49 protein-coding genes, 2 tRNA genes, 1 pseudogene and 1 riboswitch (1 of these 53 running past the window's edge) are annotated in these 56,966 nt (G+C 63.7%); of the genes and pseudogenes, 26 read left to right on the plus strand and 26 right to left on the minus strand.

Annotated features, from left to right (window positions below; genetic code table 11):
* Positions 1–219: transposase domain-containing protein (locus QJT78_RS13680; protein WP_281460250.1), on the plus strand; the 219-nt coding region annotated here is incomplete at its 5' end.
* 288 nt (positions 220–507) lie between these two features.
* On the opposite strand, the gene QJT78_RS13685 is transcribed toward QJT78_RS13680, so the two are convergent.
* The 6 genes from QJT78_RS13685 to QJT78_RS13710 form a co-directional block, all read right to left on the minus strand.
* Complete coding sequence (locus QJT78_RS13685) at positions 508–1,404, minus strand: plasmid partitioning protein RepB C-terminal domain-containing protein (RefSeq protein WP_281460251.1); 897 nt, start codon at positions 1,402–1,404, stop codon at positions 508–510.
* Positions 1,405–1,407: 3 nt separating this feature from the next.
* Positions 1,408–2,286: a plasmid partitioning protein RepB C-terminal domain-containing protein gene (locus QJT78_RS13690; RefSeq protein WP_038952229.1), complete on the minus strand. Its 879-nt coding sequence runs from the start codon at positions 2,284–2,286 to the stop codon at positions 1,408–1,410.
* On the minus strand, positions 2,264–3,853 hold the full coding sequence (locus tag QJT78_RS13695) for a recombinase family protein (protein ID WP_049810657.1): 1,590 nt from the start codon (positions 3,851–3,853) through the stop codon (positions 2,264–2,266). The genes QJT78_RS13690 and QJT78_RS13695 overlap by 23 nt, the downstream gene beginning before the upstream one ends.
* A 1,143-nt stretch (positions 3,854–4,996) precedes the next feature.
* Positions 4,997–7,369, minus strand: a complete 2,373-nt coding sequence (locus QJT78_RS13700) for a DUF5906 domain-containing protein (protein ID WP_049810202.1) — start codon at positions 7,367–7,369, stop codon at positions 4,997–4,999.
* 352 nt (positions 7,370–7,721) lie between these two features.
* Positions 7,722–8,471 (minus strand): hypothetical protein, encoded by a 750-nt coding sequence (locus QJT78_RS13705; protein WP_038952220.1) that lies wholly within the window; start codon positions 8,469–8,471, stop codon positions 7,722–7,724.
* A complete protein-coding gene (locus tag QJT78_RS13710) occupies positions 8,468–9,736 on the minus strand; it encodes a site-specific integrase (RefSeq protein ID WP_038952219.1) in 1,269 nt (422 codons plus the stop codon). Before QJT78_RS13710 ends, QJT78_RS13705 begins: the two co-directional genes overlap by 4 nt.
* Before the next feature lie 275 nt (positions 9,737–10,011).
* On the opposite strand from QJT78_RS13710, the gene QJT78_RS13715 reads away from it, so the two are divergent.
* From QJT78_RS13715 to QJT78_RS13725, 3 genes are all read left to right on the plus strand, one after another.
* Entirely contained in the window at positions 10,012–10,998 is a 987-nt protein-coding gene (locus tag QJT78_RS13715; protein ID WP_281460252.1) for an NAD(P)-dependent oxidoreductase, read from the plus strand.
* A gap of 379 nt (positions 10,999–11,377) precedes the next feature.
* Positions 11,378–12,658 carry a PQQ-dependent sugar dehydrogenase gene (locus tag QJT78_RS13720; RefSeq protein ID WP_028151103.1) on the plus strand — a complete coding sequence of 427 codons (1,281 nt, stop codon included), beginning with the start codon at positions 11,378–11,380 and terminating at the stop codon, positions 12,656–12,658.
* Between the two features lie 202 nt (positions 12,659–12,860).
* Entirely contained in the window at positions 12,861–13,454 is a 594-nt protein-coding gene (locus tag QJT78_RS13725; protein ID WP_038942306.1) for a c-type cytochrome, read from the plus strand.
* 188 nt (positions 13,455–13,642) lie between these two features.
* Here QJT78_RS13725 and panE read toward each other — a convergent pair whose 3' ends face one another.
* The 4 genes from panE to QJT78_RS13745 all read right to left on the minus strand — a co-directional run bounded on the left by panE (position 13,643) and on the right by QJT78_RS13745 (position 17,439).
* Positions 13,643–14,566, minus strand: coding sequence for a 2-dehydropantoate 2-reductase (panE, locus tag QJT78_RS13730; protein ID WP_028151101.1), 924 nt, complete (start codon positions 14,564–14,566; stop codon positions 13,643–13,645).
* Positions 14,567–14,687: 121 nt separating this feature from the next.
* A complete protein-coding gene (locus QJT78_RS13735) occupies positions 14,688–15,296 on the minus strand; it encodes a 2-hydroxychromene-2-carboxylate isomerase (protein ID WP_028151100.1) in 609 nt (202 codons plus the stop codon).
* A 107-nt stretch (positions 15,297–15,403) separates the two neighbouring features.
* The gene (locus tag QJT78_RS13740; protein WP_028151099.1) at positions 15,404–16,753 is read right to left on the minus strand and encodes an MATE family efflux transporter; all 1,350 of its coding nucleotides are present in this window, start codon (positions 16,751–16,753) and stop codon (positions 15,404–15,406) included.
* An 89-nt stretch (positions 16,754–16,842) separates the two neighbouring features.
* On the minus strand, positions 16,843–17,439 hold the full coding sequence (locus tag QJT78_RS13745) for a DUF2239 family protein (RefSeq protein WP_038942305.1): 597 nt from the start codon (positions 17,437–17,439) through the stop codon (positions 16,843–16,845).
* Between the two features lie 150 nt (positions 17,440–17,589).
* On the opposite strand from QJT78_RS13745, the gene QJT78_RS13750 reads away from it, so the two are divergent.
* Positions 17,590–18,255, plus strand: a complete 666-nt coding sequence (locus QJT78_RS13750; RefSeq protein WP_028151097.1) for a glutathione S-transferase — start codon at positions 17,590–17,592, stop codon at positions 18,253–18,255.
* 27 nt (positions 18,256–18,282) lie between these two features.
* Here QJT78_RS13750 and QJT78_RS13755 read toward each other — a convergent pair whose 3' ends face one another.
* The gene (locus QJT78_RS13755) at positions 18,283–19,578 is read right to left on the minus strand and encodes an MFS transporter (RefSeq protein WP_014490748.1); all 1,296 of its coding nucleotides are present in this window, start codon (positions 19,576–19,578) and stop codon (positions 18,283–18,285) included.
* Between the two features lie 96 nt (positions 19,579–19,674).
* Positions 19,675–21,426: a gamma-glutamyltransferase gene (gene ggt, locus QJT78_RS13760; RefSeq protein WP_028151096.1), complete on the minus strand. Its 1,752-nt coding sequence runs from the start codon at positions 21,424–21,426 to the stop codon at positions 19,675–19,677.
* Positions 21,427–21,526: 100 nt separating this feature from the next.
* Between ggt and QJT78_RS13765 the strand changes: the two genes are divergently transcribed.
* Positions 21,527–22,912, plus strand: a complete 1,386-nt coding sequence (locus tag QJT78_RS13765; RefSeq protein WP_028151095.1) for an MFS transporter — start codon at positions 21,527–21,529, stop codon at positions 22,910–22,912.
* A gap of 101 nt (positions 22,913–23,013) precedes the next feature.
* Here QJT78_RS13765 and purH read toward each other — a convergent pair whose 3' ends face one another.
* From purH to QJT78_RS13780, 3 genes are all read right to left on the minus strand, one after another.
* A complete protein-coding gene (gene purH, locus QJT78_RS13770; protein ID WP_028151094.1) occupies positions 23,014–24,606 on the minus strand; it encodes a bifunctional phosphoribosylaminoimidazolecarboxamide formyltransferase/IMP cyclohydrolase in 1,593 nt (530 codons plus the stop codon).
* Between the two features lie 25 nt (positions 24,607–24,631).
* A riboswitch (ZMP/ZTP riboswitch) is annotated at positions 24,632–24,713 on the minus strand.
* 59 nt (positions 24,714–24,772) lie between these two features.
* Positions 24,773–26,491 carry a heparinase II/III family protein gene (locus tag QJT78_RS13775; RefSeq protein WP_028151093.1) on the minus strand — a complete coding sequence of 573 codons (1,719 nt, stop codon included), beginning with the start codon at positions 26,489–26,491 and terminating at the stop codon, positions 24,773–24,775.
* Between the two features lie 155 nt (positions 26,492–26,646).
* Positions 26,647–27,993, minus strand: a complete 1,347-nt coding sequence (locus QJT78_RS13780) for a transcription antitermination factor NusB (protein WP_028151092.1) — start codon at positions 27,991–27,993, stop codon at positions 26,647–26,649.
* Positions 27,994–28,180: 187 nt separating this feature from the next.
* Here QJT78_RS13780 and QJT78_RS13785 point away from each other — a divergent pair, with 187 nt between their 5' ends.
* Both QJT78_RS13785 and QJT78_RS13790 read left to right on the plus strand, forming a co-directional pair.
* The gene (locus QJT78_RS13785; protein WP_028151091.1) at positions 28,181–28,378 is read left to right on the plus strand and encodes a DUF1674 domain-containing protein; all 198 of its coding nucleotides are present in this window, start codon (positions 28,181–28,183) and stop codon (positions 28,376–28,378) included.
* Positions 28,379–28,434: 56 nt separating this feature from the next.
* Positions 28,435–29,022 carry a thermonuclease family protein gene (locus QJT78_RS13790; RefSeq protein ID WP_028151090.1) on the plus strand — a complete coding sequence of 196 codons (588 nt, stop codon included), beginning with the start codon at positions 28,435–28,437 and terminating at the stop codon, positions 29,020–29,022.
* Between the two features lie 54 nt (positions 29,023–29,076).
* On the opposite strand, the gene QJT78_RS13795 is transcribed toward QJT78_RS13790, so the two are convergent.
* On the minus strand, positions 29,077–29,592 hold the full coding sequence (locus tag QJT78_RS13795; protein ID WP_014490740.1) for a L,D-transpeptidase: 516 nt from the start codon (positions 29,590–29,592) through the stop codon (positions 29,077–29,079).
* A 411-nt stretch (positions 29,593–30,003) separates the two neighbouring features.
* Positions 30,004–31,950: an acetate--CoA ligase gene (gene acs / locus QJT78_RS13800; RefSeq protein ID WP_028151089.1), complete on the minus strand. Its 1,947-nt coding sequence runs from the start codon at positions 31,948–31,950 to the stop codon at positions 30,004–30,006.
* A 410-nt stretch (positions 31,951–32,360) separates the two neighbouring features.
* Between acs and QJT78_RS13805 the strand changes: the two genes are divergently transcribed.
* Positions 32,361–33,530 (plus strand): DNA topoisomerase IB, encoded by a 1,170-nt coding sequence (locus tag QJT78_RS13805; RefSeq protein WP_028151088.1) that lies wholly within the window; start codon positions 32,361–32,363, stop codon positions 33,528–33,530.
* Positions 33,531–33,639: 109 nt separating this feature from the next.
* Here QJT78_RS13805 and QJT78_RS13810 read toward each other — a convergent pair whose 3' ends face one another.
* Entirely contained in the window at positions 33,640–34,095 is a 456-nt protein-coding gene (locus QJT78_RS13810) for an SRPBCC domain-containing protein (RefSeq protein ID WP_028151087.1), read from the minus strand.
* A gap of 102 nt (positions 34,096–34,197) precedes the next feature.
* Here QJT78_RS13810 and QJT78_RS13815 point away from each other — a divergent pair, with 102 nt between their 5' ends.
* On the plus strand, positions 34,198–35,292 hold the full coding sequence (locus QJT78_RS13815; RefSeq protein WP_049807454.1) for an adenylate/guanylate cyclase domain-containing protein: 1,095 nt from the start codon (positions 34,198–34,200) through the stop codon (positions 35,290–35,292).
* Between the two features lie 88 nt (positions 35,293–35,380).
* Here QJT78_RS13815 and QJT78_RS13820 read toward each other — a convergent pair whose 3' ends face one another.
* The 3 genes from QJT78_RS13820 to tsaD all read right to left on the minus strand — a co-directional run bounded on the left by QJT78_RS13820 (position 35,381) and on the right by tsaD (position 37,967).
* On the minus strand, positions 35,381–35,794 hold the full coding sequence (locus QJT78_RS13820) for an EVE domain-containing protein (protein ID WP_028151085.1): 414 nt from the start codon (positions 35,792–35,794) through the stop codon (positions 35,381–35,383).
* 116 nt (positions 35,795–35,910) lie between these two features.
* Entirely contained in the window at positions 35,911–36,891 is a 981-nt protein-coding gene (locus tag QJT78_RS13825) for an NAD(P)H-dependent glycerol-3-phosphate dehydrogenase (RefSeq protein ID WP_028151084.1), read from the minus strand.
* Positions 36,892–36,893: 2 nt separating this feature from the next.
* On the minus strand, positions 36,894–37,967 hold the full coding sequence (gene tsaD, locus QJT78_RS13830; RefSeq protein ID WP_028151083.1) for a tRNA (adenosine(37)-N6)-threonylcarbamoyltransferase complex transferase subunit TsaD: 1,074 nt from the start codon (positions 37,965–37,967) through the stop codon (positions 36,894–36,896).
* Between the two features lie 151 nt (positions 37,968–38,118).
* Here tsaD and QJT78_RS13835 point away from each other — a divergent pair, with 151 nt between their 5' ends.
* The 4 genes from QJT78_RS13835 to QJT78_RS13850 all read left to right on the plus strand — a co-directional run bounded on the left by QJT78_RS13835 (position 38,119) and on the right by QJT78_RS13850 (position 42,173).
* Entirely contained in the window at positions 38,119–38,880 is a 762-nt protein-coding gene (locus QJT78_RS13835; RefSeq protein ID WP_028151082.1) for a uroporphyrinogen-III synthase, read from the plus strand.
* A 65-nt stretch (positions 38,881–38,945) separates the two neighbouring features.
* Positions 38,946–40,181, plus strand: coding sequence for a hypothetical protein (locus tag QJT78_RS13840; RefSeq protein WP_028151081.1), 1,236 nt, complete (start codon positions 38,946–38,948; stop codon positions 40,179–40,181).
* A gap of 37 nt (positions 40,182–40,218) precedes the next feature.
* On the plus strand, positions 40,219–41,997 hold the full coding sequence (locus QJT78_RS13845; protein ID WP_281460253.1) for a heme biosynthesis HemY N-terminal domain-containing protein: 1,779 nt from the start codon (positions 40,219–40,221) through the stop codon (positions 41,995–41,997).
* Between the two features lie 100 nt (positions 41,998–42,097).
* Positions 42,098–42,173 (plus strand) — tRNA-Thr (locus tag QJT78_RS13850).
* An 83-nt stretch (positions 42,174–42,256) separates the two neighbouring features.
* On the opposite strand, the gene QJT78_RS13855 is transcribed toward QJT78_RS13850, so the two are convergent.
* Positions 42,257–42,991: a class I SAM-dependent methyltransferase gene (locus QJT78_RS13855; RefSeq protein ID WP_049810200.1), complete on the minus strand. Its 735-nt coding sequence runs from the start codon at positions 42,989–42,991 to the stop codon at positions 42,257–42,259.
* Positions 42,992–43,013: 22 nt separating this feature from the next.
* The gene (locus QJT78_RS13860) at positions 43,014–43,664 is read right to left on the minus strand and encodes a hypothetical protein (protein ID WP_157790443.1); all 651 of its coding nucleotides are present in this window, start codon (positions 43,662–43,664) and stop codon (positions 43,014–43,016) included.
* Positions 43,665–43,884: 220 nt separating this feature from the next.
* Here QJT78_RS13860 and QJT78_RS13865 point away from each other — a divergent pair, with 220 nt between their 5' ends.
* Complete coding sequence (locus QJT78_RS13865; RefSeq protein ID WP_028151078.1) at positions 43,885–44,259, plus strand: hypothetical protein; 375 nt, start codon at positions 43,885–43,887, stop codon at positions 44,257–44,259.
* A gap of 74 nt (positions 44,260–44,333) precedes the next feature.
* Here the strand turns inward: QJT78_RS13865 and QJT78_RS13870 are convergent, their stop codons facing one another.
* Positions 44,334–45,389, minus strand: coding sequence for a polysaccharide deacetylase family protein (locus QJT78_RS13870; RefSeq protein WP_028151077.1), 1,056 nt, complete (start codon positions 45,387–45,389; stop codon positions 44,334–44,336).
* A gap of 253 nt (positions 45,390–45,642) precedes the next feature.
* On the opposite strand from QJT78_RS13870, the gene QJT78_RS13875 reads away from it, so the two are divergent.
* Together QJT78_RS13875 and QJT78_RS13880 are read left to right on the plus strand one after the other, a co-directional pair.
* Positions 45,643–45,951, plus strand: a complete 309-nt coding sequence (locus QJT78_RS13875; protein WP_028151076.1) for a hypothetical protein — start codon at positions 45,643–45,645, stop codon at positions 45,949–45,951.
* A gap of 162 nt (positions 45,952–46,113) precedes the next feature.
* Positions 46,114–46,326 carry a hypothetical protein gene (locus QJT78_RS13880; protein WP_028151075.1) on the plus strand — a complete coding sequence of 71 codons (213 nt, stop codon included), beginning with the start codon at positions 46,114–46,116 and terminating at the stop codon, positions 46,324–46,326.
* 102 nt (positions 46,327–46,428) lie between these two features.
* Here the strand turns inward: QJT78_RS13880 and QJT78_RS13885 are convergent, their stop codons facing one another.
* The gene (locus tag QJT78_RS13885) at positions 46,429–48,117 is read right to left on the minus strand and encodes an MFS transporter (protein WP_028151074.1); all 1,689 of its coding nucleotides are present in this window, start codon (positions 48,115–48,117) and stop codon (positions 46,429–46,431) included.
* Between the two features lie 148 nt (positions 48,118–48,265).
* Between QJT78_RS13885 and QJT78_RS13890 the strand changes: the two genes are divergently transcribed.
* From QJT78_RS13890 to QJT78_RS13920, 7 genes and pseudogenes are all read left to right on the plus strand, one after another.
* Entirely contained in the window at positions 48,266–49,636 is a 1,371-nt protein-coding gene (locus QJT78_RS13890) for a hydrolase (RefSeq protein WP_028151073.1), read from the plus strand.
* A gap of 34 nt (positions 49,637–49,670) precedes the next feature.
* Complete coding sequence (locus QJT78_RS13895; RefSeq protein ID WP_028151072.1) at positions 49,671–51,038, plus strand: cytochrome P450; 1,368 nt, start codon at positions 49,671–49,673, stop codon at positions 51,036–51,038.
* A gap of 51 nt (positions 51,039–51,089) precedes the next feature.
* The gene (locus QJT78_RS13900; protein WP_028151071.1) at positions 51,090–52,499 is read left to right on the plus strand and encodes an adenylate/guanylate cyclase domain-containing protein; all 1,410 of its coding nucleotides are present in this window, start codon (positions 51,090–51,092) and stop codon (positions 52,497–52,499) included.
* A 339-nt stretch (positions 52,500–52,838) separates the two neighbouring features.
* Positions 52,839–53,326, plus strand: a pseudogene (locus tag QJT78_RS13905) (TerB family tellurite resistance protein).
* 231 nt (positions 53,327–53,557) lie between these two features.
* Positions 53,558–54,337: an SDR family oxidoreductase gene (locus QJT78_RS13910; protein ID WP_028151069.1), complete on the plus strand. Its 780-nt coding sequence runs from the start codon at positions 53,558–53,560 to the stop codon at positions 54,335–54,337.
* Between the two features lie 191 nt (positions 54,338–54,528).
* Positions 54,529–55,323, plus strand: a complete 795-nt coding sequence (locus QJT78_RS13915; protein WP_038942298.1) for a glutamine amidotransferase — start codon at positions 54,529–54,531, stop codon at positions 55,321–55,323.
* A 125-nt stretch (positions 55,324–55,448) separates the two neighbouring features.
* A complete protein-coding gene (locus QJT78_RS13920; protein ID WP_028152817.1) occupies positions 55,449–56,261 on the plus strand; it encodes an enoyl-CoA hydratase in 813 nt (270 codons plus the stop codon).
* A 113-nt stretch (positions 56,262–56,374) separates the two neighbouring features.
* On the opposite strand, the gene QJT78_RS13925 is transcribed toward QJT78_RS13920, so the two are convergent.
* Positions 56,375–56,450 (minus strand) — tRNA-Ala (locus tag QJT78_RS13925).
* Positions 56,451–56,640: 190 nt separating this feature from the next.
* Between QJT78_RS13925 and QJT78_RS13930 the strand changes: the two genes are divergently transcribed.
* Both QJT78_RS13930 and QJT78_RS13935 read left to right on the plus strand, forming a co-directional pair.
* The gene (locus tag QJT78_RS13930) at positions 56,641–56,931 is read left to right on the plus strand and encodes a YggT family protein (protein WP_007598721.1); all 291 of its coding nucleotides are present in this window, start codon (positions 56,641–56,643) and stop codon (positions 56,929–56,931) included.
* A 15-nt stretch (positions 56,932–56,946) separates the two neighbouring features.
* Positions 56,947–56,966: the beginning of a DUF167 domain-containing protein gene (locus QJT78_RS13935; RefSeq protein WP_028152815.1), read on the plus strand. It continues 349 nt past the right edge of the window; 20 of the gene's 369 nt are visible here — the first part of the coding sequence; it begins with the start codon at positions 56,947–56,949; its stop codon lies beyond the right edge, outside the window.

A 56,966-nucleotide genomic window follows, 5' to 3' on the forward strand; every position in this document is an offset into this window, starting at 1 on the left:
ATCAGGCCGCTGACTCTGACGCGTAAAAATAGTTTATTTGCTGGTCACGACGAAGGTGGTCGTTCATGGGCGCGCATAGCTTCGCTCATCGCCACCTGCAAAATCAACAGCGTGGAGCCCTACGTCTGGATGAAAGCGACGCTCAAAGCGATCGCAACCGGTCACCCGCAGTCCCGGATCGACGAGCTCCTGCCCTGGTCGTTCGGCCGCACCTCGTAATTCTCCGTCGTTGCCGCCTCCATACCCCCCGCCAACGATTTGCAAACACGTTGATCAACAGACTGCAATCCCCACGCCAAACCTTTGCGAGTGGGACGCGAACGTCGCTTACTGCTTTGAGAGGATGGAGCGGACAGATTGCGTTCGACTTGGCTTCTATCGGGTCAATGCCGACGACTGGCTCAAGGTTTGTAGGGAAACGTGCCAAAACGGAGATCAAATCCGGCCGATTTCTTCCCTAACAATGCATGCGCGAATGCGGCCAGCTCAGCATGATAGCGCTGATATTTAAGCCGCGTTGGCCTCAGACTCTGTAATCCGCTGGAATTCGAAGAGCAATTCCTGGAAGTGCTTGGCGAGATAGCCGACCACTTTGCCGTTACGCAGTAGTTTTGAGACATAGCCGACCGCCAGCGCCAGATCGAGATGGTCGGTACCGTAGGTTTGTTCGGCTACCTTGAATTCTCGGGCCAGCGAAGCTGACTCCCGCTCCATTAGCGCTAGCTGCTCGTCGGACAGTCCTTTAGGCGCGCGTGGTATGTAGCCGGTAGCGAGCTGGTTGCGCGGTGTCGCTGCCACCAGGGAGCGCACATAGCTGTTCGAAAAGTTGTTCATGGCGATCATCAGCTCGGCCGCCTCGATCTGACGGATCGGCGCAAGCTTGCGCAATTCCGAGAACGAATTAAGGGTCAAATGCTTTTCTTTCAACAGATCAACCGCCTCAGTGCAGATGCCGTCCAATAGCTTGCGGCGCCGGCGAATGCTTGCAACGTCGACATTCAGGGCCTTTGCAATCCTAGCTTCCGAGACGCCGTTCTCGATAGCCTTCAAGATCATGCGGTGCTCTTGAATGATCGCGATGCGATTGACCCGCTTGTTATAGGTGAACGCCTCATCTTCGGTCGAGATCAGGCACTCGATCTCGAGCTGTCCGCGCTCTCGAAGCACTTCCAGCCGCAAATGGCCGTCCAGAAGAAGGAATTTGCCCTGGCCATCCCGGCTTCGCGCAACCACGGGGGGTTCGACCAGCCCAATCTCGCCGACGGATGCAGCGATTTGCCGGTATTTCGGCGAGCGCTTCACCTCCTCCGACACCAGCTTTAAGGGTTGAATGTCGGAAAGCCTAACCATGGATGTCCGTTCTTCAAAGCCCATGCGAACCGAAATGTGAGGCCTGCGTGCCATGGCCTATCCCTGCCCGTGCAACCGCATCGCAAGATTCTTTGGCAAGGTGTCGAGCTTCTCGTCTTCCAAGATCGAAAAAAACTCCGGCTCGACCAAGAGCTTGCGCAGAGCTTCAAGGATGAAGACCAGGCGGGACTTAGTGTTATTGGATTTTCGGATCAGGACCCGTTTCCGATCAACGTCTTGACGGTAAGCGCGCAGAAGCGCGTTCGAGCTGATCGGTGCGCCATCAGTCCGCCGGGGACCGGACTTGTAGCCCTTACCGCGGCGTCGTCGTTGCTCAATCAGCTTCTTGGCTGCTAGCAGGCGCTGGCCGCGCAGCAATCTCTCTTCATAGGCCTGCTGCAGCACGGTCTGGATGTCGCTATCCTGCGCCTGCGAGATCATGACGGCAATGCTGACGGGCATTTGTCCTGCCTCGACCGCACGCAAGAGCCGATGCTCGCCGCTTTCTAACAGGCTGCTCACGCCCTTGACATACTCAATGCTCAGCCCGGTCTTGCGCGCGATATCATCAAAATCATAGCCTCGGGACCGCAGCCCCTCGATGTCGTGCAAAAGGTCGATCGGCCGGTGCTGACGTCTGGCGCAATTCTCGACCAGACTCATGATGGCGCTGTCCTCGTTGGTAGCGTCCACCACGACGGCAGGAATTTCGCGCTGCCCGAGGGCTTGATAAGCTTCCAGACGCCCCTGACCACAGACCAGATCGTAGCGCGGCTCCCCTTCGCAAGTCTTCCGTTTGACCGTGATCGGCCGTTTCAATCCCAGTTCCGCGACGCTCGTCACGATTTCTTTGAAGATTCGGCGGTTGCGGGCGCGCGGATTGACGACGTCGATGGCTCCGACCGGAATAATCTCAATGCATTGAGCCGAGCCCATAACTGACCTCCAACAATTGCGAACGCGCGGCAAGTTCGAACAGCATATCGAGGCTATCAAAGCGGTATGCGTCGAACGCCAGGCCATTATCTTCCGCGAGCGCGACCGTATCGGCCTGCATCTCAAAGCGCGGTAACAGATAGTAGTCGAGCACGGCGCTGTTCATCTGATTCATCCGGATCGCCACTGTGATGTCCGGCCGCAGACCTGCATCAAAGCGCACCTTCCAGCGGTGCGAGCCCGCCATGGTTTCCTGCGACCGGACCAAACAGATCGATGCGGTGAATTCGTCATTGACCGCGAGAAGGTCAGTTTCGGTGTCCTGGCGAACCGATCCTCCGATCTCTTCGATTCCGCGCACCGTGGCTGCAATGAAATCAGGATACATCCGACGCAGCGCGCGGTTGATCTCGATATAGCGATAGTCGCGGTCTGGGCTGAAACCTATGAGTTCATAAGCTCGGAGTAAACTGCCGAAACGAGTGCGATAGGCGCTGCTGGACGGCCCGACCTCGAGTTCGTCAATGATGATTCCGGAGAGATAACCGTGCTGCTCCAGCAGGCCGCGGAGCACATCGAGAAGCTCCTCATTAGAATAGCGCTTGCAGCGCTCGGCAATGATGGCTTGAGCGGATCTGAATGTATCTTCGTCGACTATAGGCTCAAAAGCCTGGTCGTGACGTATCCAGCGCTCGGGCGGATTAGAGACGCGCAGGCCCTTTAGCTTGCATGAGCATCTGTTCCAAACATTGTTGCCAATGTACTTCTCGTTGATGAGGATTTGGTGGACGATTGCCCTAGTCCAGGAGTGACTGAGATCAGTGGTGACCCCTTTGGCATTGAGACTGTCTGCGATTTCCCGCTCGCTCTTGCGTTGAGCGACGAAGGCCTCGTAGATGAATCGGATGGTCTCAATCTCTTGCTCCGGCCCAGGGATAAGCACGATTCGGTCGGTCTGGATGCTTTTGTGCTCGCCGCGGGTGAGCTCCGCCTTTGCAACACCGTTTTGATCAATCAGCTGCCGTCTCAGCCCAAATCCGGCTGGGCCGCCCTGACGATAGCCGAGCTCGATCAGGCGCCGCTGTCCGGCAAAAACCTTCACTGAGAGTTCTCGGCTGTACTCACCGGCCATCGCGCGCTTCACGCCCTTGACGATGGTCGAGACAGGGCTTCCATCATTCTCGAATTGCTCTGCGCAGTAGCGAACCGAGATGCCGGCGCGTTTGCAAATGTACTCGTAATAGGCGCTTTCATCGGCGTCCTGGAAGCGGCCCCAGCGACTGACATCGTAGACGAGAATTGTCGAGAAATCGGCCGCGCCACGTTGGACATCGTCGATAAGCCGCTTCAGAGCATGCCGATCATCCAGATTGAGGCCGCTTTTGCCACTATCCTCATACGTCTTTTCGATGCGGAATCCGTGACGAGCAGCATACTCGCGAATTGCCTGTGCTTGGTTAGCCGTCGAATACTGCTGGTGATCGGTCGACATCCGCACGTATTCCGCAGCAGGCTTCTGGGCCTGTCGCTCGGTTTCGGCATCTGAATGAGATATGCCCCGCAACATCGTCGCCCTACTAGCGTCAAGAATGCATGATCGGTCTTCGAAACTATAACTTAGCTCGGGGGGAAACATGTTTCCGAAAACGGGCAAGAAGTTTCCAAGCAACAGAACAGCCTCGTCCACTTACGCGAACTTGATCGCCGATATTCTAAGATCCGAGCTAGGCAACAGCCATCAAGCTCAGAAGACCTTGATGAGGTGGACCGGGGCCAATGAGAGAACTGCTAAGAATTGGCTTTCCGGTTCAAACGGTCCAAGCGGCGAGCATTTGTTGCAGCTCATGCGCAACTCGGACCGAGTCTTCGAGTTCGTCTTGAAATTATTGCATCGACCCGCCTTGGTATCCAATCAGAGGCTCGCAGAAGTGAGGAACAGCTTACAAGTGACAGCTGATCTGGTCTCGGAAGTCATCGAGGTCCAAGACGGACATGACTGACCCAAAACAAGCGATAGAGCTACCAATCGAGCCGGGCGCGGCAAATGGAGCTCTGGCAATCGGAGCATGCCCGGCTCGCGTAGAGAAACGCGGACGAGGCGCAGCCTGGTGCCTTGGCAAAACTCTCGTCGGCGTGAGACGGCTGATCGAAAGTTCGTCACCTCCACACGTGGCTCGCGCGGCGTTGCCGCCTCGGATGAGGAAGTTTCGGGGAGGCAAACCTTCAGAGGAGTAGGCCCAGATCACGATGCGCATGGTGCGCCTTTGTTATCTCAATTCGAATGGTCATCGTCTCATATTTGCAGACAAGCCTCGCGCGCGCGCGTAGGCACCCCAAATGTGCTAGATTAGACGCCCTCCTCCAAGATACTCCGTCGAAAAAGTTCTGCGATTACTGAGCCGTCACGTCGCCGCGAAAGCTTGAACATTGTCTCTCGCATAAATTCTGGGGTGTGAGATTTTCGATAACCTTCAGCAGGTGCAAGGCAATGCGATGGGCTGGGAAGTCAACGATGAGGATCGTCTCATTTTGCGAGCCTAAGTAGTCGGAGAAAGTCGGGTTTTTTATCTTCTTATGATTCCATGTAGATTCCGACCTACCGACCTTGCCGACTACGAAGTAGACGCCTGGGCGCGAGCTCATCGCTGATCGCTAGGGCCTGCCGATAAATACTCGGGTCGGTGGTCGGTAGGTCGAGTTGAGCCTTGTTCTAGAACGGCGGCTCGAAGGGTGTTTTCGACGGATCAAGAGGAGCCCACTCCCCGGTGTCGTCCCATTCAACCCTAGTAAATACTCGGTTCCAAGTTGCCCGTGCGAGCCGGAGTTCAGGAAAGACGAATCCACGCGGTCTCGAATTGTCGATCTTCTTGAACTGCAGCCTAGTAAGGAGATAATTGACGGCATTCCAGGAGATGTCCTCCTTCCGCAGTTGTTGCCGAGCGACCTCTGTGAGGGTCGAGGTTGCGACGAAGGGCTCTTTTTCAGTAACCCATCGTTGAACCGGCGCCACACCCTGATGAAGCAAGTCAAGAAGCCATTTTTCCAAGCCTGTCAGAGATGCCGTTTTTTGGAAGTCCTTCTCCGCGGTCTGTGGAATATTCACCCTTGGGTGCCATTCCCCCAACGGGCGCTCCAAAAGGTCGTACAGCATTGCCTCTAAGCCGCCGGCTTCGAGCTCCTCATTCAGAGCTTTGAAGTAGGGCTTATCGCCCTTGCGGCCTTCGGAGACTCTAAAGACGGCAAACCGTCGATCATCTAGCTCAGCAGTAACCACCCACTCCTCGTTGGACGCCATAATTACTTTTGCGTAGTTCGTCATTTGTACGATATCGCGCCCTTTGCCCTCCATAGGCAGATTTCTTTCCGTAAGGAGTGCTTTCAAAATTCCACGCGCTGAGCGGTCGTCCGGTCGCACTGCTTCGTCCGCGAACAACAAGCATACGTCTCTCATATGCGCGTTGAACCGACCGGCAAACTGACTGGGAGTCACGACTTGCAGTCCATGTTGGCCAAAGAGCGATCTCATCGCGCGGCCAAACGTCGACTTTCCGGTCCCTTGCCCGCCCTTGAAGACCAGCGCTACCTCTGCAGGTTGGTCAGGATTCTGCACGGCCCATGCAGCCCAATTTAGGATGTACTCGGCGGAGCTTTCATCTCCATCTGCAAGGACCGCAGCAATGTGAGCTTGCATGCGCGACCACCTGCCAGGTCGAGGTTCTACTCCAAAACCGCGCCAGAGGTTCAAGAACCCGTTTATCACCTGATGGTTGCCGGGTCGGAACACAAGACCACGGAATTGTCGCCGCATTTCATGTTCGAGCCAGAATCTGCCCAGCGGCTTAAATTGTGGGTTGTTTTTCGCGTCCTTTCCGACGAGCACGCGCATATGCATATAGCGGTTACGAAAGTCCTCGAAAGACTGAGTCGACAACTGGTCTCTGCCGTCCCCCTCAGACGGGATCCACTCAGCGACTCGACACTTCCCAGCATCATTCTCAATCACAAAGTGCTTCTCGTTCAGAAGCCGCAGCTCTGGGCTGATGACCTCTTCCTTCGCTCGCTCGATCTGCCGGATCGCATACTTCTCTGCCGCGTTACCTTTTTCGAGGACGCTCTCTGAGATGGCCCAGTGAGGGTCGGTCAGGAGGGAAAAGATTACCTCATCCGGGACGCGCTGGCGCACTAAATTGCACACGGCATCAAAGAGCCAAGCCGAGCGGCTGTTGTCATCCGACTTTGGCTCATCCGGGTGTTTGCCTTGACCAATGATAATCTTGACGCGGTCAGGAACGCCCCATTCGTCGAGTTCAGACGATTCGATGATGCGACGAACGTTTCCGCCAATCTTGACCGAGTTATTAGACTGGCCTGGTCGGCCCAGCGCGGCCGATTGATCACTCCGGGTAGGAGCCGCCGGTGTAAATGCGGAAAGCGGATAAACCCTCGAAGTATCGAAAGTTACTACTCGCGCTAGAGCCGGACGCCGGCCCTTCAACCGCTTGCGTTCGTCAGGAATGTTGACTGTCCCCGGCAAACGCATGATGCGGTCGATGTTATGGCAGTTATCACCTTGGAAAATATGCTCCATCGCAACGTTGTACAGCGCCGCGGTTTCCGCCAGTTCAAGCTTGCCGTCCAAAACGATCGGCCCTTCCAGCCTCCAGAAAGCTTGGTATCCACCGCCCGAAAAGAGAATGACGGTCGGCTTCGGAATGCCAGCCGGGAGCCGATCAGTCATCAGCGAGAGGATACGGCGCTGCTCGTCTTCCACCGGCTCGTTAACTCGTGGATCGACGTCGACGTGGAGCCAGCGAACCTCCTTGATATCTTCGCGTTCAGCCTTCTTGTCGAGATTTCTCAGCGGTCGATTCACATGGAAATACAGGTTAGCATTTCCATTCCGCGTAACCAGCCATTGCTTGAGTTGATCCATGCAGTCCGGACCGAAGGTACGGGTCTGGATTCCCTTCCGATGTGGAGGAATCGCGGTGAGCACCCACGGCCCCTCAGGCTCGAAAGCGTTCAGGAATGCGATCGCTGCATCGTTGTCCGGTTGTGGCACAGCGTTATCTGTGTCAGACATTGCCGCCCTCCTGCGTTCTCGCGGAAGACACGGGAGTATTCGCAGACCTGCAATAGCCACGGGCGACCGCGACTTGCGTCTTCATCCACTCCAGGACCTCATCCTCCAGGAAGGCGGTAGTCTGGGGTCCAAGGGCGATAGGCTTTGGGAATGTCCCTGCTCGAATCCGAGCATAGAGTGTGTTTTTTGAGAAGCCGACCATGGGGACGACTTCGCTAACTCTTAAAAATCGCATTTGTTGCTCCCTTCGGTTTGTAAGGAAGCAACCACATAGTGCAGTTGGTAGGTTGGCGTCACCAGCCGGAAATTGTCTGCGCTTGGATGAATATCTCCGAGCAGCTCGGCTATCAATTTAGCGTGTCAACGCGTCCACCATCGCGTCGCCTAGAAGTTCTTCGCGAAACCCAGGCCTTTTGTTTACGGCCATTATCACGGCCTCTATATCGGAGAGCTCAACTCGACGATCCAATACGCGAGCCGCGCCGTACAGTAGACGCGCAGCGGCGCTCACGGGTACCTGGTCGACTGGTTGGCGATCGTCTCGGGTTGCCGCTTCGAAAGTGAATGCAACTCTTTCTTCGAGCAGGAAATTTCTGAGCTCTTTGGCGAATTCCTCCAGAGGGAGTCGTTGAAAGCCTCCCTTGCCAACTCCTCGCTTTCGTCCTGCTGTCTTCTGGCGCTTGGAGAAGAGCTCCTCACTTCCTGCATTCAGGCAACCTAAGAGCTTTTCCAAGTACCCATTCATTTCCTCGACGCTTGAGCCGTGCAAGTGAGCCATGGAATCGAGCTCTTCCCGCGAGACATCGTCGAGCACCGATAAGACCTGCGCAACTTCTCTTAATTTCTCAGCCATTTTTGCGCATCGTGCCGGAAGATCAGTGTCGGCCCTACGTAGTTTTTGAATGGCTTGCAGTTCCGTCTTGCACTCGACATACCGTTGCTCACCTGCTCGCAACGCCCTCAACAAGGCGTCTTCTTTTCCGACCAGCGGCTGAACGGCCTTACCATCGCGCTTCTGTTCATCAGCAGAGTCAAATGTGATCCGGAATCTAAACGTGTCGTCGGCGAGAGCGTGTGCATGGTGGGGCGTAAATAGAGTCATCGTACAATGCTCATGATGTGTGCTTCATATGCAGCAACAGCGTCACGTTTTTCCGTTAAGTAATCGTACTTGTTGTAGGTCTTTTGAAGACCAACCTTCGCGTGCCCAATGACCGCGTCTCGAACATCTTGGTTGAACCCGAGCCGCGCGAGCCTCGTCTCGCAGGTGACGCGAAGATCGTGAACACGGAAAGGCATAAGCGCGGTGCCAGGTTGCTCGACAGCAATTAGCTTCGATATTTCTTGATCAAGACGAGTCTTGCCTTTTGAGAATCCCGAAATGGCCACCTTGCCGCCGCGAGTCGAGAACAGGAAATAGTCATTACCTGGCCACGCGGGCAGTTGCTCGAAGATGGACCAGGTTTGGTCGGCCATCGGCACGATGTGGTCGCGATCGCCCTTGTACCGGTCCTTTGGTACCTCGAGCCATTTCTTGTTGGAGTTGATTTCGGACCTGCGCGCTGCAGCCCATTCCGTGCGTCGCTGCCCGGTCAACAGCAACAGCCGATACAACGGACCGAAGGGGTAGCCTAAAGCGGTGCTGGCGTGCCAAACCCACTTAATCTCCTCGTCCTCAAGGGCGCGGCCTGCTTCATCGTTGTTCTGGAGGTCTCCCCTTTTGAACCCATGAATTGGATTGTCCGCGATAATTTCCCGATCGACTGTCCAGTTGAAAAACCGCGATAGATGCTTCCGAACCTCGCGTGCAACGCCATGCCGGCCGCTTTGGACGAGTTCATCGATCAGCTCGTGGATATGGGATCGGCGAAGATCCTGAACCGGTGTTTTCGCCCAACGAGGCAGCGCGTGCCGGCGCAACACACCATCGACGTTCCGCCAGGCGCCCACGTTCGGGATGATCTCGATTTGCATAAAGCGCTCGAAGACGGCCTCGAACGTATTGACGGCGCGGATCAGGTTACGCTCGCGCCTTTCCATCCGCAGGTCGCGACCTTCTGTCGCAGCCTGGATGATGTCCCGGGCCTGCCGACGTGCATCGGTCAGCTCAAGAGGCGGAGTACCGCCCAGGGTGATTCGGTGTTGCTTACCGGCCAGCAAGCGGCCCGTCGGGCTGGTTCCGCCCTCTCCGACGACTCGGTAGATGACGCTAAAGGACTTCACATTGCGGGGCGTGATGCGCAGCAACAGACCCGGGCAGGCTTCGTCCTCAATTTCGATTCGGCCGCTTGGCGGGGCGACCGTTGGGTCGTACCGCAGGCGCTCCACTCCCTGCTGGGTCAGTCTTTTGCGGTTCAGGCTCTTCATTTCTGCTCCCCCGGGGAGTGCTGGGGGAGTGCGGGGCGGCGTTTCTCACGCGTACGCGTCCGTACTCCTTGAGGCCGGATTGTGTCGCGGTGTCAAACATTTGACAAAGCTGGACTTTACGCATGGTTACCGGTTGGTTCTCGGGAGCTTAACCTTGCCAAGGTCGGGGTCGAGGGTTCGAGCCCCTTCGCCCGCTCCAATTTTTCCCAAAGCATCCAGCCAAACCGGGTCGGGTCGTGGTTTTCCACGCCGCTGGCGGCTGTATTGGGTCACAAATGACAATTCTGGTCACCGGCAGCGCAGGCCACCTCGGGGAGGCCGTACTCCGTATGCTCCGGGGACGCAGTTCCCCCGTGCGCGGGGTCGCTCTGAAGCCATCGCCCTTCACCGATGCCGTCGGCTCGATCGTCGATCCCGACTTCGTGCGGCGGCAGATGGAGGGCGTCAGCGCCGTCATTCACACGGCAACGCTGCACAAGCCGCATGTGGCGACCCACGGCAAACGGGATTTTGTCGACACCAACGTCACCGGCACGCTCAATCTGCTCGAGACGGCCGTAGCTGCCGGCGTGCGCAGCTTCGTCTTCACCAGCACCACCAGCGCATTCGGCTCGCAGCTTCGACCCGGGGCCGGACAGGCCGCGGTGTGGGTCACCGAGGATCTGGCGCCGGTGCCGAAGAATATCTACGGCACCACGAAGCTGATGGCGGAGACTCTCGGCGAGCTGTTCTTTCGCGAGCGCGGCCTGCCTGTCGTGATCTTGCGGACCTCGCGCTTCTTCCCTGAGGACGATGACGATCCGGCGATGCGCTCGGCTTACCCGCTGGACAACGCACAGGCCAACGAGCTGCTCTATAGACGGCTGGATATAGCGGACGCGGTGAGCGCCCATCTGCTCGCCGTCGAGCGCGCGCCGAAGATCGGTTTTGCCCGTTACATCATCTCCGCTACGAGCCCGTTCGAGCCCCGTCATCTCGCGGCGCTCGCGCGCGACGCGGCCGGTGTCGTGCACGAGCTTAACCCGGATTGCGCGCAGCTCTATGCGGCACGCGGATGGCGGCTATTCCCCGAGATCGACCGCGTCTATGTCAACGACCGCGCGCGGCGCGAGCTGGGCTGGCGGCCCGAATTCGACTTCGCGCATGTCCTGAACAGTCTGCGTGAGGGGACGGATTTTCGCAGCGCGCTGGCGCGCGAGATCGGGTCGAAAGGCTATCACGACACTGTATTCGACGACGGACCCTATCCCGTCGCCTCGTAATCGCCGTCTTTGCCGTTTTGCTCGACGCATCAAATGTCTGCCCGGCGTCACCGGGAGCAGACCGGGCTGAGCCGTTCTACTGTGCATGGGGTTGTTTTCGCAATTTTGTGCGAGCGCCCCGCCCGCTGCCTGCAAATCAGTCACACGCTATTTTGATTCCGCGTTGCAGCGAGACCGTTGTCGTCGTCGTGTAAATCTTCGTGGCATTCAGTCTCAATTTCTATTGAGTCTGACTGCAGTGCTCCCGACGCGCTTCTCACCGTCCGCAGATGTGCTAACATTTTTGCGTCTGTCGTCCTGACAGAGTCCGAACTTCGCCTCTCGACTAGCAAAACAAAATAACGTGCAGCCCTGACGGCTGCCTTAGGGGAGTGACGCGATGAAATTCCATCAATCCGTCTTTCAATCCGTCCTGGCGCTCGCAGCGGTTGCCCTTCTCGCGGGGACAAGCGCAGTCAGCGCGCAACAGCAGGACAAGAACCGCCAGCTGAAGAAATACGAATCCGGCACCAAGGAGTTCTGGACCCATCCGCCGGATGACTGGTTCCTCGGCGACGAGACCGAGGCGCAGAAGGGCCTCGCGCCGCCATCGGGCCCGCCGACCGGCGCGTCGGAGGCCGAGCTCGCCGCGATGATGAAGAAGATCAAGCTGCCGGCCGGCTTCAAGATCGAAGTCTATGCGCCTGGCGTTCTTGCCGCGCGACAGATGGCCTGGGGTGACAAGGGCACGCTGTTCGTCGGCTCGTTCGGCCTCGGCAACGTCTATGCCATCAAGGACAACAACGGAAAGAAAGAGGTCAAGACCATCCTTAAAGGGCTGAACATGCCCACCGGTCTCGCCTTCAGGGATGGCGCGCTCTACGTCATCGCGGTCGACAAGCTGATCCGTTACGACAACGCCGAAGCCAATCTCGACAAGCTCGGCGACGGCAAGGTCGTCTATGACGACATGCCCTCCTATGCTGCGCATGGCTGGAAGTACATCGCGGTCGACAAGGAAGGCTGGTTCTACCTGCCGTTCGGACCGCCCTTCAACGTCGGCGTGCCCCCGACCAGCGTCTCGCAGATCCGCCGCGTCGATCCCAAGACCGGCAACGCCGAAATCTATGCGCTCGGCGTTCGCAACTCGGTCGGCGGCGACGTCGATCCGCGCACCGGCAAGTTCTGGTTCACCGAGAACGCGCGCGACTGGATCAGCGACGATCTGCCCAGCGACAAGCTGAACATGATCAACAAGATCGGCGAGCACTTCGGCTATCCCTATTGCCATCAGGGCGACCTGCCCGATCCGAAGTTCGCGATGGGCCACAAATGCTCCGAGTTCACGCCGCCCGTGCTGAACCTCGGCGCACACGTCGCTCCGCTCGGCATGAAGTTCTATACCGGCGACCAATTCCCCGCCGAGTACAAGAACAACATCCTGATCGCCGAGCACGGCTCCTGGAATCGTCACAAGTACCAGGGCGGCAATATCACGCGCGTGATCGTCGGCCCCGACGGCAAGAACGCCAAGAAGGAGGTGTTCGCCTCCGGCTGGATCGAGGGCGACCAGGGCTATCTCGGCCGTCCCAACGACATCATCCTCGCCAAGGATGGCTCGATCCTCGTCGCCGACGACTGGGCCGGCGCGATCTATCGCATCAGCTACAGCAAGAAGTAGCGTAAGACGACACGAGGCTGCGACCGGATGACGGTCGCAGCCTCTTTTGTTTGTGACGGGCTTGCAGCGGAACGCGTTCGTCATGCCCGGACTTGATCCGGGCATCCATCAAACGAGAAACCTCCTTGCAAACGGGATGGATTGCCGGGCCTACGCCAAGCAGGCGGGTCAAGCCCGGCAATGACAGTCGGAGAAATCAGCCATGCGAGTCGTTCGGTTTGGAATTCTGTCTGTGACGCTATCGCTCGCAGCACTTGCAATCGTCCGCGCTCAGGCCGCCGACAATGCCGCGATCCAGGAGAAGGCCGCCGTCTGCTCCGGCTGTCACGGCGAGAACGGCATTTCGCAGACGGAGAACATCCCCTCGCTGGCTGGCCAGCCCGATCAATTCATCCAGTGGCAGCTTGTGTTCTTCCGCGCCGGCTCGCGCAAGAACGACCAGATGCAGCCGATCGCCGAGGAGATTACCAACGAGGACATCCGCAATTTCGGCGCCTATTTCGCGCAGATGACGCCGCCGAAGGCCGCGGAAGACGGGGATCCGGACCTGTCCAAAAAGGGCGCGCAAGTTGCCGTCGGCCGCCGCTGCGCCTCGTGCCATACGGATAGCTTTGCCGGCACCAAGGCGGTTGCGCGGCTCGCGGGCCAACGCGAGGAATACCTGGTCAAGGCGCTGCACGACTACAAGAGCAGCCAGCGCGTCGGCGGCGGTGGCGCTGCGATGGCCGATGTCGCCTATCACATGAGCGATGAGGAAATCACCGCCGTCTCGCACTATCTCGCGTATTTCAAGTAACGCGGAGTCGTTGCGGCAAACGCCGCTGTCGTCCCGGGGCGCGCAGAGCGCGAGCCCGGGACCCATAACCACAGGGAGTGGTTATGACGCGAGCTGGTCACCACAAGTCTTCGCCAAACTTGATCCTGTGGCTATGGGTCCCGGGCTCGCGACTTCGTCGCGCCCCGGGACGACAGTTGAGTGTGCGGTCAGCTCGCCCGCTGCCTCTCATACGCCTTCAGATGCGTATACGCGATGCGCAGCTTCGGCACCGGCACCTTGGCGGCGTCGGCGCGCGCGATGAGGTCACCGATGACGTGATCGGCCTCGACCGGCAGGCCCGCCTTGATGTCGCGGAACATGGATGCCGTCATCGGTGATCCCTCGGTGGTGAGGTTGCCCTTCACGCGCTCGAAGAACGGGCCGCCCGGCGTGTAGCCCGACGCGGTGGCGATCGCGCTGGTCTCGTCCAGCATGCCGAGCAAAAAGTCCCGGCCGCCGGGGGCCGCAAGGATGTTGCCGACGGAGGTGCGCATCAGGCTGGTACTTGCGGCGAGCGAAGACAGGAACACCCACTTCTCCCACATGTCCTGCATGATGTTCGTGCTGGCGGCGGCGCCATTGATGCCGCTCTTGAAGGCCTCGTCGATCGCCTTGACCCGGTCCGAGAGCTTGCCGTCGCGCTCGCCGTAACTGAGCGACTGCATCGGCTGGAGCTGCACCACCTCGCGCTTCTCGTTCAGGGTCGCCGCGATGGCGCAGAGGCCGCCGAGCACGCGCTCCTTGCCGAATTTCTCGTCGAGCGTGTCGAGATGCTTCATGCCGTTGAGCATGGGGATGATCGCCGTATCAGGCCCGACCGCGGCCGCGAACGACTTGATGGCGTCGTCGAGGTCGAATGCCTTGCAGCTCAACAGCACGACGTCGAACTTTTCCTTGAGCGCGTCGGCTTGAACGGTCGGCGGATTCTTCAGCGTCACGTCGCCGTTCGGGCTCTTGATGACGAGGCCCGCGCTCGCGAGCTCGCTGGCGCGCCGCGGCCGCACCAGGAAGGTGACGTCGCGGCCGGCCTGTAACAGCCTGCCACCAAAATAGCCGCCGATGGCGCCGGCGCCGACCACGAGGATACGCATGGGAGAACTCCGTTTTTATTCTTGGCTTTATACTAGGCTTTATTTTTGGCGGATGGCGAACAGGAAGTAGCGAATAGCAGGCGCGATTTCCACTCGCTATTCGCTACGCGCCATTCGCGCTTCACTTTCCCGACACCATCTCCTCGACCTCGCGCAGCTGCTCCTTGCCGAAGAACATCTCCTTACCGACGAAGAAGGTCGGCGAGCCGAACGCGCCGCGGGCAACGGCGTCCTCGGTGTTCTTGATCAGCTTGCCCTTGACCTCGGGCTCCTGGGCGCGCGCGAACAGTTTTTGGGCATCCAGGCCGGACGACGCCAGCGCCTTCGCCGCAACTTCCGGATCATCCATCTTCTTCGGCTCGCGCCACATGTGGTGGAAAGCGGCCTCGACATATTTTTCGAACACACCCTCGGCCTGTGCCGCGATCGCGGTACGCATCAGGTTCAGCGTGTTGACCGGGAAGAATGGATTCATGACATAGGGCTGGACCTTGAAGCGTTTGACGAAGCGCTCGGTCTCGACCGCCTGGAATTCGCGCTTGTTCTTGATGCCGGCGAGCGTTTCGGCCGGCGATTTGTTGTTGGTCGACTTGAAGATGCCGCCGAGCAGGATCGGCACGTACTCGAATTTGACGCCGATGCGCTGCTCGATCGCCGGGATCGCGAGATGACTGAGATAGGCGTTCGGGCTGCCGAAATCGAACAGGAATTGCGGGGCTGTGCGGGTCAAAATCGTTCTCCCTGACCTGGCTTTTAATCTGGCTTTTCGTCCATTGTGGCGCAGGGCGCGCCACGGGTCCACCGTTTAATGATGGTCATAATATCTTGATGATCCGGTCAGATCAGACGCCGGATCGCGCGCCTGCGCCACACCGTGAGGTAATAGCCCATCTGCAAAACCAACATGGCGCAGAACACGATCGGATAGGCGGCCCACACGCCCTCAAGGCCGATCGCACGGCTAAGGATCACCGCGGCCGGCAGCTCGATCGCGACAATGGCGAAGATCGACAGCAGCATCGGCGTCAAGGCGACGCCGGCCGCGCGCATGGCTCCGGAAAACACGGTGGCCAGGCCGAACGGCACCGAGCTCCACAGCGCGATGTGGAGCAGTCCCTTCGCGAGATCGAGCACGGCACTGTCGGTGATGAAGAGGCCGAGCACCGCCCGCGGCGCCAGATAGATCAGCCCCACCAGTCCGCCGGTCAGAACGATGTTGAACAGGAGGCCGGTGCGCACGATGCCATCGAGCAGCGCCCTGTTGCCGCCGCCGATGGCCTGTGCGCCGAGGATCGAGACCGCGATCGAAATCGACATTGCCGTGAACTGCGTGTAGCCCATCACCTGGTTGACCGCGCCATACGCGGCGGTGGCATCCGATCCAAAGCCGTTGACGAGCCCGAGCAGCACCAGCTCGGCGATCGCCATCACCACCATGCCGACCGCGCTCGGCAGTCCGATGCCGAGGATCTTTCCGAGCACGGCACGATTGAGCCGCAGATGACGCAGCAGCGCGGCGTCCGGTGCCAGTGCATGCTTCGTCCGCAGCAGATAGACGGCCAGCGCGATGAGTGTCAGTGCGTTGGCAATCGCGGCCGCCCAGGCCGGACTGGTGATTCCGGCGGCAGGTATCCCGAACGCGCCGCGGATCAGCATCGGTGTCAGGATCAGTCCGATGGTGGTCGACAAGGCCAGCGCCAGCAGCGGCGTCACGGTATCACCGACGCCGCGGATCATCGCCGTCATCAGCAGGAAGACGAAGCCGAGCGGCATGGTGAGCAGCATGATGCGCGCATAGGCACTGGCCTGGTCGAGGATGTCCGGAGGCGTCGCGAGCATCGTCATGAGTTGCCGGCTGAAGAAGCCGCCGGCCAATGCAACCGAAAGCGAGAGCAGCAGGCCGATCGCGAGCGTCGTGCCGACGACGATCCTGATTCTGCCGTGCTCGCCCGCGCCAAAGGCCTGGCCGATCAGCACAGTGGCGCCGGTGCTCAGGCCCATGACGAAGGCGAACAGGAAGAACATCACCGGGAAGAACGCCGACACCGCGGCGAGCGCATCGACGCCGATCATCTGGCCGAGATAGATGTTGCTGACTGTCCCGAACAGCGATTGCAGCGCGTTGCTCAGCACCAGCGGCGCGAGGAAGCGGAGAAATGTCGTCCAGAGCGGCTTTGGCGCGGACATGGATAGGCCTTTCATCAGGGCGTGCGAAGCCGTCGCCGCGCGATGCACGCGCGGCCTGGCCGTCGATGGGGTGAGAGAAAGTGCTGCGCCTAAGCGCGGTCGCTGTAGGCGAGCTTGACGATGTGGTCGCGGACGTCGACCGGCCAGTCGGCGATCAGTCCGGTGAAGCGCCGCCGGTCATCCGCGAACAGGGCGCGCGAAGCTTCCTCGAACTGCGGCAGATTACCCGCCATGGTCGACATGAAGTGATAGGCCGCATCGCGGGCCTGCCGCTCGCGGTCCTTGTCGCCGCTTACGCGTCTCGCCTCGTCGACGAGCTTCCGCAGCGCGACCGAGGCGCCGCCCGGTTGCGCGTTGAGCCATTCCCAGTGTCGCGGCAGCAGCGTCACCTCGCGCGCGACCACGCCGAGCTTGGGCCGGCCGCGCCCGCGCGGCTCGCTCGGTGGCGCGGTCTCCTCGACCGGCGGCGGGACAAGCTTCGCCACCCGCGCCAGCACCTCGCGATCCCCGCCGCGCAGATCGAAGTCGATCGGTCGGCCCGTGCTGTCCTCGAAGATGATGATGGGCTCGTCCGGCGGTGGCGCTATCCGCTTGACGACCAGCGCGACCTCCCCCGCTGGCCCGGACGCCAGGCGGCGATGACCCTGGAAGGCTGTGAAAGTCCGTTGCATTGAAATCATTGCCATATTGGTGATGTTGGTCTTTTAATACCCGGGTAAATTACCGACGTCAATATACCCGGATGAAATTATCCGTCTGGATGGCTCGACATTGCGTTCCCGGGCTGGCACGAACGGCGCGGCCGACCGACCACGCCTAGCCTGGGGACCTCAACGATGCTGACCGTTCACCACCTCAACAATTCCCGCTCGCAGCGGGTGCTGTGGCTGCTCGAGGAGTTGGGCGTGCCCTACGAGATCGTGCGCTATCAGCGCCAGCCGGACATGCGCGCGCCGAAGGAGCTGCGCGCCATCCATCCGCTCGGCAAGTCGCCCGTGATCACCGACAATGGCAACACCATCGCCGAGTCAGGCGCGATCATCGAATACCTCATCGCCACCTACGGCAACGGCCGGCTGATCCCGCCGCCGAACACGCCGGAGCGGCTGCGCTTCACCTATTGGCTGCACTATGCGGAGGGCTCGGCGATGCAGCCGCTGCTGCTCAAGCTGCTGTTCACGCTGATGCCGAAGCGCGCACCCGCGCTGCTTCGCCCGCTGGTGCGCAAGGTCTCGAACCAAGCGCTCACCGCGCTGGTCAATCCGCAGCTCAAGCAGCACATGGATTATTGGGAAGGCGAGCTCGGCAAGAGCGAGTGGTTTGCTGGTAGCGAGTTCACCGCCGCCGACATTCAGATGAGCTTCCCGCTCGAAGCCGCGCAAGCGCGTGGCGGGCTCGAGCTCGGCCATCCCAAGGCGATGGCGTTTCTGGAGCGCATCCACGCGCGGCCGGCCTATGCGCGTGCGCTGGAAAAGGGCGGGCCGTATCAGGTGGGACGGTAAGTTTCCTCACCGCCCCGGTATGACCTGCTAGTCTGCGTGCAGCACGCGCCCGCGCGTCTCCGGCAGCGCGAAGGCGGCAATGAAGAACAGCGCGTAAGCCACCACCGCGAACATCGCGATCGCATTGGCGAGCGACGTCGTCGCCGAGAGCGCGCCGACCAGGAACGGAAACAGCGCGCCGATGCCGCGGCCGAAATTGTAGCAGAAGCCCTGGCCGGAGCCGCGCAGCCGCGTCGGATAGAGCTCGGTCAGGAACGCGCCGATCCCCGAGAAATAGCCCGAGGCAAAGAAGCCCAGCGGGAAGCCGAGCACCCACAGGATCTCGTTGGTCAGCGGCAGCTGCGTGTAGAGCAGCACGACGGCCATGGCGCCGATCGAGAAGATCAGGAACAGATTGCGCCGGCCGATGCGATCCGCGAGCCAGGCCCCGACGAGATAGCCGATGAAAGAGCCGATGATCAGCGTCGAGAGATAACCGGTCGAACCGACGATCGACAGGTGCCGCTCCTTGGTCAGGAACTGCGGCACCCAGAAGGTGACGGCGTAGTAGCCGCCCTGGCAGCCGGTCGCCATCAGCGAGGCCAGGATCGTGGTCTTCAGGATCGGGCCGGAGAAGATTTCCCAGAGCGCTGGACGATCGCCGCTGGCGGCCTGTTTTGCGCGGGCCTCGGCTGCGATCTCCGGCTCGGTGACGGAGCGGCGGATGTAGAACACCAGCAACGCCGGCAGCGCGCCGATCACGAACATCCAGCGCCACGCCGTCTCGGCCGGTATCAGCGAGAACAGGATCGCCTGCGACAGCACCGCGAGACCCCAGCCGACCGCCCAGCCCGATTGCACCGAACCGACCGCGCGTCCGCGATATTGCGGACGGATCGCCTCGCCCATCAGCACGGCGCCCGCCGCCCACTCGCCGCCGAAGCCGAGGCCGAGTACGGCGCGTGCGATCAGGAGTTGGTCGAAATTCTGCACGACCGCGCAGACCAGCGAGAAGAACGAGAACCAGATGATGGTGATCTGGAGCGTCCTGACACGTCCGATATGATCGGAGAGGTAGCCGCCGAGCCAGCCGCCGATTGCGGAGGCCAGCAGCGTCACGGTGCCGGCGAGTCCGGCCGAGGCCGCATCGACCTTCCACAGCGCGATGATGGTGCCGATCACCAGCGGATAGATCATGAAGTCCATGCCGTCGAGCGCCCAGCCCGCGGCGCAGGCCCAGAACGTTCGCCGCTCCGGCGCGTTCATGTCGCGGTAGAAGGCGAGAAGGCTGGTGTCTTCGATTTCTGCGCGCTCAATGCGCTGGGTCGGATCGGCTGTGCTCATGTGCGTTCCCCGGCGGTCCCTTAAAGCTGCGCGGTGGTAGCACGCACGGCAGCCCGCGCAAGCAGGCGCGCGCTGCCGTGCCATGCAACGGCGAGACTACTGTCCCGCGGCTTCCGCGCCGCGGGTACGCGGATCGGGCGCGCCGAGTGGCCCGTTCGGCGTCACCAGAATCGAATTGGCCGAGGTCTGTCCCATCGGCTCGACGACGAGGTGATCCATCGCCTTCAGCTCGAACAGCACATCGCCGGGAAAGCCGCTCTCGACGCGCACCTCGTCCGGCAGCCATTGATGGTGCAGCCGTGGCGCAGCGACGGCGGCGGCGACATCCATCTTGTAGTCGAGCACGTTGACGATGACCTGGAGCACGGTCGAGATGATGCGGCTGCCGCCGGGCGAGCCTGTCACCAGCACCGGCTTGCCGTCCCTGAGAACGATGGTCGGGGACATCGAAGACAACGGCCGCTTGCCGGGCCCGGGCAGATTGGGCTCGAAACCGACGAGGCCGTAGGCGTTGGAAGCGCCGACCGCGGCGGTGAAATCGTCGAGCTCGTTGTTGAGCAGCACGCCGGTTCCGCCGGCAACGAGGCCGACGCCATAGCTGAAATTCAGTGTGGTGGTGTTGCTGACGGCATTGCCGCCGGCGTCGACGACGGAAAAGTGCGTGGTGTTGGTGCCCTCGCGCGGCGCGGGAGGGGCGGAGACGAGCTGCTTCGACGGCGTGGCGCGCTCCGTGGAGATGCCGGCGCGCAACTTGGCGGCGTAGTCCTTTGCAGTGAGCGTGTCGATTGGTGCATTGACGAAGGCGGGATCGCCGAGATAGCGCGCACGATCCGCATAGGCGCGCTTCATGGCCTCGATCAGCAGATGCAGCGAAGCCGGCGCCCCCTGTTTCAGATCGGCCAGCTGAAAGCCCTCGAGGATGTTGAGCGTCTCCACCAGCACCACGCCGCCGGAGGAAGGCAGCGGCATCGAGACAATGTCGTAGCCGCGATAGGTACCGCGCACCGGGGCACGGATCACGGCCTGATAGGATTTCAGATCGGCCGGCGTCATGATGCCGCCGGCGTCAGTCACGGCCTTGGCGAGCTTGTCCGCAACCGGTCCCTCATAGAAACCGCGCGGCCCCTGTGCGGCGACGGCCGACAGCGTTTCGGCGAGATCGCTCTGCACCAGCCTGTCGCCTTCGCCGAGCGGCGTGCCGTCGGGGCGCGAGAAGATCCTGGCCGACGACGGCCATCGCGCGAGCCGCCGGTGCCAACCCGGCAGCGTGTCGGCAATGTCGTCGGTGACGACAAAACCGTCGCGGGCGAGCCCAATCGCGGGCTCGAGCAGCTGTGCCAGCGTGAACCGGCCCGAGCCATATTTTTCCAGGGCCAGCGCAAGACCTGCGACGGTGCCGGGCACGCCGACGCCGAGCGCGGAATCCCGCGACTTCGCCGCATCGGGCTTGCCGTCAGCGCCGAGGAAGATCTGCGGGGTGGTCGCAGCCGGCGCGGTCTCGCGATAGTCGATCGTGATGTCCTCGTTGCGCTCGGCCGAATGGATCACCATAAATCCGCCGCCGCCGATATTGCCGGCGCGGGGATACGTCACGGCCATCGCAAAGCCGGTCGCGACCGCGGCATCGACCGCGTTACCGCCGCGGCGCAGGATGTCGGCGCCGACTTGCGCCGATATCTTTTCCTGCGCCACCACCATGCCGTGCTCGGACGGAACGGCGTGCACCGTGTCGAGCGCGGGTGGGGCATAGGTCCGCCGCGCATCCTGTGCGGTGGCAGACGAAAAACCAAACGCCAGAGTGGCAATGAAGGCGAAAAATGTCCGCCGTGTCGGATATGACGACATCATCAAGCTTCCGTCGCGGCCTCAGGCCAGTTCCCACGCGTCGCTTCAATGCTATACGCTTTGCCCCAACAGAGGCAAAACTGTTCGTGATGGGGACTGGAATATGACGACGATCGCCTCGGATGCGCGCTTGGCCGGCGCGCAGCGGACCTATCCGCCGCGCGCCGCCGTTATCAGCTGGATCTTCTTCGATTGGGCCGCGCAGCCTTATTTCACGCTGATCACGACCTTTGTTTTCGCACCCTATTTCGCCACCAGCATTGCGCCAGATCCCGCCACCGGCCAGTCGTTATGGGGCTTTGCGATGGCGGCCGCAGGCCTCGCGATCGCGCTGATGTCGCCGGTGCTCGGCGCCATTGCCGATGCCTCGGGCCGCAGGAAGCCGTGGATCGCGGGATTCGGCGCGCTGCTTGTGCTGGCGGCCTGCACGCTGTGGATCGGCAAGCCCGGCGATCCCGCCATCATTGCGCCGCTGCTCACGGCGGTGGCGCTCGCCAGCGTCGGCGCGGAATTCGCCACCGTCTTCAACAACGCGATGATGCCGACCCTGGTGCCGCCCGAGCGGATCGGCCGGCTCTCCGGCACCGGCTGGGCCACGGGTTACATCGGCGGCATCGTCAGCCTCGTCATCGTGCTCGGCTTCCTCGCCGCCAATCCCGAGACCGGCCGCACGCTGCTCGGCTTCAAGCCGCTGTTCGGGCTCGATCCGGTCAGCCATGAGGGCGACCGCATCGTGGGACCGCTGACCGGGCTGTGGTTCATCATCTTCGTGACACCGCTATTCCTGTTCACGCCGGATTATCCGGCGAAGCGCCCGGTGCGCGAGGCGCTGCGCGAGGGATTGTCGGATCTCAAGCAATCGATCAAGGGTCTGCCGCAGCGGAAATCGCTCGCGGCATTCCTGCTCGCCAACATGATCTACACCGACGGCCTGGTGTCGCTGTTCGCGTTCGGCGGCATCTATGCCGCCGGCACCTTCGGCTGGCACACGATCCAGATCGGCACCTTCGGCATCATGCTCGCGATTGCCGGTGCCCTTGGCGCATGGCTCGGGGGCAAGCTCGACGATGGTCTTGGGCCGAAGCGCGTCATCGCCGGCAGCCTGCTTGTTCTGTTGCTGGCGGTGGCGGCGATTCTTCTGGTCGACAAGGACAGTGTCCTGTTCGTCAAAGTTGCGCCGCCTCTTCCGGGCGCGCCCCTGTTCTCGAGCGCGGCCGAGCGCGCCTATCTCGTTTTGGGTTGTCTCATCGGCGCTGCCGGCGGCCCGCTTCAGGCCGCCTCGCGCACGCTGCTGATCCGCCTCGCGCCGAAGGATCGCATCGCGCAGTATTTCGGCCTGTTCGCGCTGACGGGGAAGGTAACGTCCTTCATCGGCCCGCTGCTGATCGGCATGATCACCGCGGTGACGGCGAGCCAGAAGGCCGGCATGGCCGTGCTGGTGGTGTTCTTCGTCGCGGGGCTGGGGCTGTTGATGCGGGTACGGGATTAGTGGCGTAGCCCGGATGGAGCGAAGCGCAATCCGGGGCCGCTGTTGTTGAGACGTGAAACCCGGATTTCGCCGCGCTCCATCCGGGCTACGCTCGCGGTGAGTTAGTGCCGGAAGTGCCGCGTGCCCGTGAACACCATGGCGATGCCGTGCTCATCGGCGGCCTTGATCACCTCGTCGTCGCGCATGGAGCCGCCGGGCTGCACCACGGCAGTGGCGCCGGCCTCGATGCAGGCGAGCATGCCGTCGGCGAACGGGAAGAACGCATCCGACGCCACGACCGAGCCCTTGGTGAGCGGCTCGGCGAGCTTGAGCTCATTGGCTGCGTCCTGCGCCTTGCGCGCCGCGATCCGCGCTGAATCCACCCGGCTCATCTGGCCCGCGCCGATGCCGACGGTGGCGAGATCCTTGGCGTAGATGATGGTGTTGGACTTGACGTGCTTTGCCACCCGGAACGCGAATTGCAGGTCGCGCATCTCCGCATCGGTTGGCGCGCGTTTGGTCACGACCTTGAAAGTCATGTCGTCGACCACGGCATTGTCACGGCTCTGCACGAGCAGGCCGCCGGCCACAGTCTTGGCGGTGAGACCGGGTGCGCGCGGATCGGGCAGGCTGCCGGCGAGCAGCAGGCGCAAATTCTTCTTCCCACCGATAATGGCGATCGCTTCCTCGCTGGCGTCAGGCGCGATGATCACCTCGGTGAAGATCTTCGTGATCTCCCTCGCGGTGTCGGCGTCGAGCGCGCGGTTCATCGCGATGATGCCGCCGAACGCCGAGGTGGAATCGCAGGCCAGCGCCTTGCGATAGGCGCTGACGAGATCGGAGCCTTCGGCCACGCCGCACGGATTGGCGTGCTTGACGATGACGCAGGCCGCGGTGCGCTTGGCGTCGAACTCGCCGATGCACTCATAGGCCGCATCGGTGTCGTTGATGTTGTTGTAGGAGAGCTCCTTGCCCTGGAGCTGCCGCGCGGTCGAGACGCCCGGCCGCTTGTCGGGCGTCGCATAGAACGCGGCGGTCTGGTGCGGGTTCTCGCCATAGCGCAGCGACTGGATCAGTCTGCCGCCGAAGGCGCGGAAGTCAGGTGCGTCGATCTCGAGCTGGCGGTTGAACCAGTTCGAGATCGCGGCGTCATAAGCGCCGGTGCGCGCATAGGCCTTCGCGGCAAGCCGCCGGCGCAGCTTCAACGTCGTCGATCCGTTGTTGGCGGCGAGCTCGTCGAGCACGGCCTTGTAGTCCTCGGCCTCGATCACGACGGCGACGTCGTCATGGTTCTTCGCCGCGGCGCGGATCATCGCGGGGCCGCCGATGTCGATGTTCTCGATGCAATCCTCGAAGCCCGCGCCTTTGTCGACGGTGGCTTCGAACGGATACAGGTTGACGACCAGGAGATCGATCGGCGCGATGCCGTGCGCCTTCATGGCGTCCGCATGTTCCTTGTTGTCGCGGATCGCGAGCAGGCCGCCATGCACCTTCGGATGCAGCGTCTTGACGCGGCCGTCCATCATCTCGGGGAAGCCGGTGAGGTCGGAAACGTCCTTCACCTTGAGGCCGGCTGCGGCGATCGCCTTGGCGGTGCCGCCGGTCGAGACCAGCTCGACATCGTGCGCGGCAAGCGCCTTTGCGAACTCGATCAGGCCGGTCTTGTCGGAAACGGAGAGAAGAGCACGGGTGACGCGGCGGGGATGGTCAGTCATGAGCAAGATCCTCTGTCTTAAGGAGTGTCTATGCCCAGGCGCGCGGCGTCTCTGTCCCGCGCTTCCCGATGGTGCTCCATCCAAGGTCGCCAGTCGCGCGAGCGAGAGCTCGATAGCAGCTTTCGGCCGTTTTCACAACGATGAGATGGGGCCGAATCGTGCGCGTTTACAGCGGAAGTTCCGGCTCGCGCCGGGCGTTGCGGCGTGCATTGGTGACCGCCGGCGAAGCGGTGGAGCGGACGAAGCTCCAGCGGACCCACGGCGCCTGCCGTGCATCCTGCCGGATCACGATCTGCGCGGTGCGGCGTGGGCCGTCATTGCCGGCCAGGAACACGCTGTCCTCGAGATCGACCTTGTCGTCGAGCGCCTCGAAGGTCCAGACATCGCGGTTCGGCAGCACCAGCATGACGCCGCGGGCATCCGATAGCCGGCTCGCCTTCACCGCCGGATGCAGATGGAAGCGCAGCACGAAGTCGGCGTCGGCGCCCTTGAAGCGTCCGCCCTGCGGCGGCGACAGCGTGTCCTCGCCGTCGATGCGTGCGCCGTCATTGGCGACCATCAGCACGCGGTGATGGATCGCGCCGAATTTCGCGAGATAGCCGTCATGCGAGGTCGTGAGCAGCGTGCCGTTCTGAACGATCTCGCGATAGCTCTCGACATCGACGGGGCCGCTGGTGACGAGTGAGCCATGCAGGAGGCGCTTCATCGCCGACATCTCGACGAACTGGCATGAGGACGTGTCGTGATAGGTCAGCGTCGAATGCGCCGCGGTGCCGCGTGCGAACGGCCGCCAATTGTCGCGGCCCGTGGTCGGCATGCCGCAATTGGTGACGATGCGGCTGATGCCGGAAGACAGTTCGAACGACAGGCAGCCGGCATGGGCGTCGTGGCTGACGCCGGCCGGCGGCGGCGGGCCGGTGTCGATGATCAGCGTGGTCTGGCCGGCGTCGAGGCGCTGGAAGCCGGTATGCGGCATGTTCGCCATCGGCGCACCGTGGGTGTCGTCATAGGCGAGCAGCGTCGCGAGCAGGTCCGAGGGCGTCGCGCTCATGCCGTTGAAGAGCGCGAAATTACCGTCGCCGTGCCGGAAGAAGCGCAGCATCGGCATCATGCGGTCGATCGCGTTGAGCAGCGCCGGCGGCGGCGCGATGTTGCGCGCGGCGAAGGTCTGTCGCAGCGGCAACAGGTCGATCAAGAGCTCGATCAGCGCGCCCGGATTGCGGGAGATGTGGCCGCCGTCGGGCAGGATCTGCCGCTGCAACTCGTCCGAGAGCTTTTTCGAGGCACTGCGGATCTGTCGCGCCTGGTTGGCAAGGCACAGCGCCGCGTAGCACAGCGCGATCAGTACCTGGAGCTTCGGCACCCCATCGGGAATGTTGACCATGGTGTAGCGCAGGAGGCGGATCTCCCGCGCCAGCGCCCGCAGATAGCGGCGGTAGAATTTGTTGTCGGTGTCGTTGAGCACCAGCGGCGCCTGCGACAGCAGCGAGATCACGCGCCGCGCCAGCACGTCGGCACGCCGCGCGACGGCGCGGCGCTTGTTGGCGGGGTTGGCGATCCAGTCCTCGACCAGCGCGCGCGCATTGGCCCGCGTCAGCGCGGTGTCGGCGGCGCGCAGATGGCGCAGCCAGCCGAAGCCGAGCAGCGCGACCTCCCAGTCTTCCGACGGCGGTTCGAGATCGAAGATCGAGCGGCCGTGGCAATTGACGATCTTGCCGGCGAAGACGAAGCGGCCGGCATAGATCTCTGCGGCGCGGGTCGCATCCGCCGTGCGCAGGTCATGCGGCGCGATGATCAGCCGGTCGGTACGGCCGGGCCAGACCCGCGACAGCGCAACGGAACCGCCGCTCGCGCGCGCGAGCATGTTCCGCGCGAAGCGGTTCATCACCAGCGTCGAGATACGTCTGCGTTGAGCGACCGACACGCCTTGCCTTGAAGGGGGAGAGGATTAACGACGAATCCTTCTTAATCCCAAAATCGGACGTCTGACACCATCTTGAAGCGTCGCGAATCAGCGCTGGCGCAAAAACCGGTGCAAAATCAGGATTTAACGAGCCGGGCTGCGTAGAAACCGTCGAGCCCGCCGAGCTTGGGATCGGCGTTCGGCAGGTGGCTGGGCAGCGTGCGCAGGTCGCCCTCCGTGGTGATGATCTCGCTCAGCCCCGAGACCTCGGAAGCTTCGATCGGCACGCGGCGCAGGCCGCTCTCCGTGGCCAGCAGCGCCGCGATCGCCTGCTCGCCCTCTTCGGGTTCCAGCGAACAGGTGCAGTAGACCAGCGTCCCGCCCGGCTTGAGCAGCGAGACGGATTTCTTCAGCAGCCGCTGCTGGAGCGCGGTCAGGGCGGCGACGTCGGATTCCTGCCGGAGCCAGGCAACGTCGGGATGGCGGCGGATCGTGCCGGTCGATGTGCAGGGCGCATCGATCAGGATGCCGTCAAAACCCTCGGCAGGGCCGGCCCATTCCACGGCGTCGGCGACGACAGTCTCGGCTTGGAGCGACAGCCGCGTCAGATTCTCGCGCAGACGCGCCACGCGGGCGGGTGAGCGGTCGATCGCCGTGACATGCGCGCCGGCCTGCGCCAGTTGCGCGGTCTTGCCGCCCGGGGCGGCGCAGAGATCGGCAATGGACTTGCCTTTGATGTCGCCAAATAGCCGAGCCGGCAACGCGGCGGCGGCATCTTGCACCCACCATTGCCCCTCGGTGAAGCCGGGCAGCATGGTCACGGCGCCGTGCAGCACCGTGCGCACCGATCCGGTCGGCAGCACTTCACCGTGCAGCCGGCTCGCCCATTGCGCGGCGTCCGATTTCACGGTGAGGTCGAGCGAGGGCTCGTGGCCGAGCGCCAGCGCCATGTTTCTTGCGGTCGCCTCGCCGTATTGCGCGCTCCAGCGCGCGAGTAGCCAGGGCGGCAGGTCCAGCGATTGCGTGGCAACTTCATCCACCAGCGCCTTGCCCTCGCGCGCGCAGCGGCGCAGCACGGCATTGACGAGGCCGGCATAACGCGCGGCACGCCGGTCGGATTGGACGAGGCGGACGGAGAGATCGACCGCGGCGTGATCGGGCACGTCCATCCAGAGGATCTGGGCGGCGCCGATCAGGAGTGCGCTCTGCGCGCGCGGCGCTTCAGAGGGAATGCCCTTGTCGAGCAGGCGGGACAGCACATGGCCGAGCGTGCCGAGTCGGCGCAGCACGGTCGCGACCAGGCGGCGCATCAGTGCGCGGTCGCGGTCGGCGAGCGTCTTCAATCCGGGATGGGCACCGCTGCCGTCGAGCTGATCGTCAAGCGTGCGGTGCTTGTGCAGCACGCCGTCGACGATGTCAGCGGCAATCCGCCGCGCCGCGAGACCGGGCACTTCGGACGGAGGAGCGAAACGTTGAGATGGCATGCGGCTTAAGGTTCTTGGCGAGCGGCAGTTCCGCCGCAATGGGCGCATGCCTCGAGAGGCCTATCTCTGGCATGCGAATATGCCAAATGTAAGAATGGCCTCTCGCGTTTACAGCCCGCCATGACCATCTCAGCAATGCGTTATTGGACGTCGCACACCCCGTGATCCTGCGCTAGGAACCGCCGAGATGAGTGACCAGCCTCCCGTTCCCGATCGCAAGCCGCTGCCGCCGGCCGCCCAGCGCGCGCTGGCCGAGGCCGAAGCGCGGCGGCAGGCTGCTGCTGCCCACGCCGCGGCGGCGCCGAAGGAATTGCAGGGACCGAAGGGACCTGAGCCCACCCGCTACGGCGATTGGGAGCGCAAAGGTATTGCCTCGGACTTTTGAGGCTGGCTTTTGAGGCTATCTTGCCGGATCGCCCGACTCAGCCCTAGCGTGCGCGGATGCCGCGTTTCGATCCCAGCCATCCATACCGGCCCTCATACAGTGGTTCGCCGTTCGGCCGTCACTTCTCGGGGCTGTTGCCGTGGATGTTCGTGGTCGCAATCGTGGTGGCCGTCGTGCTTACGTTCCGGCACGGGATGAACTGGCCCTTCCCGCATGCGATCGACGGTCAATCGCGAGATGCCCAGATCATTTTGCAGCAGGCCAATCCGGACATCCGTCAGCCGGTCGACGTCATTCGCACGATCGACGGCGATACCTTTCTCGCTCGCGTGCACCAGCGCGACGGGCCCGTTCTCGTTGCGCGCGTTCGCCTGCGCGGTATCGATGCGCCGGAGATGAAAGCATCCTGCCAGGATGAATTGGACAAGGCTCAAGCGGCGACCGGCGCGCTGCGCGATCTGCTCGGCCAGGGCGGCGTGACGATCACCAATCTCGGCCCCGACAAATACGGCCGTGTTCTCGCCAATGTTGCGACAAGGCGAACTGCGGACGTATCTGCCGCGTTGCTCGCGGGCGGTTACGCGCGGAGCTACAATGGCGGCCATCGCGACGGCTGGTGCGCGCGCGGCTGGCGCTTCTGGTAATAAAAAGCCGCGTCGATGGTCGCGGCTCTTTCAATTCTGTTACGAGTTTGGAGATCAGCGCGTCACGACCACCGTCGTGCCGACCGAGACGCGGCTGTAGAGATCGGTGATGTCGTCGTTGAGCATGCGGATGCAGCCATAGGAGACGAAGCCGCCGACCGAGCCCGGCACATTGGTGCCGTGGATGGCATACTCGCCGCCGGCCAGCGTCATCGCCGCAACGCCCATCGGGTTGCGCGGCGAGCCGCCCGGAATGACGTCGGGGATGCTGGGCTTGTCGCGCTTCACTTCCGCAGGCGGCGACCAGGCCGGGTTGAGATATTTGCCGTCGATGCGGGTGGTGCCGGCCCATTGCTTGCCGGACTTGCCGACGCCGACCGGATAGCGCACGGCGTGCCCGTTATCGAGGATGAGATAGAGCCGCCGCTCGTTGGTTTTGACCACGATGGTGCCCGGCGAATAGTCGGCCAGGTGCGCCCCCACCATTTCCGGCCGCGCCTGCGCTGCCGTCGACATCAAAACCCCTGCCCCGATGGTGGCGGCGAGCGCCACAGCAATCCTTACCGACATCAATTTTTTCCTCTGCCCCGAACGGATCGTCCAAAACTACGCAGCACCGGCAATTGCCTGCTTGCCCGGATATTCTTAACCGCGCCTGTTAACCGGATGGTTTCCACGCGCGGCCGCCAAGGGCCCGCCAGCACGCGGAACAAAGAAAATGTTCGAAATAAAGTAAATGACAAGAAAACAACACTTGGCTGGAAAGACGCGGGCGCGGCGCCGCGCGCCCTGACAAGTGCGTGAGGGTGTGAACGGCTGTTGTTTCGAGGGGCTCTGTGTCCCGGACGCGCTGCAGCGTCTTGGCGCTGCTGCGCAGAGCCGGGACACAGGAGGCCACGCGCTCCGCCGTTGGATCGGCCCCGGCTCTGCAGCGCACCGCTGAAGAAGCGCTGCGCCGCGTCCGGGGCACGAGAGCGTGCCTTACGCCGACTTCTTGTTCTGCCGGTTCTTGACGAGGTCGTCGACCACGGCCGGATCGGCGAGCGTCGAGGTGTCGCCGAGGCTGCCCGGTTCGTCCTCGGCGATCTTGCGCAGGATGCGGCGCATGATCTTGCCGGAACGGGTCTTGGGCAGGCCGGGCGAGAACTGGATCTGGTCGGGCGCGGCGATCGGGCCGATCTCCTTGCGCACCCAGGTGACGAGTTCCTTGCGCAATTCTTCGCTCGGCTCGACGCCGGCCATCAGCGTCACATAAGCATAGATGCCCTGGCCCTTGATGTCGTGCGGGTAACCGACCACGGCGGCCTCCGACACCTTCTCATGCGCGACCAGCGCGCTCTCGACTTCCGCGGTGCCCATGCGGTGGCCGGAGACGTTGATGACGTCGTCGACGCGGCCGGTGATCCAGTAATAGCCGTCGGCATCGCGCCGGCAGCCGTCGCCGGTGAAATACTTGCCCTTGTAGGTCGAGAAATAGGTCTGCTCGAAGCGGGCGTGGTCGCCATAGACCGTGCGCATCTGACCCGGCCATGACCGCGTCAGGCAGAGATTGCCTGATGTCTCGCCGTCCAGCACCTTGCCGTCGGCATCGACGATCTCGGGCACGACGCCGAAGAACGGCTGCGTCGCCGAGCCCGGCTTCAGCTTGGTCGCCCCCGGCAGCGGCGTGATCAGGATGCCGCCGGTCTCGGTCTGCCACCAGGTGTCGACGATCGGGCAGCGATCGTCGCCGACGACGCGGTGATACCACTCCCAGGCTTCGGGATTGATCGGCTCGCCGACCGAGCCAAGCAGCCGGAGGCTTGCGCGCGACGTCTTCTTCACGGGCTCGTCGCCGCTCTGCATCAGTGCGCGTATCGCGGTCGGCGCGGTGTAGAAGATGTTGACCTTGTGCTTGTCGATCACGTTCCAGAAACGGGAATTGTCCGGATAGTTCGGCACGCCTTCGAACATCAGCGTGGTCGCACCGTTCGCCAGCGGCCCATAGAGGATGTAGCTGTGTCCGGTGACCCAGCCGACGTCGGCGGTGCACCAGTAGATGTCGCCGTCGTGATAGTCGAAGACGTATTGATGCGTCATCGCGGCGAATACCAGATAGCCGCCCGAGGTGTGCAGCACGCCCTTGGGCTGGCCGGTCGAGCCCGACGTGTAGAGGATGAACAGCGGATCCTCGGCGTGCATGTGCTCGGCCCGGCATTCCGTCGTCACCATCTTGGCGGCGTCGTGATACCAGAGATCGCGCGACGGGTTCATCTCGACCGCGCCGCCGGTGCGCTTGACCACGACGACCCAGTCGACGCCGTCGGCCTTGGCGAGGGCGGCGTCGACATTGGCCTTCAGCGGCACCTTCTTGCCGCCGCGCAGACCTTCGTCGGCGGTGATGATCACCTTGGACTGGCAGTCGTTGATGCGCTGGGCGAGGCTGTCGGGCGAGAAACCCGCAAACACCACGGAGTGGATCGCGCCGATCCGCGCGCAGGCCAGCATCGCGTAGGCCGCTTCCGGAATCATCGGCAGGTAGATGGTGACGCGGTCGCCCTTCTTGACGTTGCGGGTGCGCAGGATGTTGGCCATCCGGCAGACCTCGTCGTGCAGCTCCTTGTAGGTGATGTGCCGGGATTGCGAGGGATCGTCGCCTTCCCAGATGATCGCGGTCTGGTTGGCGCGCTTGTGCAGATGCCGGTCGATGCAATTATGGGCGACGTTGAGGATTCCGTCCTCGAACCATTTGATCGAGATGTTGCCGGGGGCGAAGGAGACGTTCTCGATCTTCGTTGGCGCGTGCATCCAGTCGATACGCTTGGCCTGCTCGGCCCAGAAGGCGTTCGGGTCCGAGATCGAGCGGGCGTACATGTCCTTGTACTTGGCTTGGTCGATCCAGGCGCGCTTGGCCCATTCCGCGGGGACGTCGTAGGTCTTCTCGGACATGCTTCCCTCCAGATACGGCAAGCCGAGCCCAGGTGACTGGCGAGCCGACGTCATCATTGAACCGATTATGCGTCCGCCTAACCGGACCCGACAAGGAGCACAAGCTGGACCTTCGGCGAGCGGCCAGCCATGCGGAAGATCAACGCCGCCCGGCGCGACTGTCGCAGATCTGAAACAGGCCTGCGCGGCTTTCCAGGTCTTTACCAAGACGCCGGAATAGGCCCGTGCAGGGCGCCCATGCGTCGCAGGAGGTATTTAGAAACCGTCTGTCACTGATTCGGGACTCGCAATGCGGTTCGGAACACCCTAAATGGCCAACCCGGGTCCAACGAGACCCTCCAAGAGACCCTTGGAACAAAAATCAGAACAGCGGCATTGACCGATAACAGACAGGGCTAAGGCTTAAGACTATGATGGATCAGCAGAATCTCGGGACGATGCGGCTCGCTTCGGCCGATCCTGCTGCTGTCGCGCTGGCCAAAGCCCTCGGACAATGGCCGAAACCCGCCGGTTCCGCCCGTCTTAGCCCGAAAAAGGTCTTCGACAGCGCGCCCGCGGCGACGGTCGAGGCGCTCGCCAAGGAGCTGGGGCTGCGGCTCGGCGACCAGAACGAGCTGACCATCCGCCGCATCAGGCGCGGCAAGGGCTATTCCTTCGTCCGCCCCAATGGCGCGCATATCCGCGACGCCCGCACCATCCGTCGGCTGCACGCCATGGCGGTGCCGCCGGCCTATCGCGAGGTGCGTTACTCGGCCGATCCGAGCTCGCATCTCCAGGCGGTGGGACGCGATGCCGCGGGCCGGCTGCAATATCGCTATCACGCCGATTGGGAAAAGGTCCGCGAGCACCGCAAGGCGCACCGGCTGGAAAAGCTCGTCGGCGCGCTGCCAAAGATCCGGCGCAAGGTCTCGGCGTTCCTGTCGGGTGACGAGCCGACGCGTGAATTCGCACTCTCGGCCGTGATCGAGCTGATCGCGCGCACCGCGATCCGTCCCGGCAACGAATCCTATGCCCGCCTCAACGGCACTCGCGGTGCCACCACGATGCTGAAGTCGAACGTCACGCTCGAGGACGATTCCTTCGTGCTGACCTTCAAGGCCAAGGGCGGCAAGGCGGTGCGCAAGGAGTGCGACGCGGCCAAGCTGGTACGCGCCATCGGCATCCTGAACGGGGTTCCCGGCAAGCGCATGTTCCAGTATCGCGACGCCTACGGCATCGTGCGCGCGGTCAGCACCACGCAGGTGAACGCGTTTCTGCGCGAGATCGCCGGCATCAAGATTTCGCTGAAGGATTTTCGCACGCTGATGGCGTCCGCAGTCGTGGTGGAATCGCTGTCGCGGATCACGCCGGCGACCAGCCAGCGCGGCCGCAAGAAGCAGGTGCTGGACGCGATCCGCGCCGCAGCCGACAAGCTCTCCAACACGCCGGCGATCTGCCGCAAGAGCTACGTCCACGACACCATCGTCACCGCCTTCGAGGATGGTATCCTCGAACGCTTCGCCGCGACCATGAAGGGCCAGCGTTCGCAGGCCAGGCGCGAGCAACTTTTGCAGCAGGTGGTGGCGACCGCGGCAGTTTAAGCGGCGGTGCCGTAGGGTGGGCAAAGACGCGAAGCGCCGTGCCCACCATTCTTTACGACATTGTTGATAGGCCGCGTGGGCACGCTTCGCTTTGCCCACCCTACGAGAGCTACATCTTGTCTGAGATACCCTTGTCCGGACCGGGATCGCGGCCTGCGGCGGCGCTCGTGAGCCGGCCCAGATAATGCGCCCATCCTTTCGCGTGCGCGGCGGCCTGTTCCTCGGTCGGGAGCCCGCTATGGGTCATGCGCAGCAGCGTGCCGCCGTCGCGCTCGATCAGGTCGATCTCGATCAGGCTCGAGCCGGGCGGCACTTCCTGACCGCCCTCCCAGCCGAACGTGTAGGCCAGACGATGCACCGGCACGACCTCGCGGAAGGTGCCGCGGCCGACGCCGCCACGCGGGCCGATGCCCTTGATGAGATAGAGCCCGCCGGGATGCGGCTCCGTGGTCGCGTCGGAGCCCATCCAGCTCAGGATTTTCTCCGGGTCGGTCAAATAGGCGAAGACGGTGGCGCGGGGGGCTGCGATCTGGGTTTCGCGTCGCACTACGAATGGCTCGGTCATCGGCGATCATCCCTGGGCTGACACTGGCCACATGGCGGCGGTGGAGCGGTGCGTCAAGGATTGCCCGTGGCAAAGATGGCCGACCTTCGCCATCATCGGGCCATGCAACTCTCCCGGACCCTCGCCTGGCTCGTCGACGCCGCCTCGGACTGCCCCGGGGCCGACCGTCTGCTCGCGGAACTCGGCGCTCATCTGGTCGCCGACGGTGTGGCGCTTGCGGCTGGCAGCCTGACGTTGGAGGTGCCGCATCCGCTGATCGCGAAGCGGACCTGGTTGTGGCGCGCGGAGAACGGCCGGGTCATCGAGGCCCTCGGCTTCGCACCAAGTGGGCTGGCGCCCGACCCGCCCAATGATGCCGGCCGCCGCTGGCTGCGCGACATCGCGGGCGGCGAGGTGCACGAAGAGGTAGTCGGACGACAAGATGGGCCGCAGCTCGGCTGGATCGGGCCGCGTCCGTTCACCGCAGACGAGATCGAGCAATTGCGCCAGGCTGCGCGTTTCGCTGCGACGCCGCTTGCCGTGCTCGCTGCGCGCGCCACGCTGCGCGCGACGCTCGATGCCTATCTCGGCAAGCGCAGTGCGGAGCGTGTGCTGGCGGCGCCGCTGCGGCGTGATCTCGGCGAGACCATTCAAGCCGCGCTGCTCTATGCAGATCTGCGCAACTTCACGACCTTGTCGGAGACCACACCGCCGGCCGACGTCATCGCAGCGCTCGACGCCTGGTTCGATCGCATCGCCGGTGCCGTTCATGCCTTCGGCGGCGAGGTGCTGAAATTCATCGGCGACGGCGTGCTCGCGATCTTCCCGGTGGTTGAGGCGTCGCCGCGCCGCGCCTGCGACGCCGCCCTGCGTGCCGCAGGCGCAGCCGAAGCTGGCATGGCGTATCTCAACGGGGAGCGCCGGGCCCAGGGGCTTCCGCCGCTTGCGTTCGGCGCGGCCCTTCATCTCGGCGAAATACTCTGGGGCAATATCGGCGCCGCCAACAGGCTCGATTTCACGGCGATCGGTCCCGCCGTCAATCTCGCCAGCCGGCTCGAGGGATTGTGCAAGCCCCTGGAACGGACCGTGCTGGTATCGGGTGCGCTTGCCGCGGAGACGGACACGCCTCTCGTCGCGCTCGGATCGCATCCGCTGCGCGGCATCGCTTCGCCATGCGAGGTGTTTACGCTGCCGGAGGCGCAAGCCCGGACATCGTAGCCCGGATGGAGCGCAGCGTAATCCGGGGTCGTGCGGCATGAAGACTTTCCCGGATTGCGCTGCGCTCCATCCGGGCTACGGCAATAACTCACATCCCGCCCATCTTGCAGACGAGCTTCCATTCCTCCGCCGTCACCGGCTGCACCGACAGGCGCGAATATTTCACCAGCGCCATATCAGCGAGCTTCTTGTCCGCCTTGATCGCGGCCATCGTCACCGGCGTCTTCAAGGGCTTGTCGGCCTTGATGTCGACGCAGACGAATTTTTCGGTCTTGTCGGTCGGATCGGCATAGGCCTCCTTGATGACCTCCGCGATGCCGACGATCTCCTTGCCCTCGTTGGAATGATAGAAGAACGCCTTGTCGCCCTTCTTCATGTTCACGAGGTTCTGGCGCGCGGTGTAATTGCGCACGCCGGTCCAGGCCTCGCCCTTGGCACCCTTCGCCACCTGCTGGTCCCAGGACCACACCGACGGTTCGGATTTCACCAGCCAGTAGTTCATCGCGCGTCCCATCCGTTCGTCATGGCCGGGCTTGTCCCGGCCATCCACGTCTCTGCCACCAATTCAATATCAAGACGCGGATGCCCGCGACAAGCGCGGGCATGACGAGAAAGACGTCATTCCTCTGCCTTGAAGGGGCGCATCAACAGCCCCGAGATCGCAGCGTCGATCGTGCTCCGGCCGCTCAGGATCGAAGCGACCGCTTCTGATACCGGCATCTCGATGTTGTGCGAAGCTGCGAGTTCGATCAACACCGGTGCGGTGAACTCGCCTTCGGCAAGCTTGCCCGCGGGCGGCTGCTCGCCGCGGCCCAGCGCAAGGCCGTGCGCGAGATTGCGCGATTGCGGGCTCGAGCAGGTCAGGATCAGATCGCCGAGGCCGGACAGGCCCGTGAGCGTCTCGCCGCGCGCGCCGAGGGCACGGCCGAGGCGCGTGAGTTCGGCAAAGCCGCGGGTCGTCAGCGCGGCCTGGGCGGAGGCGCCGAGCTTGCGCCCGACCGCGATGCCAACCGCGATCGCCAGCACGTTCTTGGCCGCCCCGCCGATCTCGACGCCGCGGACATCTGTCGTGTGATAGGGCCGGAAGGTCGCCGAGCCGAGCGCCTGCACCAGCGCGCTCGCCAGCGCTTCGTCCTTCGCCGCCAGCGTCACCGCGGTCGGCAAGCCGCGCGCGACGTCGTCGGCAAAGCTCGGACCCGATAGGATCGCCGGCTGCGCGTGAGGTGCGGCTTCCGCGATGATTTCGGTCATGAATTTATGGGTGCCGTGCTCGATGCCTTTGGCGCAGGCGACGATCGGCACCGGCCTTGCCAGATGCGAGGCCAGCATGTTGACCGCGCCGCGCAAATGCTGTGCGGGCGTCGCGATCAACACCATGTCTGCGCGCGCGGCCTCTGCAAGCTCGTGCGTCACGACGATCTCCGGCGCCAGCCGCACGCCGGGCAGCCGCGGATTGTCGCGGGTCGAGGCGATTCGCGCGGCATGTTCGCTGTTGCGCGCCCAGAGCGTCACGTTCCGTCCGGCGCGCGCCGCGACCGTCGCCAGTGCCGTGCCCCATGCGCCCGCACCAATCACCGCGACGGACCGGAACGCCGTCATGGCTAGAATCCCGCCCGCGTGTTGCCGTAACCAGCCGGCGCCGTGGCGTTGGCATCGAGCAGCCAGCGTGCGCGGGGTTGGGCTTCCATCGTGTCGATCATGCCGAGCGCCAAGCGCTCGGCGCCGGCCCAGGCGATCATTGCACCGTTGTCGGTGCAGAGCGCGGGCGGCGGCATGATCAGTTGCGTCCCGGCCTGCCGCGCGACGCCATGCAGGGCGCCGCGGATCGCCTGATTGGCCGCGACGCCGCCGGCGGCGACGAGGGCATGCGGAGCTCCGAACTGCTCGCGGAAAAGCCTCAGGCCGACGCTCAACCGGTCGGCCGTCGAGTCGAGCACTGCGGCTTGAAAACTCGCGCAGAGATCGCTGATATCCTGCGGCGCGATCTCGGTTAGCCGGCTCGCCTCGTTGCGCACCGCCGTCTTCAATCCCGACAGCGAGAAATTGGCATCGGGCCGTCCCTGCATCGGGCGCGGGAAGGCGAAGCGCGTGGCATCGCCACTTGCCGCGGCGCGTTCGACCTGCGGCCCGCCCGGATAGGGCAGGCCCAGCATCTTCGCGACCTTGTCGAAGGCTTCGCCCATCGCGTCGTCGACGGTGGTGCCGAGCCGCACATATTGGCCGACACCGGTGACGGCGACGATCTGGGTATGCCCGCCCGAGGCGAGGAACAGGCAGTAGGGAAATTCAATTCCGTCGGTGAGGCGCGGCGTCAGTGCATGCGCCTCGAGGTGGTTGACCGCGACCAGCGGCGTGTCGTGCACCATCGCGATCGCCTTGGCGGTGGTGAGGCCGACGATGACGCCGCCGATCAGCCCCGGCCCCGCCGCGGCGGCGACACCGTTGAGCTGCGCATAGTCGATGCCGGCCTCGTGCATGGCACGGTCGATGATGCCGTCGAGGACGTCGACATGCGCGCGCGCGGCGATCTCCGGCACCACGCCGCCGAAGCGGGCATGCTCCTCGATCTGGGACCGCACGATGTTGGACAGGATCTTGCCGCTGCCGTCGGGCGCGCGCTCGATCACGGCCGCGGCGGTCTCGTCGCAGGTGGTTTCGATGCCCAGTACCAGCATTGGCGAATTGTTATCCAATTTGCGCCCTTGCGCTCATCCGTAAAGCAGAGTTCTGGTACGTCCGGTAGCATTCCGGGGTCCACTTGCGCAATCGTCACGCGCAGCCGCCTTCGTGAATGCGTCACCGCCACGTGGTTCGGGAACACAAGCGATGTCCATTCTTGTCACACGGCCGCATCCCGACAACGAGGCGACGGCGAAAAATTTGCGGGCGCGGGGTCATGTGGTGCTGCTCGCCCCGATGCTCAAGTTCGAGCCGGTCGCCTTCCATGACGAGAGTGAGGCCGACTACGGCGCCATCATCGTCACGTCGGCCAATGCGATCCGCGCCGTCGCGCCGCAATTGGAAGATCTTGGCTTAAAGAACCTTGGTCTCCTGAAGCTGCCGCTGTTTGCGGTCGGCGAGCACACGGCTGCCGCGGCGCGCGACGCCGGGTTCGCCGAGGTGATCGTCGCCGGCGGCGATGCCGCGGCCTTGCGCGACAAGGTGCTGCAGAGCGCGCGCGACAAGCTGCTGAAGAAGAAAAGCACGCTGCTCTATCTCGCGGGCGCGGATCTGTCGCGCGATCTCGGCGGCGAGCTCGGCGCGGAGGGCTTCAGCGTGGTGACGCAGACCACCTATCGCATGACTCCGGTCAAGATCCTGCCGCGCGATGTCTGCGATGGCTTTGCCGCGCATGGGATCGAGGCGGTGCTGCACTACTCCCGTCGCAGCGCGCGGGCCTTCCTGGATGCGGCACGGGACGAAGGCGTCGAAATCTCGGCGCTGGCGATCCCGCAATGCTGCCTGTCCGAGACGGTCGCCAGCGTGCTGCGCGATGCCGGCGCGTCGCAGGTTCTGGGGGCCGCGACGCCGGACGAAAATGCCCTATTTGATACCTTGGAGCGTGCTTTGCGGACCCGTTTGGCGTAAGAGGTCGGGCCGAATCCGACGCGATCGGGTCCGTTTAGGGCATTTGAGTGTGAGGAACCGTCACGATGGCCGACGACAAGCCTGAAGACGCAGGATTGGCTCCCGAGTCAGGCCGTGCCAAGCGCACCCCGCCCACCATCGACCTTGAGGCAACCGAAATCTCGACCCAGCCGCAGCCAACGGCGGCTGCCGAACCGGAGGTTCAGCCGACGCCGGAGCAGGCCACGCCGGAGCAGGCCACGGTCGAAGAGTCCAAATCCGAAGAGGCCAGGCCCGACCCGGAGCCCGCGCGCGCGGAGGCCGCGGTTGCTTCCGCTCCGGCGTCGGCGCCGGTTTCGCCTTGGGTCATTGCGCCGTTCTCCGGCGCGGTCGCAGCCGCAATCGTGATTGCCGTCGGCTGGATGCTGGGCTGGCCCGCCGTGGAGGCGCCGCCGGCCGCGCCGCAGGTCACGAGCGCGACGGTCGACGCGCTCAGCGGACGTGTCGCCGCGGTCGAAGCCAAGGCGGGCAAGCCCGCCGCCGATCCGGCCGTGGTGGCGCGGATCGATGCACTGGAGAAATCTGCAAACGCCTTGCGCAGTGACATCGCCAATCTGCGCGCACAGTCCGACAAGACCGCCAACGACGTGAAATCGGCACCGCGCGCTGCCGCGCCTGATCTTGCCGCTCTCAGCGACCGCATTGCGCAGCTGGAGCGTGCCAGCAAGACGGAGCGCGCCGAGCTCGCACAGCAGGGCGAGAAGATTGCCGACAACAAGGCGACGAATGACAGGCCACTGCGCCATGTCGTGGCGGCGGCTCTGCTCGATGTCGCGGTTCGGCATGGCGATCCTTACGAATCGCAATTGGCCGCGGCGCGGTCGCTCGCGGCCAAGCCCGATATGCTGAAGCCGCTCGACACCTTTGCATCGTCAGGCATTCCGACGCCGGTTGCGCTGAGCCGTGAGCTCCTCAACATCGTGCCAAAGCTCTCTCCGCCGGCGGAAACCCCGGCCGCCAATGCCGGCATCGTCGAGCGTCTCCAGGCGGGGGCCTCGAAACTCGTTCGTATCGAGCGCACCGACGGCGTCGGCAATGATCGCGGCGCCATCGTCGCACGGGTGACGGCGGCGGCGCTCCGCAACGATTTCGCGGAAGCACGGCGCGAGCTGAAGACGCTGTCCGAGGCCGATCGTGCACCGGCACAGGCCTGGCTCGACAAGGCCGATGCGCGCGACGCCGCGCTCGGCGCCTCCCGCAAATTCGCCGACGATGCCATGGCGGATCTCGCCAAGCCCGATCTGGTCAAACCTGCTCAGTAAAGGTTCGCGCAATAATCAGCGCGTAATAGGGATCGCCATGCTTCGCATCGTCCTCTTCCTCGTCCTGATCGCGCTGGCGGCGGCCGGCGCGGCCTGGGTTGCCGATCAGCCCGGCGATCTCGTCCTGACCGCGGGCGGTTTCCGCGCGTCAACGACGCTTCCGAGGTTCGTGTTTCTGCTCGGCGTCTTTGCAGCGGCGGTCGTGCTGGTCTGGAGCATCGTGACGATGATCTGGCGCGCGCCGGGACGCCTGCGCCGCCGCCGTCATGAGAAACGCCATGCGCGCGGCCGCCATGCCATCACCCACGGCCTGCTCGCGATTGGTCATGGCGATACCGCCCTCGCCCGCCGTCACGCCGATACGGCGCGGCGGCTGGCCGCGAACGATCCGCTCGCACTGCTGCTGCACGCACAGTCGGCCCAGCTCGAAGGCAATCGCGACGAGGCCCAGCGCGTCTTCCGCGTCATGGCCGAGCGCGAGGATACGCGGCTGCTCGGCCTGCGCGGCCTGTTCATCGAGGCGCAGCGCGCCGACGATGCGGTCGGCGCCGTGATGATCGCGGAGGAAGCGATCAAGCTGTCGCCGTCCTCGACCTGGGCCTCGCACGCGGTGCTCGGCTTCCGCTGCGCGCGTGGCGACTGGAGCGGCGCGCTCGCGATCCTGGATTCGAATCTGTCCGCGGGCCTGATCGACAAGGCGGCCTATCGCCGCCAGCGCGGCGTGCTGCTCACGGCTCGTGCGCTGGAATTGGAAACCATGGACCGCGACGTGGCGCGCGAGAGCGTGATGGAGGCCATCAAGCTCGCGCCGACGCTGGTGCCGGCCGCGGTGCTCGCGGCCAAGTTCGAGAGCGAAGCGCATCAGGTGCGCCGCTCCATGAAGCTGGTCGAGGCCGCGTGGCTCGCCAATCCGCATCCGGATCTCGCCGACGCCTACGCGCATGTGAAGCTCGGCGATTCCGCGCGGCAGCGCTTGCAGCGGGTCGAGACGCTGGCGGCCAAGACGCCCGCCGACAAGGCGGGCCATGTCGAGGGCCAGCTCGCGATTGCGCGCGCCGCGATCGATGCCTCCGAGTTCACGCGTGCGCGCGCGGTGCTGGCACCTTACGTCAATGATCCGACCCAGCGCGTCGCGCTGCTGATGGCCGAGCTCGAGCGTACCGAGCACGGCGACGGCGGCCGTGCCCGCGCCTGGACCTTGCGCGCGGTGCGCGCCCGCCACGATCCGGCCTGGACCGCGGACGGCTATGTCAGCGACCGCTGGCGTCCGGTGTCACCGGTCACCGGCCGTCTGGATGCCTTCCAGTGGCAAACGCCGGTCGCGAGCCTGCCCTCCGACAAAGGCGCCACGATCGAATCCTCGGCCTTCGAGGAAGCGATGCTGGCCGCCCCGCCGCCGAAGCGGGTGACGGCCGCCCCGAGCGAAGCCCCGGTGGAACCGCCGGTGGCTGCACCGGATCCGGTGCCCGCCGCACAGGACAATTCGCCCCCTGAGGCCAAGGAAACGACTGGGGGGGCCGCCAAGGAAGAGCCTGCTGCGGTCACGCCGGCCGTCGAGCCGGTCAATCCCGCCCCTGAGGCGGCCGAATCATCGCCGGAGGCGGCAACGCCGGTGTTCCGGACCCGCGCCGACCTCGGCAAGCCTGCGCCGGCCCCGATCCAGGCCGTCATCCCCATCGTCCGTGCCCCCGATGATCCCGGGATCGATGACGAGGGTCCGAGCGATGAATTTGCGGAACAAATCGGCACGCCCAGAGCCCATGCAAAGGCCCAGGCCGGCGGCTGGCGCGGATTCTGGTCCCGCTGGGGCGCGTGAGGCACATTTCCAAGCCCGCTCCACCTTGCCAATTCGGGCCATGCCCGATATCAGGAGCGCGCGTATCGAGACCTGCATTGCGCGGGTTCCGGCAGGGTTCGCCGCAATAGCTCAGTTGGTAGAGCACGTCATTCGTAATGACGGGGTCGGGGGTTCGAATCCCTCTTGCGGCACCATTTATCACTCTGATTTTCGTTGTTTTCCGCGCCGTTGTTTCATCCTCCGATTCAGCCTCGCCGCGAGACGGCATGCCATCGCCTCAGACTTTGCGTAGGCTTTCGATTTCCCACAGCGCCAGTTGCCGCCGGTCGAACGGTGGGACGTAGTCGTCCAGCACCTTGATCGGCGGCGGGAAGTTGTAGGGCGGAGCGCTCAGGTCGATGGAGAAGAAGTCACCCGTGCGGATCGCGCGATTTCGGCCAGCCGGGTAAGTCGTCGTCAGGAGATACTTGATGTTGGATCGACGAATGTTGTCGATTGCTTGAAAAATCATCTCTTCGGAAAGATGAATGAAGCAATCGCGGCAGAGCAGCAGGTCAGCTTCCGGGAGCGGATCGTTGCAGAGATCGATCCGGAGGAACGTGCGATCTGGGCGACTGTACTGGTCACTCGTTCGCGCAATCAGTTCCGGAACGATGTCTCCTCCAATGTAGCGAGAAATTGGAAGTTCGATCTTCGACAACCAATGAAAATCACCACAAGGCAAATCGAGCAGGGTACGGATCCCGAGGTCGCCAACCAGACCAGGAAGGCTTTCTCGCACCCTTTGGGTATTGTGCAGCGTGGATCCGCCGCCGGAAGCGGTTTCCTTGTAACCCCAGACGTTACGCCGATAGATCTCGCCGAACACTTCGCCGGGCGTTCCACGGAGATTGCGCACCATCTGCGTACGCAACCAGATCAGCGCGGGCTCTGGTAACGTCTGGCGCGCGATGTCGATAGCGGTCGAGAAAAAGGCCGTCTGACGTAACCAGTCTGCAAACTTGTCGAACACATCGCCCCCGTATTGTCGCAAGCTAGACGCGTGCGAACCTGAATTGTTGCGTGCCGCGCTCGGTGGGATCCGGGCTCTGCTCAGTGATGCGAAATCCCTCGTGAGCCTGGATGAATGCTTGCTCGGAGATCCAATTGCGCTCGTATCTGACGAGCTTCTCCCTGGAGGCGAGCAACGACCCTGGACCGTTGTCGCTCAGGTACGATGTCTGAACCTCTCGCTCTTCGCTGATCGGAACGCGGTACCATGCCAACGTTGCCGGCCGAACCGAGCACAGCGTTCTGACGGTCTCCAATGCGTCGGGGACGTACTGTATGGCCCCATTCGAGTGGAGGAGATCGACACTGCCGAGCCAGTCGGCGGCCTGGTCGATGCGCTCGAAAAACATCAGCCTATCGGTGCCAAGCTCCTTGGCGCGCCGCACCATTGCAGGCGTCTCAACCACCGCCCATCGAATGTCCGGGCATTGCCGGCGCGCCACCTTGTAATGCAGGCCAGCGCCTCCGCCGAAATCCAGAACCGTGTTTATGCCCGCGACCAGCGGCCAGTCGCTGTCCGGATTGTAGTTGATTGTCTTTAGGAAAATCGTTTCGACCAGTTCCGGATTCTCGTACCCCTGAACAACCTCTCGCGGCGGCAGCAGCTTACGCTTCACTCGCTGGATGAAGGTCATAACGGGCGGACTCGGCACGCCTTGTGATACGTGTCGAGCGTCTACCACAATCAGCAACATTTGGAAACAATCGCGAAACGCGACATGACGTTGCGGGTCGATCGCCGCGAATGCTGATCGCGGGTTCAAGACCGAGCGCGCAGTCTACGTGATGACAGTCACATAACGCAGACCAGATCTCCCCTAATTTCCCGGTCACGCAAACACGGGGAGATTTCACATGCGCAAGATCATTCTGGTCGCCGCCATGGTCCTGGCTTCCGCATCTGCCCATGCTGCCGACCGCAGCCTGTCGCTGGCCACGGCGACGGCCGCTCCGCAAGCCACCACGACCACCGCGCCGACGACGCAAATCAGCGAAGTCGCGTCAGCCACGGAAGCTCCGAAATACGTCGATCGTCCGCCGGCAGTCTCGGCCCCTGCTCCCGCCGTGGCGACGGCTCCTGCCGTGACCGCGACAACGACGACTTCAGCGCCGGCGGAGACGAGCAAGCCCGCCACGAAGACCGCAAAGGCGGGCAGGCCGAAGCACAAGCGCAGCTGGACCGAAGGCCGCATCATCAGCGAGCTGCATCGCCACGGCATCTACTGGTAAGGCCGCGACCCGCTGCAAAAGCAAATGGCCGGGCAAGAGCCCGGCCATGCGCGTATTGGGGAAGCGTCTCGGGCTTACTGCGACACCGTCTGCACCACGCTCGTGATCGGACGCGCGCTCGAAGTCGGCACCTTCAGGTCCTTCAGCAGCGCCTCGTCATACTCCGGCAGCGTCTGGAGCGTCGCCTTGGCCTTCATCTGCACGACCTTGTAGCCGCCAGCCTTCAGCCGCGCGAGCAGCGCCGGCATCGCTTCGCCGGTGTGCTTCTGGAAGTCGTGCATCAGGATGATGCCCTTGCCGAGCTTGTCGAGCCGCGTCATCACCGTCTCGATGATCTTCTCTGGCGTCGCGCCCTTCCGGAAGTCGAAGGAGTCGATATCGGTCGAGAACATCGCGACGTTGCGGGTGCCGAAATAGCTCACGATTGCCGGATTGTGCTGAAGCTGCGGGAAGCGGAAGAACGGCGCGGGGTTGGCACCGAGCGCGAATTTCACCGCACTGATACCCTTTTCGACCTCGTCCTTGGCCTGCTGCTCCGTCATCTTCTTGCCGTTCAGGTTGACATGCGACCAGGTGTGCGTGCCGACCGTGTGGCCCTGAGCCAGCACCTGGCGCAGGATTTCCGGATGATAGGTCGCGTGCTTGCCGACCGAGAAGAACAGGCCCTTGGTGCATTCATCCGCGAGCGCCTTCAGCACCGCGGGCGTGTTCACCGGCCAGGGACCGTCGTCGAAGGTCAGCACGACCTCCTTGTCGGTGAGGAAGTCGAACTGCTTGAAATGGTCGAAGCCGAAGCCGGGTCCGCCGGTGGTGTCGATCTCGACCACGCGGGCAACGCCCAGCGCGTTCGGATTGGCGCAGGCCTGCTTCGGCTGCACTGGCATGGCCGGAGCGGGCGCAGGCGCCGCTGCCTGGGCAAGTGCCGTCGGCCTGGCCGCGATCGCCGCGGTGGTCTCGACGTCATCCTTGGCGGCGAGCTTCGCCTGTGCCGGCAATTGATCGGCGGCACGGGCGGCCGTTGTTTTGGGAGCGCCCTGATCGGCGCGCGCGGAATAATAAAACCAACCGCCGGCGGCGATCACGACCGCCGCAACTACACTGGCCAGCATCAGGCCCAACGCATTACGCATCGCTATTCTTTCCAATTACGCAACCAACCCGGCGGAATCTCCCGCGCGACGAGCCATTAATGCGAAGGAACAGTTAACGTGACACCAACACGACGGCGTTTGCGCCGGATTTTCAGCGAGGTGCGCCATGTGACGGAAGTCACAGAGGGCGGGCCACCCGTGACCGTCATCACAGTGGAAACTGTTTTGCCGGAGCATCGTAGTTCCCATCAACAACGGGCCCCGCTTCCAGCGGCGCCCATGGGAGCTTCAAATGACCAAGTCTTTCTCTGCGAAATTGCTGACGAGCAGGATCCGCGACACCAGCCTGGCTTTGGGCTTTGCCGCCATCGTCTCGATCGTCGCGACGACCTCGAGCTTCGCCTTCTCGGCCGAGGCGCAGCAGCAGTGCACCGGCGATGCCTTCCGCCTGTGCTCCTCGGAAATCCCCAACGTCCCGAAGATCACGGCGTGCATGATGAAGCATCGCTCCGACCTGAGCGCCGGCTGCCGCGCGGTGATGGACAAGGACCTCGCAAAGGGCGCCTCACGCAAGATCGCTGACGCCCAGGACAAGCAGTAGGACAACGCGCAACGGCGATCGTTGTCAGCTCCCTTCGCGATGTGCTCCCGGCGTCAAGCCGGGGCCGCGCGCGCCAGTCCCGCTCGGCAATAAAGCCGTTGCGGCTCCGGGATCGTCGCACTAGCTTCGCCCGCACATCCTTGGGGTAAGAGGCATTACGCGATGACCAGATTTCTTTTCATTGTTTCTTTGATTCTGTGCGCATCGAGCGCCTCGGCGCAACAGCCCGGCCACGATGCCTGCGCGCGCGATGTGACGCGCTTCTGCCGTGCCGTGATGAACAATGGCGATGGCGCCGTGCTCGCTTGCCTCAAACAGAACCGCACCCGCCTCGGCAAAGCCTGCGACAAGGTGCTGACGGATCACGGGCAGTAGTGATTCCCGTAGCCCGGATGGAGCGCAGCGCAATCCGGACGATGTCAGCACGACGGCAGAATCCCGGATTGCGCTTCGCTCCATCCGGGCTACGGACAAAACTCACGTGCTGCTTCCCGCTGCGCTCGCGACCACCGGCAGCACCTCGGCGCCGGCACGATCCGGCGTCTCTTCCTTCCAGCGCACCGAGCCGAACGGACGCTCCAGCATGCGGCGGATCCGCACCGGATCGGGGCCGATGTGGAAATCGATCGCCTGCTGATGCAAAGCGCGTTCGGATTGTGTCGAGCGGTTGCGCTGGCGCAGATAATCGAGCCAGGTCGGACAGTGGTAGCGCTCGGTCCACAATTCGGGGTCGGCGATGTCGCGCGCGATCGACCAGCCATAGGCGCCGTTGCGCTGCCGGGAGAGCTGCACGTCCTGCATCACATTGTGGAAGGCGCGCGCGTTCTCCTGGGACACCCTGTATTCGATCTCGACCACCAGCGGCCCGCTGCGCGCCGTGAGCGACAGTTTGACTTCGGGATCGGCGAGCACGTCCGCGTCCTCGTTGCGAGCGCCGACGCGCGGCATCGCCAGCCAAATGCCCAGCACCGGCGAGATCAGCATCAGGCTGGCGGCCGTCAGCAGCGCGACCTCGACGCCGGCATAATCGGTGAGATGGCCCCAGCCCCACGCGCCGATCGCGATGCCGCCGGATATCGAGGCCTGGAACGCCGCGAGCGAACGGCCCGCGACCCAGCGCGGCGCCGAGAGCTGCACGCCGATGTTGAACAGCGCGACGGCCGCCATCCAGACCGCGCCGGCGAGCACAAGCGCCGCCGCCGTCAACACCGGCTCCCTGCTCACGGCAAGTGCGGCCATCGCGAATGCCATCGAGATGGTGCAGGCGCGGATCGCGGCCTCGCCGCTCATGCGCTTGCGCAATTCGTGAATGTTGAGCGCACCGACGACGGCGCCCATGCCGAAGGCACCCAGCATGATGCCGTAGGTCTGCGCGCCGCCATGCAGCAGGTCGCGTGCGATCAGCGGCATCAGCGCCATGATGGCACCGCCAATCAGGCCCATCACCAATGTGCGCAACAGCACGATCTTGATCGGCGGCGAATTGGTGATGTAGCGGAAGCCCGAGACCATCGCGCGGTTGAGCTTTTCCCGCGGCAGGCGCGAGGGCTCGGTGCTGCGCCGCCAGAGCAGCAGCACCACCAGCAGCGGCAGATAGAGGATCGCGTTGCAGGCAAACGCCGCCACTGCGCCGAGCGAGGCGACGATGACGCCGCCGACCGCGGGACCGAAGCTGCGTGCAATATTGTAGCTGATACCGTTCAGTGCGACGGCTGACGGCAGTGCTTCGGGCGGGACCTGCTCGCTGACCGAGGATTGCCACGCCGGCCCGAACAGCGCATTGCCGCTGCCCACCACGAAGCAGAAGACGAGCAGCGTTTCCGGGGTGATCAGCTTGAGCCAGGCCAGCACCGTCAGCGCAGTCGCGCCGATCAGCGCGATCGCGAGTGAAATCAAGGTCACGATGCGGCGGTCATACATGTCGGCGATGGCGCCGGCCGGCATCGAGATCAGCATGATCGGCAGCATCAGCGCGGTCTGCACCAGCGCCACCTTGTCGGCCGATGCTGCCATCTGCGTCATCGCCCAGGCCGCGCCCACGCCCTGGATCAAGAGGCCAAGATTGGAGAGCAGGCTGGCGAGCCAGATGCGCCGGAACACGGTGTACCGCAGGGGTGCGGCGATGCCGTCGCCGGCGAATTTCTGACGGTTCGGCTGCTCGGTCATATCCCCTTCCATATGGGCTGGCAGAAGTGGTCTTGGAATGGTCTTTGGGTGATTCCGGCAAGTCCAGTGATGCCTGCGAAAGTCCTTCGCTGTCCAGTGGTTAGGCCGCTATAAGCGGCACAAAGACATGGTTTTTCCGGAGAAACATATGAAGCTGTCGCGACGGTCGATCCTGCTGGGAGCAGGCAGCTTGCCTTTCGCGGTTGCGAGCTTGCGGACAGGCGCGCTGGCCCAGACCGCGCCCACGGCTCAGAATGCCGAGGTGCCGCCGATCCTGTTCGTCCACGGCAATGGTGAATACGACGCGGTCTGGATGACGACGCTTTGGCGGATGGAATCCAACGGCGTCGCGCGCGATCGCATGATGGCGATCAATTTCACGGATCCGCTGGCGCGCAGCGACGACAAGGTCGAGCAGGCGGGCCGCTCCTCGACCGAGGACCAGCGCCGCGAACTCGCGGCGGCCATCGCGGAATTGAAGCGCCGCACCGGCGCGCCGCGCGTTGCGCTGGTCGGCAGCTCGCGCGGCGGCTATGCGATTCGCAACGTCATCAGGAACGGCGGCGCCGGCGATGTCAGCCATGCCGTGCTGTGCGGCACGCCCAATCACGGCGTGTTCGCGACCGATGACCAGCCGAACAACGAGTTCAACAGCCGCGGCACATTTCTGCGCGGTCTCAACGAGGGCGAGAGCGAGGTGACGCCGGGTGTTGCCTTCCTTACGCTGCGCAGCGACGGCATTGACAAATACGCCCAGGCGGATGGCCGCTTCATCGGCAAGCCCGGCACGCCGACTGGCGTTACCGTCGAAGGGCCGGAGTTGACGGGCGCCACCAATCTCGTGCTCGGCGCGCTCGACCATCGCGAAGTGGCGTTTCACCCGCGCGCTTTCCGCCAGATCTACAAATTCATTGCCGGCCGCGAGCCCGCGCGCATCGCGATTGTGCCGGAGCAGAGCGTCAGGTTGAGCGGCCTTGTGACCGGTACGCCAGGCGGCGTGTCGACCAATCGCCCGGTGGCAGGTGCAACCGTCGATGTCTTCCGCGTCGACCCTGATACCGGGGAGCGCAAAGGCGGCGCGGTGCACAGCGCGAAGACCGGCGCCGACGGCCGCTGGGGTCCGGCGCAGGTCGAGCCATCCTGGTTCCTCGAATTCGTCCTGACATCGCCGGACGCGCCGACGACGCATATCTACCGCACGCCCTTCCCGCGCTCGTCCGATGTCGTGCATCTGCGTGCCGCGCGCCCGCTCGGGCCGGCGGACAAGGATGCCGGCGCCGTCGTGATCATGTCGCGACCGCGCGGCTATCTCGGCCTGCCGCGGGACGTGGTGCTGCTCGACGGCAAGGAGCCGGCCGACGTCAAGCCGGGTGTGCCCACGGATTCGGCAGCAACCTTGCGGCTGCCGGCCGCGGAGGCCGGGCGTAACATCGTGGCCCAGTTCGGCGAAGAACGAATTGTGGCGCGCGCCTGGCCCGCCTCCGAGAACAGGATTGCGATTGCCGAGCTGACTTACTAGCTATTGGCCTGGGTCATATCTGCGGGAGAGAGCCATGAACATCGCCAGTGTGCGTCGGCCCATCATCCCTCCGACCCCGCCGCGTGCGCCCGACGACATGTCGTTTTTCGGCCGGGTCGCGGTCCTCAAGCAGAACATGATCGCGACCTGGGGGCAGCGTGCCTACGAAGAAGAGGTCATCAAGGGCCGCTTTTTCCTCCACAACAGCTTCATCCTGAATCAGCCGAATGCAATTCGGCATGTCCTGCTCAGCAATTATGAAAACTACACGCGCACGCCGGCGGGGATCCGCATGCTGCGTCCGGTGCTCGGCGAAGGAGTTCTGATCGCGGAAGGCCACGCCTGGGCGCATCAGCGCCGTACGCTCGCGCCGGCCTTCACGCCGCGTGCGACCGCAAATCTCGTCCCGCATATGACCGCGGTGCTCGACGAGACCATCACAAAGCTCGATGCGCGAACAAGCGAGCCGGTCGATCTGCGCGAGACGATGCAGCGTATGACGCTGGAGATCGCCGGGCGCACGATGTTCTCGTTCGGCATGGACCGTCACGGCCCGACCTTGCGCAACTTCGTCATGGAATACGGCGCGCGGCTCGGACGGCCCTATTTCCTCGACATGCTGCTGCCGGTGTCCTGGCCGACCCCGATGGATTTTGCCCGCGCGCGTTTCCGCAAACGCTGGACCGAATTCGTCGCGATGCTGATCGCCGAGCGGCGCACGATGGGCAAGAAGGACGGCGCGCCGCCGCGCGACCTGTTCGATCTCATGGACGCGGCGCGCGATCCTGAGACCGGCAAGGGCTTTTCGGACGCGCAACTCGTCGACGAGGTCGCGACCATGATCCTGGCGGGTCACGAGACCACGGCGACGGCGCTGTTCTGGGCGCTCTATCTGCTCGCGCTCGATCCGGAGACGCAGGAGGAAGTTGCCTCCGAGACCCACGGCGAGCATCTCGACAGCATGGCCGATATCGATCGCCAGAAGTTCACCCGCGCGGTGATCGAGGAGACCATGCGGCTCTATCCGCCGGCCTTCCTGGTCGCGCGTGCCGCGCGCGAGAAGGACAATGCGGCCGGTGTCGAGATCGGCAAGGGCGACATCATCATGATCGCGCCCTGGCTGCTGCATCGGCACGAGAAGCTGTGGGATCAGCCGAACGCCTTCATTCCCAAACGCTTCATGTCGAAAGAGGAGCCCGACCGTTTCGCTTACCTGCCGTTCGGCGCGGGTCCGCGCGTCTGCATCGGCGCGCCGTTCGCGCAAGCCGAATCCGTGCTGGCGCTGGCCCGGTTGATCGGTGCGTTCCGTATCGAGCTTGCCGACAGGGTTCCGGTGATCCCGCTCGGCGTCGTGACGACCCAGCCGGACCACTCACCTTTGTTCCGCATCACGCGTCGGTGACAGACATTCGTCTGCCCGATGGCGCGATCCACCCCAGATAGAGCCTCCGCCATGAGCGTCATCCAGGCCCAGTTATCCGTTCTGAAACAGACCGCCGATGCCAAGGTGGTCGATGCGATCGCGCGTCTCATCGAGAGCGGCGAGGACCACGAGCTCAACCGCGTCAATGTCCTCGATTTCTCCAGGCACCACGGCCTCGACGAAGAGCACACGATCTCCACCTTCCTGCATTCGGCGCGGCTTGGACTGTTCGATCTCGGCTGGAACGTGCTCTGTCCGGGCTGCGGCGGCGTGCTGGGCGCCCATTCGACGCTGAAGGCGCTCAAGCCGGACGATTATCACTGCGCGCTCTGCGCCTGCGGCTACAAGGCGTCGGTCGACGATCAGGTCGAGGTCTCCTTCACCGTGAATCCGCGCGTGCGGCGCATTGCAGCGCACGATCCCGATACGCTTCCGGTGTGGGAATATTTCAAGCAGGTGTTCTGGAGTTCCGGCGTCGACTTCAACAAGGAATCCTTCGCGACGCTCGCCAACGATGTGACGCTCGATACGCTCGAGCTTCCGGCAGGCGAGAAAGCGACCATGTCGCTGCAACTGCCGGGCGACTTCATCATCATCTTCGAGCCGGTGACGCACGCCGCTCATTTCATCGACGTCCAGGGCGAGCCGACCAAGGAGCGCCAGCAGTTCGCGATCATGTACAACAAGGTGCAGGCTCCGACGGGGACGACGACCATGCGGCCGGGGCCGCTGCGGCTGTCGCTGGAGAACCAGGCCGGCGTGCGCGTGTTGCCGTCGGTGTTCATCGCGGCCGAGGCGCTCCATCATCTCATCGGCAAGCGCAAGCCGTTCCTCACCGCCAAGCGCATGCTGTCGAACCAGACGTTTCGCGATGTCTTCAAGGCGGACAATCTCAGCCTCGACCAGCGGCTCCAGATCACGTCACTGACATTCCTGTTCACCGATTTGAAGGGCTCGACCGCGCTCTACGAGCGCGTCGGCGATCTCGCCGCCTTCGATCTCGTGCGAGCGCATTTCCATGCGCTGCTCGAGATCATCTCCTCCGAGAAGGGCGCGGTGGTGAAGACGATCGGCGACGCCGTGATGGCGACCTTCGTTCGCCCCGAGCACGCCATCGTCGCGGGCCTGCGGATGCGGGCCGCGATGGACGAGCTCAACAGGCAGCGCGGCACCGACGATCTCATCGTCAAGATCGGCATCCATGAAGGCCCGTGTCTTGCGGTGATGCTCAACGAACGCCAGGATTATTTCGGCCAGACCGTCAACATCGCCGCACGCGTCCAGAGCCTGTCGACGGCGCAGGAGATCCACATCACGGGCCCCGTGCTCGATGCGCCCGCAGTCGCCGAGGTGCTCGAGCAGCGCGCGATCAAGCCGATCCAGAAGCAGGCGGCCCTGCGCGGCATCGCCGACAAGATGGTGGTGTACGAGATACCGTGAGGACGGCACTCTCGATCATTGCGAGCTCAGCGCGCATCCGGAGTCTTTCCAGTGAGGCAGTCTGGATTGCTTCGCTGTGCTCGCAATGACGATGTGGAGACAGGTGCGTGCCACACTCTCTGTCGTCATGCCCGGGCTAGTCCCGGGCATCCACGTCTTTCTTCGCTGTGGCGCGTGGATGGCCGGAACTAGCCCGGCCATGACGGTAACCAGCTCGTCCAGATTGCAGAAAGGTAATGCCCGCGCGGAGCTGGCGCACGTTGCGGCGGTTGAGTTTCCCGCTCATATAATGCTGGTGGCGGCCGCACCCCGCGGCTTCATCGTTTTCGGTAGGATCCTATGCTCGACGGCCTGCGCCAATTCATCGCCGACATTGTGGCCCCTCATGCCGGGGATCGCGCATTCGGCGATGGCGATTACCGGCTTGCGGCCACCGCGCTGCTGTTCACGTGGTCTCGCTGGACGGTCAGCCGACGGCGACCGAGCAGCGCAAGCTGCACAGCCTGATCGAAAGTCACTTCGGGCTGGATCGCGGTACCGCCGACCGCCTGATTGCGGACGCCACCCAGGTCGAGGGCGAGGCCGTCGACCTCTATCACTTCACCAGTGTCATCATGCGCTCGCTCGACGAAGAGGGCCGCAAGCGCATCGTCCAGATGATGTGGGAGCTGGTCTATGCCGATGGCCAGGTCTCCGAGTTCGAGGACAATGTCGTCTGGCGCGCCTCCGACCTGCTCGGGATCGCCCAGCGCGACCGGATCGACCTCAAGCATGCGGTCGCAAATCGCGCCGGTGGTCAGGTCAAGGACGGTGCCGTCGGGGGGTGAGCCGTCTCGGCGCGGTATTATCGGCGGTTGTGCGGACCACATGACGAAACTTTAATATACCCTCGTTGGCCACCCTGGCCCCGGATTTCCCCGTAAAATCCGTGGTTTTCCTGCTTCCCTGTTGCCCGCTCAAGCAGCCATGCTGCCGGTGACGCTTGCCTGTCGCGCTTGGCCTATGCTCTCGTTCCGCCATTGCGGGGCCAAAAAACTTCAATTCAAGAGACTTCGATCGTGACTGAGCGGGTAACGTTGATCACCGGTGCATCGGCGGGCATCGGCACGGAGCTGGCGCGTGTGTTCGCCGCCAACGGGCATCGCCTCGCGCTGACGGCGCGACGCGCGGACCGGCTGGAGGCGCTTGCGAACGAGCTCGCCGCCAAGGGCGGCAAGAAGCCGATCGTGATCGCCTGCGACCTGCAGGAGGCAGATGCGGGCGAGAAGATCGCCGCCGCGCTTGCCGCCGAAGACGTCGAGCTCGACCATCTCGTCAACAATGCCGGCTTCGGCGTGTTCGGCGATGCGATCGAGCGCGACCGTGTCGAGCAGGTCGGCATCGTCGATGTCAACGTCCGGGCTCTGACGGATCTGTCGCTGCGCTTTGCCGATCAGCTGATCAGGAACAAGGGCGGTCTTCTCAATGTCGGATCGGTCGCGGGCTTTCTGCCCGGCCCCGGCATGGCCGTGTACTACGCGTCCAAGGCCTATGTGATTTCCCTCACCGAAGCCTTGCGGGCGGAGCTCGCGCCGCGCGGCGTTCGCGTCACCGTACTTTGCCCGGGTCCGGTGCCCACCGAATTCCAGGCGCGCGCCGGCGTCGGGGCCGGGCATGATACGGCTCTTCTCAACGTGTCTGCCGCCGATGTCGCGCAGCAGGCCTATCGTGGCCTGATGGCCAACAAACGGGCAGTGCTGCCTGGTCTCGGCATCAAGATCGTGCCGTTCGCGCTGCGTTTCTTCCCGCGCGGCTTCATCCTGTCCGCCACCAGCCGGTTCCAGAGGCAGAGGCACTGATTTCTTGTTTTGACGCGTTTTCTTTACGCGAACCGGTATCCACCTCGCTCGAAATCGCTTTGAAGGAAGCTCAAAGCTCCGTAGTGGCCCGGAGCTTGCTTCAATATCGGGACGCGTGTGCGCGAACTCACACGATGTTAACTACCGCTTAGCTATGCTGGCGGTCTGAACCGATAGCACTCGCAGAGGCCATGTCGTTCCGGACGGACAGGTTTGGTGGCGCGGAATTGGTGCCCTTCCCAAGAAGGACGCCGAGCGCCGCCGCCTCCGAAGCCCGGTTGCCGGTTTTGATCATCCTGCATCAGGAATCCTCGACACCCGGCCGCGTCGGCAATGCGCTGCGCGCGCTCGGCCATCGCCTCGACATTCGCCGTCCCCGCTTCGGCGATCCCCTGCCCGATACGCTCGATCAGCATGCCGGCGCTGTTTTCTTCGGCGGTCCGATGAGCGCCAACGATCCCGACGACTACATCCGCCGCGAGATCGACTGGATCGAAATTCCGCTCCGCGAACAGCGACCGTTCCTTGGCATCTGCCTCGGCGCGCAGATGCTGGCGATGCAGTTGGGGGCCCGCGTCGCACCGCATGCGGAGGCGCTGACCCAGATCGGCTACTATCCGATCCGCCCGACCGCAGCGGGCCACGCGCTCTGCCCGAATTGGCCGGCGCAGGTCTATCACTGGCATCGCGAAGGATTTGAATTGCCCGTCGGCGCTGAGCTGCTTGCGGAAGGCGATGATTTTCCGATCCAGGCGTTCCGCACCGGCAACGCTTTCGGGGTGCAGTTTCATCCTGACGTGACCTGCGCGATGATGCATTGCTGGACCACGCGCGGCTATGACGGCCTCAGTGCGCCCGGCGCGCGCGAGCGGCATCATCATTTCGCGGACCGTGCTGTCTACGACGTTGCGGAACGGGCTTGGCTCGATCATTTCATCGACGGCTGGCTGGCGCGCCGGCAGGTGCTGGCGCAAGCCGCCGAGTGATCGCGCCTCCGCGCAAGGCCTCTGCGCAAGGCCTTGGCGCAAGCTCTTGCCTCATCGTTGGATATGCTAGGCTGGTTCCTAACGAGCGCGCGCGAACGCGTGCCGGCAGACACAGGGAGAGCGTCATGGCCTACGAACACATTCTGTATGAGGTGAGCGATAAGGTCGCGACCATCACGCTCAATCGCCCTGATCGCATGAATGCGTGGACGCCGACGATGGAGCGCGACGTGCGCCATGCGATGGAAGCATCGAGCGCCGATGACGATGTCCGCGTCATCGTGCTCACCGGCGCGGGCCGCGCCTTCTGCGCGGGCGCGGACATGGACGCGCTGAAAGGGCTCGACCCCAACGACGTCAGGCGTGCCTCGAACCTGCCGCCCTTCGACATGAACCGCCGGCCGGACTGGCAGACGCGTTACGGCTTCTATCCGTCGATCGGAAAGCCCGTCATCGCCATGCTCAACGGCGCCACCGCCGGCATCGGCCTCGTCCACGCGCTCTATTGCGATCTGCGCTTTGCCGCCGAGAACACCGTGTTCACGACAGCCTTCGCGCGGCGCGGACTGATCGCCGAGCATGGCATGTCCTGGATGCTGCCGCGCATCGTCGGCCACGCCAATGCGATGGATTTGCTGCTCTCGGCCCGGCGCGTGTCGAGCGAGGAGGCGCTGCGGATCGGCCTGGTGAACCGGCTCTGCTCGCCGGAGAAGCTGCGCGATGAGACCTATGCCTATGCGCGCGACCTCGCCGACATGGTTTCCCCGAGCGCGATGGCCGTGATCAAGCGGCAGCTCTACGAGGTGCCATTCCAGACCCTGGCGGAGGCGACGATCGAGGCGAACCGCGAGATGATGGTCGCGCTGAACGGCAGCGATTTCCGGGAGGGGGTCGCAAGCTTCATGGAGAAGCGGCCGCCGAGGTTTACGGGGAAGTAGGGGGGAGATTTTTCAGGGGCGGTCCGTCTTCGCCCTGCGGGCTTCGCCGGACACCACGCTTCACCCTTCGGGCTCCCCGTGGCTGCGCCACGCGTAGCCCGAAGGGCGAAGCGTGGTGGAGCCAGGCGGGATCGAACCGCCGACCTCGTCATTGCGAACGACGCGCTCTCCCAGCTGAGCTATGGCCCCGTTTGGCGGCCGCTCTGGTGAATGCGGCCGACAACCGGGCGCCATTTAAGTCCCCGCCAAGGTCAAGTCAAGGACGGGTGTGACCCGGTTTTAACCATCCCCGGCACCGACTTCCCTTGTTTGGGCCGGGGGGAACCGATATCTAGCAAAAAGCGTCAATCCCGACCGAAAGCCAGAGTCTTCAAAAGCCATGCGTGCCGTTCTCGACATCGTCATCATCGTGCTCGACCTCTACGTCTGGCTGCTGATCGCCTCGGCGATCCTGTCCTGGCTGATCGCTTTCAACGTCGTGAACACCCGCAACCAGTTCGTTTCGGCGGTGGCGGAGTTCCTGTACCGGATCACCGAACCGGTGCTGGCGCCGATTCGCAATTTCCTGCCCAGCCTCGGCGGCCTCGATATCTCGCCGATCATCCTGATCCTGCTCATCATGTTCATCGAGCGGGTGATCCTGTATTACATCTACCCGAACGTGATCTAAGCAGGCGGGAGCGCCTTGATTGCGAAACAGGCCTT

The sequence above is a fragment of the Bradyrhizobium sp. Mp27 genome, assembly GCF_029953005.1.
GTDB classification, from domain to species: domain Bacteria; phylum Pseudomonadota; class Alphaproteobacteria; order Rhizobiales; family Xanthobacteraceae; genus Bradyrhizobium; species Bradyrhizobium barranii.

Bases quoted from the DNA above. Each gene is read 5' to 3' on its own strand.
- QJT78_RS13870 (WP_028151077.1), bottom strand. From the start codon at position 45,389: ATGCGTAATGCGTTGGGCCTGATGCTGGCCAGTGTAGTTGCGGCGGTC.
- QJT78_RS13725 (WP_038942306.1), top strand. From the start codon at position 12,861: ATGCGAGTCGTTCGGTTTGGAATTCTGTCTGTGACGCTATCGCTCGCA.
- QJT78_RS13810 (WP_028151087.1), bottom strand. From the start codon at position 34,095: ATGACCGAGCCATTCGTAGTGCGACGCGAAACCCAGATCGCAGCCCCC.
- QJT78_RS13815 (WP_049807454.1), top strand. From the start codon at position 34,198: ATGCAACTCTCCCGGACCCTCGCCTGGCTCGTCGACGCCGCCTCGGAC.
- QJT78_RS13820 (WP_028151085.1), bottom strand. From the start codon at position 35,794: ATGAACTACTGGCTGGTGAAATCCGAACCGTCGGTGTGGTCCTGGGAC.
- QJT78_RS13715 (WP_281460252.1), top strand. From the start codon at position 10,012: ATGACAATTCTGGTCACCGGCAGCGCAGGCCACCTCGGGGAGGCCGTA.
- QJT78_RS13795 (WP_014490740.1), bottom strand. From the start codon at position 29,592: ATGTCGGTAAGGATTGCTGTGGCGCTCGCCGCCACCATCGGGGCAGGG.
- QJT78_RS13920 (WP_028152817.1), top strand. From the start codon at position 55,449: ATGGCCTACGAACACATTCTGTATGAGGTGAGCGATAAGGTCGCGACC.
- QJT78_RS13785 (WP_028151091.1), top strand. From the start codon at position 28,181: ATGAGTGACCAGCCTCCCGTTCCCGATCGCAAGCCGCTGCCGCCGGCC.
- QJT78_RS13865 (WP_028151078.1), top strand. From the start codon at position 43,885: ATGCGCAAGATCATTCTGGTCGCCGCCATGGTCCTGGCTTCCGCATCT.
- QJT78_RS13690 (WP_038952229.1), bottom strand. From the start codon at position 2,286: ATGGGCTCGGCTCAATGCATTGAGATTATTCCGGTCGGAGCCATCGAC.
- panE (WP_028151101.1), bottom strand. From the start codon at position 14,566: ATGCGTATCCTCGTGGTCGGCGCCGGCGCCATCGGCGGCTATTTTGGT.
- QJT78_RS13900 (WP_028151071.1), top strand. From the start codon at position 51,090: ATGAGCGTCATCCAGGCCCAGTTATCCGTTCTGAAACAGACCGCCGAT.
- QJT78_RS13840 (WP_028151081.1), top strand. From the start codon at position 38,946: ATGGCCGACGACAAGCCTGAAGACGCAGGATTGGCTCCCGAGTCAGGC.
- tsaD (WP_028151083.1), bottom strand. From the start codon at position 37,967: ATGCTGGTACTGGGCATCGAAACCACCTGCGACGAGACCGCCGCGGCC.
- QJT78_RS13710 (WP_038952219.1), bottom strand. From the start codon at position 9,736: ATGAAGAGCCTGAACCGCAAAAGACTGACCCAGCAGGGAGTGGAGCGC.
- acs (WP_028151089.1), bottom strand. From the start codon at position 31,950: ATGTCCGAGAAGACCTACGACGTCCCCGCGGAATGGGCCAAGCGCGCC.
- QJT78_RS13885 (WP_028151074.1), bottom strand. From the start codon at position 48,117: ATGACCGAGCAGCCGAACCGTCAGAAATTCGCCGGCGACGGCATCGCC.
- QJT78_RS13705 (WP_038952220.1), bottom strand. From the start codon at position 8,471: ATGACTCTATTTACGCCCCACCATGCACACGCTCTCGCCGACGACACG.
- QJT78_RS13695 (WP_049810657.1), bottom strand. From the start codon at position 3,853: ATGTTGCGGGGCATATCTCATTCAGATGCCGAAACCGAGCGACAGGCC.
- QJT78_RS13775 (WP_028151093.1), bottom strand. From the start codon at position 26,491: ATGAACCGCTTCGCGCGGAACATGCTCGCGCGCGCGAGCGGCGGTTCC.
- QJT78_RS13835 (WP_028151082.1), top strand. From the start codon at position 38,119: ATGTCCATTCTTGTCACACGGCCGCATCCCGACAACGAGGCGACGGCG.
- QJT78_RS13930 (WP_007598721.1), top strand. From the start codon at position 56,641: ATGCGTGCCGTTCTCGACATCGTCATCATCGTGCTCGACCTCTACGTC.
- QJT78_RS13825 (WP_028151084.1), bottom strand. From the start codon at position 36,891: ATGACGGCGTTCCGGTCCGTCGCGGTGATTGGTGCGGGCGCATGGGGC.
- QJT78_RS13845 (WP_281460253.1), top strand. From the start codon at position 40,219: ATGCTTCGCATCGTCCTCTTCCTCGTCCTGATCGCGCTGGCGGCGGCC.
- QJT78_RS13890 (WP_028151073.1), top strand. From the start codon at position 48,266: ATGAAGCTGTCGCGACGGTCGATCCTGCTGGGAGCAGGCAGCTTGCCT.
- purH (WP_028151094.1), bottom strand. From the start codon at position 24,606: ATGACTGACCATCCCCGCCGCGTCACCCGTGCTCTTCTCTCCGTTTCC.
- QJT78_RS13860 (WP_157790443.1), bottom strand. From the start codon at position 43,664: ATGACCTTCATCCAGCGAGTGAAGCGTAAGCTGCTGCCGCCGCGAGAG.
- QJT78_RS13755 (WP_014490748.1), bottom strand. From the start codon at position 19,578: ATGAGCACAGCCGATCCGACCCAGCGCATTGAGCGCGCAGAAATCGAA.
- QJT78_RS13790 (WP_028151090.1), top strand. From the start codon at position 28,435: ATGCCGCGTTTCGATCCCAGCCATCCATACCGGCCCTCATACAGTGGT.
- QJT78_RS13740 (WP_028151099.1), bottom strand. From the start codon at position 16,753: ATGTCCGCGCCAAAGCCGCTCTGGACGACATTTCTCCGCTTCCTCGCG.
- ggt (WP_028151096.1), bottom strand. From the start codon at position 21,426: ATGATGTCGTCATATCCGACACGGCGGACATTTTTCGCCTTCATTGCC.
- QJT78_RS13720 (WP_028151103.1), top strand. From the start codon at position 11,378: ATGAAATTCCATCAATCCGTCTTTCAATCCGTCCTGGCGCTCGCAGCG.
- QJT78_RS13700 (WP_049810202.1), bottom strand. From the start codon at position 7,369: ATGTCTGACACAGATAACGCTGTGCCACAACCGGACAACGATGCAGCG.
- QJT78_RS13880 (WP_028151075.1), top strand. From the start codon at position 46,114: ATGACCAGATTTCTTTTCATTGTTTCTTTGATTCTGTGCGCATCGAGC.
- QJT78_RS13780 (WP_028151092.1), bottom strand. From the start codon at position 27,993: ATGCCATCTCAACGTTTCGCTCCTCCGTCCGAAGTGCCCGGTCTCGCG.
- QJT78_RS13895 (WP_028151072.1), top strand. From the start codon at position 49,671: ATGAACATCGCCAGTGTGCGTCGGCCCATCATCCCTCCGACCCCGCCG.
- QJT78_RS13750 (WP_028151097.1), top strand. From the start codon at position 17,590: ATGCTGACCGTTCACCACCTCAACAATTCCCGCTCGCAGCGGGTGCTG.
- QJT78_RS13915 (WP_038942298.1), top strand. From the start codon at position 54,529: ATGTCGTTCCGGACGGACAGGTTTGGTGGCGCGGAATTGGTGCCCTTC.
- QJT78_RS13685 (WP_281460251.1), bottom strand. From the start codon at position 1,404: ATGGCACGCAGGCCTCACATTTCGGTTCGCATGGGCTTTGAAGAACGG.
- QJT78_RS13805 (WP_028151088.1), top strand. From the start codon at position 32,361: ATGATGGATCAGCAGAATCTCGGGACGATGCGGCTCGCTTCGGCCGAT.
- QJT78_RS13745 (WP_038942305.1), bottom strand. From the start codon at position 17,439: ATGGCAATGATTTCAATGCAACGGACTTTCACAGCCTTCCAGGGTCAT.
- QJT78_RS13875 (WP_028151076.1), top strand. From the start codon at position 45,643: ATGACCAAGTCTTTCTCTGCGAAATTGCTGACGAGCAGGATCCGCGAC.
- QJT78_RS13765 (WP_028151095.1), top strand. From the start codon at position 21,527: ATGACGACGATCGCCTCGGATGCGCGCTTGGCCGGCGCGCAGCGGACC.